At 57.8% G+C, this 56,194-nt stretch carries 51 protein-coding genes and 1 tRNA gene (1 of these 52 cut by a window edge); 19 read left to right on the top strand and 33 right to left on the bottom strand.

Features of this window, described 5'->3' with window-relative positions; genetic code table 11:
- A partial coding sequence (locus AC781_RS03450) for a toll/interleukin-1 receptor domain-containing protein (protein ID WP_141675731.1) occupies positions 1-367 on the bottom strand: 367 nt, incomplete at its 3' end.
- A gap of 412 nt (positions 368-779) precedes the next feature.
- Between AC781_RS03450 and AC781_RS03455 the strand changes: the two genes are divergently transcribed.
- Positions 780-1,919, top strand: coding sequence for an acyltransferase family protein (locus tag AC781_RS03455; protein WP_067773561.1), 1,140 nt, complete (start codon positions 780-782; stop codon positions 1,917-1,919).
- Positions 1,920-2,087: 168 nt separating this feature from the next.
- Positions 2,088-2,552, top strand: a complete 465-nt coding sequence (locus tag AC781_RS03460) for a hypothetical protein (protein WP_141675732.1) — start codon at positions 2,088-2,090, stop codon at positions 2,550-2,552.
- Between the two features lie 13 nt (positions 2,553-2,565).
- Here the strand turns inward: AC781_RS03460 and AC781_RS03465 are convergent, their stop codons facing one another.
- The 9 genes from AC781_RS03465 to AC781_RS03505 form a co-directional block, all read right to left on the bottom strand.
- Complete coding sequence (locus AC781_RS03465; protein WP_067773567.1) at positions 2,566-3,996, bottom strand: sulfatase-like hydrolase/transferase; 1,431 nt, start codon at positions 3,994-3,996, stop codon at positions 2,566-2,568.
- Positions 3,997-4,029: 33 nt separating this feature from the next.
- Complete coding sequence (locus tag AC781_RS03470; RefSeq protein ID WP_067773570.1) at positions 4,030-5,241, bottom strand: sensor histidine kinase; 1,212 nt, start codon at positions 5,239-5,241, stop codon at positions 4,030-4,032.
- Positions 5,242-5,354: 113 nt separating this feature from the next.
- Positions 5,355-7,577, bottom strand: coding sequence for an inorganic phosphate transporter (locus AC781_RS03475; RefSeq protein ID WP_067773573.1), 2,223 nt, complete (start codon positions 7,575-7,577; stop codon positions 5,355-5,357).
- Between the two features lie 197 nt (positions 7,578-7,774).
- Positions 7,775-8,653: a hypothetical protein gene (locus tag AC781_RS03480; protein WP_067773576.1), complete on the bottom strand. Its 879-nt coding sequence runs from the start codon at positions 8,651-8,653 to the stop codon at positions 7,775-7,777.
- 7 nt (positions 8,654-8,660) lie between these two features.
- Positions 8,661-9,422, bottom strand: coding sequence for an exodeoxyribonuclease III (locus AC781_RS03485; protein WP_067773578.1), 762 nt, complete (start codon positions 9,420-9,422; stop codon positions 8,661-8,663).
- Positions 9,423-9,461: 39 nt separating this feature from the next.
- Positions 9,462-10,280, bottom strand: coding sequence for an LpxI family protein (locus AC781_RS03490; protein ID WP_067773581.1), 819 nt, complete (start codon positions 10,278-10,280; stop codon positions 9,462-9,464).
- A gap of 3 nt (positions 10,281-10,283) precedes the next feature.
- Positions 10,284-11,546: a dihydrolipoamide acetyltransferase family protein gene (locus tag AC781_RS03495; protein WP_067773584.1), complete on the bottom strand. Its 1,263-nt coding sequence runs from the start codon at positions 11,544-11,546 to the stop codon at positions 10,284-10,286.
- A gap of 4 nt (positions 11,547-11,550) precedes the next feature.
- The gene (locus AC781_RS03500) at positions 11,551-12,522 is read right to left on the bottom strand and encodes an alpha-ketoacid dehydrogenase subunit beta (protein WP_067773587.1); all 972 of its coding nucleotides are present in this window, start codon (positions 12,520-12,522) and stop codon (positions 11,551-11,553) included.
- A 12-nt stretch (positions 12,523-12,534) separates the two neighbouring features.
- Entirely contained in the window at positions 12,535-13,536 is a 1,002-nt protein-coding gene (locus AC781_RS03505; protein ID WP_245741068.1) for a thiamine pyrophosphate-dependent dehydrogenase E1 component subunit alpha, read from the bottom strand.
- Between the two features lie 134 nt (positions 13,537-13,670).
- Between AC781_RS03505 and bioB the strand changes: the two genes are divergently transcribed.
- Positions 13,671-14,624 carry a biotin synthase BioB gene (gene bioB / locus AC781_RS03510; protein ID WP_067773706.1) on the top strand — a complete coding sequence of 318 codons (954 nt, stop codon included), beginning with the start codon at positions 13,671-13,673 and terminating at the stop codon, positions 14,622-14,624.
- A gap of 18 nt (positions 14,625-14,642) precedes the next feature.
- On the opposite strand, the gene AC781_RS03515 is transcribed toward bioB, so the two are convergent.
- The 4 genes from AC781_RS03515 to AC781_RS03530 form a co-directional block, all read right to left on the bottom strand.
- Positions 14,643-15,506: an alpha/beta hydrolase gene (locus AC781_RS03515; RefSeq protein ID WP_067773591.1), complete on the bottom strand. Its 864-nt coding sequence runs from the start codon at positions 15,504-15,506 to the stop codon at positions 14,643-14,645.
- A gap of 147 nt (positions 15,507-15,653) precedes the next feature.
- Positions 15,654-16,190 carry an NlpC/P60 family protein gene (locus tag AC781_RS03520; RefSeq protein ID WP_067773594.1) on the bottom strand — a complete coding sequence of 179 codons (537 nt, stop codon included), beginning with the start codon at positions 16,188-16,190 and terminating at the stop codon, positions 15,654-15,656.
- Positions 16,191-16,461: 271 nt separating this feature from the next.
- The gene (locus AC781_RS03525) at positions 16,462-17,379 is read right to left on the bottom strand and encodes an ABC transporter permease (protein ID WP_067773597.1); all 918 of its coding nucleotides are present in this window, start codon (positions 17,377-17,379) and stop codon (positions 16,462-16,464) included.
- 4 nt (positions 17,380-17,383) lie between these two features.
- Positions 17,384-17,815 carry a type II toxin-antitoxin system RelE/ParE family toxin gene (locus AC781_RS03530; protein ID WP_245741066.1) on the bottom strand — a complete coding sequence of 144 codons (432 nt, stop codon included), beginning with the start codon at positions 17,813-17,815 and terminating at the stop codon, positions 17,384-17,386.
- A gap of 125 nt (positions 17,816-17,940) precedes the next feature.
- Here AC781_RS03530 and AC781_RS03535 point away from each other — a divergent pair, with 125 nt between their 5' ends.
- Positions 17,941-18,564: a hypothetical protein gene (locus AC781_RS03535; RefSeq protein ID WP_071133281.1), complete on the top strand. Its 624-nt coding sequence runs from the start codon at positions 17,941-17,943 to the stop codon at positions 18,562-18,564.
- 33 nt (positions 18,565-18,597) lie between these two features.
- On the top strand, positions 18,598-19,482 hold the full coding sequence (locus AC781_RS03540) for a hypothetical protein (protein ID WP_067773603.1): 885 nt from the start codon (positions 18,598-18,600) through the stop codon (positions 19,480-19,482).
- 356 nt (positions 19,483-19,838) lie between these two features.
- On the opposite strand, the gene AC781_RS03545 is transcribed toward AC781_RS03540, so the two are convergent.
- From AC781_RS03545 to AC781_RS03555, 3 genes are all read right to left on the bottom strand, one after another.
- Positions 19,839-19,913 (bottom strand) — tRNA-Val (locus AC781_RS03545).
- 93 nt (positions 19,914-20,006) lie between these two features.
- Positions 20,007-20,405 (bottom strand): ApaG domain-containing protein, encoded by a 399-nt coding sequence (locus tag AC781_RS03550; RefSeq protein WP_067773606.1) that lies wholly within the window; start codon positions 20,403-20,405, stop codon positions 20,007-20,009.
- Positions 20,392-21,369, bottom strand: coding sequence for a hypothetical protein (locus AC781_RS03555; RefSeq protein WP_067773609.1), 978 nt, complete (start codon positions 21,367-21,369; stop codon positions 20,392-20,394). The genes AC781_RS03550 and AC781_RS03555 overlap by 14 nt, the downstream gene beginning before the upstream one ends.
- Positions 21,370-21,565: 196 nt before the next feature.
- Here AC781_RS03555 and AC781_RS03560 point away from each other — a divergent pair, with 196 nt between their 5' ends.
- Both AC781_RS03560 and AC781_RS03565 read left to right on the top strand, forming a co-directional pair.
- The gene (locus AC781_RS03560) at positions 21,566-23,086 is read left to right on the top strand and encodes a glycosyltransferase family 2 protein (protein ID WP_246777958.1); all 1,521 of its coding nucleotides are present in this window, start codon (positions 21,566-21,568) and stop codon (positions 23,084-23,086) included.
- A gap of 14 nt (positions 23,087-23,100) precedes the next feature.
- On the top strand, positions 23,101-24,165 hold the full coding sequence (locus tag AC781_RS03565; protein ID WP_083076506.1) for a L,D-transpeptidase: 1,065 nt from the start codon (positions 23,101-23,103) through the stop codon (positions 24,163-24,165).
- A 12-nt stretch (positions 24,166-24,177) separates the two neighbouring features.
- On the opposite strand, the gene truA is transcribed toward AC781_RS03565, so the two are convergent.
- From truA to gmd, 8 genes are all read right to left on the bottom strand, one after another.
- Positions 24,178-24,966, bottom strand: a complete 789-nt coding sequence (gene truA, locus AC781_RS03570) for a tRNA pseudouridine(38-40) synthase TruA (protein WP_067773618.1) — start codon at positions 24,964-24,966, stop codon at positions 24,178-24,180.
- A gap of 76 nt (positions 24,967-25,042) precedes the next feature.
- Entirely contained in the window at positions 25,043-25,849 is an 807-nt protein-coding gene (locus tag AC781_RS03575; RefSeq protein WP_067773621.1) for a hypothetical protein, read from the bottom strand.
- A 121-nt stretch (positions 25,850-25,970) separates the two neighbouring features.
- Positions 25,971-26,426 carry a Holliday junction resolvase RuvX gene (ruvX, locus tag AC781_RS03580; RefSeq protein ID WP_083076508.1) on the bottom strand — a complete coding sequence of 152 codons (456 nt, stop codon included), beginning with the start codon at positions 26,424-26,426 and terminating at the stop codon, positions 25,971-25,973.
- 8 nt (positions 26,427-26,434) lie between these two features.
- A complete protein-coding gene (locus AC781_RS03585) occupies positions 26,435-27,502 on the bottom strand; it encodes a mannose-1-phosphate guanylyltransferase (protein ID WP_067773624.1) in 1,068 nt (355 codons plus the stop codon).
- Positions 27,503-27,518: 16 nt separating this feature from the next.
- Positions 27,519-28,235, bottom strand: coding sequence for an undecaprenyl pyrophosphate synthase (gene uppS, locus AC781_RS03590; protein WP_067773627.1), 717 nt, complete (start codon positions 28,233-28,235; stop codon positions 27,519-27,521).
- Between the two features lie 29 nt (positions 28,236-28,264).
- A complete protein-coding gene (locus AC781_RS03595; RefSeq protein WP_067773630.1) occupies positions 28,265-30,115 on the bottom strand; it encodes a DNA topoisomerase IV subunit B in 1,851 nt (616 codons plus the stop codon).
- 102 nt (positions 30,116-30,217) lie between these two features.
- A complete protein-coding gene (locus AC781_RS03600; protein WP_067773632.1) occupies positions 30,218-31,297 on the bottom strand; it encodes a GDP-L-fucose synthase family protein in 1,080 nt (359 codons plus the stop codon).
- A gap of 3 nt (positions 31,298-31,300) precedes the next feature.
- Positions 31,301-32,362, bottom strand: a complete 1,062-nt coding sequence (gmd, locus tag AC781_RS03605; protein WP_067773635.1) for a GDP-mannose 4,6-dehydratase — start codon at positions 32,360-32,362, stop codon at positions 31,301-31,303.
- Positions 32,363-32,597: 235 nt separating this feature from the next.
- Between gmd and AC781_RS03610 the strand changes: the two genes are divergently transcribed.
- The 5 genes from AC781_RS03610 to sucD all read left to right on the top strand — a co-directional run bounded on the left by AC781_RS03610 (position 32,598) and on the right by sucD (position 38,184).
- Positions 32,598-33,194, top strand: a complete 597-nt coding sequence (locus AC781_RS03610) for a transglutaminase-like domain-containing protein (RefSeq protein ID WP_067773638.1) — start codon at positions 32,598-32,600, stop codon at positions 33,192-33,194.
- Positions 33,195-33,269: 75 nt separating this feature from the next.
- Positions 33,270-33,851 carry a phosphoribosylglycinamide formyltransferase gene (gene purN, locus AC781_RS03615; protein ID WP_067773640.1) on the top strand — a complete coding sequence of 194 codons (582 nt, stop codon included), beginning with the start codon at positions 33,270-33,272 and terminating at the stop codon, positions 33,849-33,851.
- 80 nt (positions 33,852-33,931) lie between these two features.
- Positions 33,932-35,809: an NPCBM/NEW2 domain-containing protein gene (locus AC781_RS03620; protein ID WP_067773642.1), complete on the top strand. Its 1,878-nt coding sequence runs from the start codon at positions 33,932-33,934 to the stop codon at positions 35,807-35,809.
- A gap of 273 nt (positions 35,810-36,082) precedes the next feature.
- Complete coding sequence (gene sucC / locus AC781_RS03625; RefSeq protein WP_067773644.1) at positions 36,083-37,264, top strand: ADP-forming succinate--CoA ligase subunit beta; 1,182 nt, start codon at positions 36,083-36,085, stop codon at positions 37,262-37,264.
- 32 nt (positions 37,265-37,296) lie between these two features.
- A complete protein-coding gene (gene sucD, locus AC781_RS03630; RefSeq protein ID WP_067773646.1) occupies positions 37,297-38,184 on the top strand; it encodes a succinate--CoA ligase subunit alpha in 888 nt (295 codons plus the stop codon).
- Between the two features lie 86 nt (positions 38,185-38,270).
- On the opposite strand, the gene AC781_RS03635 is transcribed toward sucD, so the two are convergent.
- Both AC781_RS03635 and AC781_RS03640 read right to left on the bottom strand, forming a co-directional pair.
- Positions 38,271-39,284 (bottom strand): tyrosine-type recombinase/integrase, encoded by a 1,014-nt coding sequence (locus tag AC781_RS03635; RefSeq protein WP_067773649.1) that lies wholly within the window; start codon positions 39,282-39,284, stop codon positions 38,271-38,273.
- A 143-nt stretch (positions 39,285-39,427) separates the two neighbouring features.
- On the bottom strand, positions 39,428-40,912 hold the full coding sequence (locus AC781_RS03640) for a beta-N-acetylhexosaminidase (protein ID WP_067773652.1): 1,485 nt from the start codon (positions 40,910-40,912) through the stop codon (positions 39,428-39,430).
- Positions 40,913-41,000: 88 nt separating this feature from the next.
- Between AC781_RS03640 and AC781_RS03645 the strand changes: the two genes are divergently transcribed.
- Positions 41,001-42,050, top strand: coding sequence for a glycosyltransferase family 8 protein (locus AC781_RS03645; RefSeq protein ID WP_067773655.1), 1,050 nt, complete (start codon positions 41,001-41,003; stop codon positions 42,048-42,050).
- A gap of 103 nt (positions 42,051-42,153) precedes the next feature.
- Here AC781_RS03645 and rpsO read toward each other — a convergent pair whose 3' ends face one another.
- From rpsO to rpoD, 6 genes are all read right to left on the bottom strand, one after another.
- The gene (gene rpsO, locus AC781_RS03650; RefSeq protein ID WP_067773658.1) at positions 42,154-42,405 is read right to left on the bottom strand and encodes a 30S ribosomal protein S15; all 252 of its coding nucleotides are present in this window, start codon (positions 42,403-42,405) and stop codon (positions 42,154-42,156) included.
- A 121-nt stretch (positions 42,406-42,526) separates the two neighbouring features.
- Positions 42,527-43,402, bottom strand: a complete 876-nt coding sequence (gene folD / locus AC781_RS03655) for a bifunctional methylenetetrahydrofolate dehydrogenase/methenyltetrahydrofolate cyclohydrolase FolD (protein WP_067773661.1) — start codon at positions 43,400-43,402, stop codon at positions 42,527-42,529.
- A complete protein-coding gene (locus tag AC781_RS03660) occupies positions 43,351-44,106 on the bottom strand; it encodes a lysophospholipid acyltransferase family protein (protein WP_067773664.1) in 756 nt (251 codons plus the stop codon). The genes folD and AC781_RS03660 overlap by 52 nt, the downstream gene beginning before the upstream one ends.
- A 28-nt stretch (positions 44,107-44,134) precedes the next feature.
- Complete coding sequence (locus AC781_RS03665) at positions 44,135-45,796, bottom strand: hypothetical protein (RefSeq protein ID WP_067773667.1); 1,662 nt, start codon at positions 45,794-45,796, stop codon at positions 44,135-44,137.
- A gap of 14 nt (positions 45,797-45,810) precedes the next feature.
- Complete coding sequence (locus tag AC781_RS03670; RefSeq protein WP_067773670.1) at positions 45,811-48,480, bottom strand: hypothetical protein; 2,670 nt, start codon at positions 48,478-48,480, stop codon at positions 45,811-45,813.
- Between the two features lie 163 nt (positions 48,481-48,643).
- Positions 48,644-50,857, bottom strand: a complete 2,214-nt coding sequence (gene rpoD, locus AC781_RS14390; RefSeq protein WP_083076525.1) for an RNA polymerase sigma factor RpoD — start codon at positions 50,855-50,857, stop codon at positions 48,644-48,646.
- Between the two features lie 200 nt (positions 50,858-51,057).
- On the opposite strand from rpoD, the gene AC781_RS03680 reads away from it, so the two are divergent.
- From AC781_RS03680 to AC781_RS03700, 6 genes are all read left to right on the top strand, one after another.
- Positions 51,058-51,915, top strand: a complete 858-nt coding sequence (locus AC781_RS03680; protein WP_067773673.1) for a carbon-nitrogen hydrolase — start codon at positions 51,058-51,060, stop codon at positions 51,913-51,915.
- Between the two features lie 61 nt (positions 51,916-51,976).
- Entirely contained in the window at positions 51,977-52,900 is a 924-nt protein-coding gene (locus tag AC781_RS03685) for a DUF3472 domain-containing protein (protein ID WP_067773677.1), read from the top strand.
- Positions 52,901-53,030: 130 nt separating this feature from the next.
- A complete protein-coding gene (gene hisG, locus AC781_RS03690) occupies positions 53,031-53,906 on the top strand; it encodes an ATP phosphoribosyltransferase (protein WP_067773680.1) in 876 nt (291 codons plus the stop codon).
- Positions 53,907-53,951: 45 nt separating this feature from the next.
- Positions 53,952-54,056: an AURKAIP1/COX24 domain-containing protein gene (locus AC781_RS14395; protein ID WP_141675733.1), complete on the top strand. Its 105-nt coding sequence runs from the start codon at positions 53,952-53,954 to the stop codon at positions 54,054-54,056.
- Positions 54,057-54,243: 187 nt separating this feature from the next.
- Positions 54,244-54,597, top strand: coding sequence for an ArsR/SmtB family transcription factor (locus AC781_RS03695; RefSeq protein ID WP_067773682.1), 354 nt, complete (start codon positions 54,244-54,246; stop codon positions 54,595-54,597).
- Position 54,598: 1 nt separating this feature from the next.
- A protein-coding gene (locus AC781_RS03700) for a heavy metal translocating P-type ATPase (RefSeq protein ID WP_067773685.1) crosses the window boundary here: on the top strand, positions 54,599-56,194 show its 5' portion. 339 nt of this gene lie beyond the right edge of the window; 1,596 of the gene's 1,935 nt are visible here — the first part of the coding sequence; it begins with the start codon at positions 54,599-54,601; its stop codon lies off the right edge, out of view.

The raw sequence follows: 56,194 nt of genomic DNA on the forward strand, positions 1-56,194 counted from the left end.
CATTAATACATCCCATGATCTGTTTTCCTGTGGTAAATCCAGGCATGTTGCCATAAGTAATCGGCGGCACAAGCAAAGAAATAATAGGCTTTTTGTGAGCTAAAGCCGCTCCCAATTCAATTGAACAGTTCGGTCTGTTGAGAAAATTGGAACTAATTATAAAAACAACAATATCACAGTTTTTCAAACCCTCCAGCATATCCTCCGGGAAGTAAACATTGTTTGGAATCTGCATCGACGACTTGTCAGTATAGTAAACATCGTCATACTGAATGTAACATCCCAAGTTCATGAACTTTAGAAACCGATCACACAAAAATTTGTCTGCGGAAGCGTGGCTAAGGAATACCTTATGTTTTTTGCACATGTGCAAACATCATATAAACTTCGGTTTTTAACGTCAAGCCATTTAGCATATTGTATTCTAGTGCCTATACTATCTAAATGGATGGGTGTGGAAGATTGGATGTAAGAACGTTTGAAGAAGGTTGGGAAAATCGCACAGAATGAAGACGAGTCTGTCTACAAGAAGGTTCACGGTCTCTTCACCGTATGGGGTTCAAGAAAACTCAGGGGATGGCCTGCGTGCACCCCATGGCGATGGATGAATGTTTTCCTTCAACGTGATGAAAGGACTTGTATGGCATAGTCGTATTAAGAGGGTCGTCATGCTACCGATGCTCTCCCGGCCTTGTGCTGTTCATCGTTGGTGGGTGTAATCCGGCGTCGATCGATTGCCGAATATCGAAAGGAAAACAGTATTATATTATCTTTGTTTTATGTTGAATTCGCAAGGTTCTTCCGGTTTGCTCGGAAATGAGAAGCAGCATTTCGTCATTCTTGACGGGTTGCGCGGGGTGGCTGCCGTTATGGTCGTCTGGTTTCATATTTTTGAAGCGTTTGCGACCAGCCATCTGGATCAGAGGATCAATCACGGTTATCTGGCGGTGGACTTTTTCTTCATGCTGTCCGGTTTTGTGATCGGCTACGCCTATGACGACCGCTGGAAGACGATGAAGACGGGCGAGTTCATGAAGCGCCGCTTGATCCGCCTGCATCCGATGGTGGTGATGGGTGCGCTGATCGGTGCGGTGATGTTTTATTTTCAAGGCTGTTCCGTTTGGGATGTGACGCAGATTACGGTTGTTTCGCTGCTGATCGCCACGTTCGCCAATATGCTGCTGCTTCCGGCGACGACCGGGACGGAGGTGCGGGGCGTGGGTGAGATGTATCCGCTGAATGGGCCGAGCTGGTCGCTGTTTTTCGAGTATATCGGCAATATTCTGTATGCCCTGTTTATCCGGAGGCTTTCGACGCGTTGGCTGACGGTGCTGGTGGTGGCTGCCGGGTGCGGTTTGGCTTCGTTCGGTATGTGGTGGGGGCCGACGGGCGATATTTGCGTGGGCTTTTCGATGAGGGAGTCGGAGATGATGGGCGGTTCCCTGCGCCTGCTGTATTCTTTCTCGGCAGGGCTTTTGCTGTTCCGCGTTTTCAAGCCGATGCATGTCAAGGGTTCGTTCTGGATTTGCGGTCTGGCGCTCGCCGTTCTGCTGGCCGTTCCCCGTTTGGGCGGGGAGGAGGCTTTCTGGATGAACGGTGCGTATGAGACGGTTTGTTTCGCGTTGATTTTCCCGCTGCTGATCATTCTCGGGGCTTCGGGCAGGATTACCGATCCGGTGACCGATAAGGTGTGCCGGTTTTTGGGACAGATTTCCTATCCGTTGTATATGGTGCATTATCCGTTCATCTATTTGTATTTCGCGTGGGTGAAGAATGAGAATCTTTCGTTCGAGGAGTCGCTGCCCGGTGCCTTGGCCGTGGTGGTCGGAAGTATTCTGCTGGCCTACGCCTGCCTGAAGTGGTATGACGAGCCGGTGCGGAGGTTCTTGACGAGGAGGTTTGCCTCCAGGAAGAGTTGACCGGGTGTTTTTGATCTGCATCGCCCCTATTTGTGCGGGCGGTGCATTTTGCGGAGAGGTGCTGTCGGGACGATGCGAGTTTAGTTTGCATCGTCCTTTTGCCGTTTTGTTCCGGAGGATGACAAGGAGTTGGTTTGCGCTTCGTTCATGGCCGATTATGATGAGAAGATGATGAAAACAACGATGCCGATGCTGTTGGCTTGTTTATGGGCTGTGCCGATGGTTGGTGCGGCAGATGAGGCTGCCGGGAAAGCGCCTGAGAAGCAGGCGCAGTCCATTCAGGCCGGAGTGCACGGCGATCCCTTGAAGGATTTGCATGATTTCAAGGGGATCGAGTGTTACAAGGTTAAGGTGGGCGGCGAAGTGCGGTATTATCTGCTTTCCGGTACGAATAGGAATAAGTCCGTGCAGGAGATTGTGCAGCGTCCCGGCTATTATACGGATTTTCGTCTGATGCTGTCTTTTTCCCGGGCTCTGAAGGGGATGCCGTTGCCTTTTCTGATGGGGCCGGCTAACGCTTTCAGTTCAGGAGACCTCAAGGAGGATACGGCGATGCCTGTCAAAGTGCTTTCTTTTACCGATGAGGAGAGGCAGGTGCACCGGAAGATGGGTGCGAGCGGGGCTGGGGTGTGATGCCCGGTGCGCGTTAAGGGGCCTGTTTGTTTGGGGCTGAGTTTCCGGGTTGTGTGGCGGGTTTGGCTTTGCTGTATTGTTTCAGTAGGCCGGAGGACCATGAAATGGCATCCGGATAGCGGCAGGCCGGGGTGGTGGTGAGGTAGGAGCCGAGTTTTCCGGCGAGAGGGGAAGCTTCTCCGATGTGCGAGGAGTAGAGGTCGTTCGTTTCGCTGTTGTCGCGGGCAATGTCGTAGAGCTGCGGCGCACGGTCGGGAACGAGGATGTATTTGTCGTCGCCGTCGAGGATGGCCGAGGTGTAGTCCGTGCACCAGTAGAGGGTGCGTTTTTCGCGGTTGTCCTGCATGGGAAGGAGCCGCAGGAGGTCGGTTCCGTCGAGCTTTTCGGGTTGGGTAATGCCATTGGCGGCGAGCATCATGGGGAGGATGTCGACGGTGGAGACGACTTGTCCGCAGGTGCTGCCGGGTTTCAGCTGTGCATTGGCCGGGTAGCGGACGATGAAGGGGACGCGGACGCCGCCTTCGTAGTGGAGGCGTTTTTCCCCTTTCAGAGGGGCGTTGCAGGCGGGGCTGTCCGGTGCGCCGCCGTTGTCGGAGAGGAAGATGACGATGGTGTCGTTTGCCTTGCCGGTTTCATCGAGAGCGGCGAGGATATTGCCGACGGCCCTATCCAGTGCGTAGACCATGGCGCAGTAGGTGCGCCTGTCGCCCGGGCGGATGTGTTTGAATTGTTCAAGGTCTGCGGGGGTGGCTTGAAGCGGCCAGTGCGGTGCATTGAATGCGGCGTACAGGAAGAAGGGTTTGTCGCTGTGCTGCTGCGAGCGGATGAAGCGGACGCTTTCGCGGGCAATGTCGTCGGTGAGGTAGGTGATTTTGGTGTCCGCCCCGGTGTTGGTTTGGATTTGCGAGGGGTTGAGGCCCGCGATTTCGGGTTTGCGCTCGAAATAGTGGCGGGAGCCGCCGAGGAATCCCCACCAAGTGTCGAATCCCCGGTCGGTGGGTGTGTATCCTTCGGTGTGGCCGAGGTGCCATTTGCCGATGGCTGCGCTGGCGTAGCCTTTGCTTTTGAGGTAGGCGGGAAGGCAGGTTTCTGTTTGCGGCAGTCCGTAATGGGATTCCGGCAGGTAGTCGATTTGCGTGTTGGGGTTGGTGGTGATGCCGTAGCGTTTCGGGAATTTGCCGGTGAGCAGGCCCATGCGGGAAGGGGCGCACATGGGAGCGGTGACGTAGGCGCGGGTGCAGATGACGCCCTGCCGGGCGAGGCTGTCGATGTGGGGCGTGGGGATCTGGAGAGATCCGGTGCAGCCGAGGTCGCCGTATCCGAGGTCATCCGCAATGATGACGACGAGGTTGGGACGGGTGGATTCGGCTGGTTCAGTTTGTCCGGTTGCGTGGTTCCACGCCAGAGTGGAGAGGATGAAGCAAGCGAGTTTTTTCCACATCATGTTTAATAATACGTATGATGTGAAGGGGTTCTTTCATCCGATCGCGTTTTTGGCGATGGGCAGTTCGATGGTGAAGGCGGTTTCCTTGCCGGGGGTGCTGGTGGCGCCGATGGTGCCGTGGTGCGCTTCGACGGCGCGGCGGACGATGGAGAGGCCGAGTCCTGTGCCTTTGATGGGGCCGGATTGCTGGACGCGGTAGAAGCGGTTGAAGATGTAGGGGAGGTGCTCGGCGGGGATGCCGATGCCGTCGTCGATGACGCGGATGATGTGTTTGCCGTTTGCGTCGCGTGCTTCGAGGCGGAGACGGAGGCCCGGGGCGGGGTTTTGCTTGAGGGCGTTTTCCATCAGGTTGAAGAGTACCTGGGTCCAGTAGAATTTGTCTCCCGAGAGGATGTAGGGTTTCGGGGAGATGTCGATGGAGATGGTGGCACCGTTGTGGTTGCCGAGGCTTTCGAGGCGAAGGGCGACATCTTCCGCGATCTCGCAGAGGTCGAAGGTTTCGTTTTGGAGGTATCCGGTTTCCGGCGTTTCGAGGCGGGAGATGACGAGCATGTCTTCAACGAGGCGAACGATGCGCTGGGTGTGTTTCATCATGAGGTCGAGGACGTGGTTGCGGGTGGCGGGGTCGTTGCCCATTTCTTCGTCTTCGAGGAGGTTTTCGAGGTAGCCGCGGATGATGGTGAGGGGGGTGCGGAGTTCATGTGAGGCGTTGGCGACGAAGTCGCGGCGCATGATTTGGGTGCGGTGTTCTCCGGTGACGTCGTGGAAGACGATGCCGATGTGGTTTTCTCCGTTGTTGAGGGGGGTGGAGATGATTTGGTAGTTGCGCGTTTCCGGGACGGGGCTTTTGGCGGTGGTCTGGATGTCGACGGTTTCCATCCAGGGTTCGGCAGCGTTGGCGGCGTGTTCGAGGACGTTGCGGAAGGCGGATGCTTCGAGGACGCGCAGGAGGTTCATCGGTTTTTTTTCGTCGATGCCGAGGAGGGCCCCGGCGAGGGCGTTGGCCATGATGAGCCTGCCGGACGGGCGCATGATGAGGAAGGGTACGCCGAGGGCCTCGAGGAAGAGGGCTTTGTCCTGCTGGAGGCGGCGTTCGGTTTCCTTGTCCCGAAGCCGCAGGTGGTGCAGTTCGAGTTTGGCGCGTTCGAGTTCCTCCTTCATCCGCCGCAGGCGCATGCGGTTGAAGCTGTATGGGATGAGGAAGGCGATGAGGATGAACCCCGTTGTGAGACCCCAGGATACCATGGTGTTGTGGAGGAAGGTTAGGGTGCGGGATGCCCGCGCACCGATTGTAGCCTGTTTTCTGCGGAAATGCGATGAAAAAGGTATCGGCGCGCGAGGCGGCGGTTTGAGGAAGATCAGCCTTCGAGGAGGTCTTTCTGATCTTTCATCAGGCTGTATGAGCGGCGGATCATGGAGCGCGTTTCGTTCAGAAGGTTGAGGTACAGGATGCTGTTTCGCGCCTGGCTTTCGTCTTCGGTTCCGCGCAGGAGGTGGTGGCGGATGCTGTCGGCGAATTCTTCACTGAGGTCGGTGGCTTCTTCGAGGGCTTTTTCAAGTCCGGCGTAGTTGCTGGCGCGGAGCATGCCACAGAGTTCCGGGTAGAATTTGGCGACGTGTTCGGTGAGGGCGAGGAGTTCCTGCGCCTGTTCGTGGTCGAGTCCGGCGTGGTTGTTGTCGATGTGGCTGAAGCTGGCCTGGACGATGATGTTGAGGGATTCGACGGTGGCCTGCATGCTTTCGGTGACGCGGAAGAGGAGCTGGCCGCGGTCGACGAGGTCGGGCGAGATGTGCCGGAGGCTCGGGATGATTTCGAAGTTTTTCCTGTCGCGCAGTTCTTTGCCGATTTCCTTGGTTTCCTTGCGGAATTTCTTGAGTTGCTTGCGGTTTTCGGTAATGAGGGCGTCGATGGAGCCTTTGTAGATTCCGAGGACGCGGCCGAGGAGCTCGGCGGAGCCGATGCCGATGCTGCGGAGGGTGTTGTCGTTGCCGAGGTTGAGTTCTTCCACCTGTTTCTTATGCTTGTTTTTGTGCATGATGGCAGATTTGATGAGCAGGGCTGCGACAATGCCGACCATGAGGACGATGCCTCCGAAGCCTCCGGCCATGAGGACCATGGCGCAGATGAAGGCAGCGGTGCAGGCCGCAAAGGCGGTGAAGAACCAGCCCGCGATGACGGTCATGACGCCGGTGATGCGGTAGACGGCGCTATCGCGTCCCCATGCGCGGTCGGCGAGGGAGGAACCCATGGCGACCATGAAGGTGACGTAGGTGGTGGAAAGCGGGAGTTTGAGCGAGGTGGCGAGGGAGATGAGGAGGGCTGCAATGGTGAGGTTGACGGAGGCGCGGATGAGGTCGAAGGCCTGTCCGTTGTCTTCGGACGCGGGGAGGGGCTCAAAGCGTTTGCCGATGAAGCGGGCGATGGGAGCCGGGGTGATGCGGGTGAGGCCCTGTGCGAATTTGAGGGTGTAGCGCACGAGCATGCGGGCGGGCGGTGCGGAGCCGAAGCGTTCCATGCCGCCGTTTTTGCGGGCGAGGTTGACTTCGGTGTCGGTGACGGTGCGTGCTTTTTTGGAGAACATGAGCGCGCCTACCATGATGAGGCCAGCAACGATGAGGTAGCGCCAGTCGGCGACGACGGGTTTGGCGAGGTCGCCCATGTAGAGGTCGGAGAGGTTGCCTCCGGCGGCGACGTGCGCCTGGGCGATTTCATAGGAGGATTGCCCGGCCATGAAGACGCCGATGAAGTTGACGAGGTCGTTGCCCGCGAAGGCGAGGGCGAGTGCCATGGTGCCCGCGAGGACGATGAATTTGAGGATGTTGACGCGGCCGAGGTGCTGCAGGATGAACATCAGGACGGTCCAGCCGGCGAAGGAGGCGAGGAGGCAGTAGTGAAGGTGGGTGTCGAGGTATTTGACGGTTTCCTTGTCGAGGATGGTGCTGCCCTTGAGTCCCTTGAAGATGGCGAAGTAGGTGATGGCAGTGAGGGCGAGGCCGCACCAAATGGCACCGATGTATTTGTAGGTTTTCTGGTAGCGGAAGCTGAAGATGAGGCGCGATATCCACATGATGACGATGCCGCAGGTGAAGGCGACGCCGACTGAAGCGAAGATGCCGGTGACGATGGCTAGCGCTTTTGAGGAGTTGATATAGTCGCTGAGGTTCTGCACGACGTTGTCTCCCATGGTGCACATGTTGTACACGGCGACGGCGACGGCTGCACCGAGGAGTTCGAAGACGAGGGAGACGGTGGTGGATGTGGGCAGGCCGAAGGTGTTGAAGAGGTCCAGCAGGATGACGTCCGTCAGCATCACGGCGAGGAAGAGCAGCATGATGTCGTGGAAGTTGAACTGCGCGGGGACGAAGACGCCGCTTCGGGCGATTTCCATCATGCCGCTGGAGAAGGAGGAGCCGATGACGACACCCACAGCCGCAACGGCGATGATGACGCTGCGCGAGGCGGCGCGTGAGCCGACGGCGGAGTTGAGGAAGTTGGCGGCGTCGTTCGATACGCCGACTACGAGGTCGAAGCCTGCCAGGAGGAGCAGGATGCCGAGGATGACGATGTAGATGGTGTCCATTCTAGTGTCTTGTTGTCTTGCAGGAGTTGCGTACTCCGATGTTGGGGGTATTATGTAGCACGCAAGCGTGTGACAAACGCCTTTTTCTTTGTGACGATTTCGTCACAAAGGGAGATTTCAGTTCTCCTTCTGTTTTATTGATGAGGCTGACAGCAAGGGTGTTGAGGCGTTTGGCATGCCATCGCGACGATGGTTGGCTATTCTTCCGGATAGCGGGAGGGCAGGCAGTCCCATTCGTCATGGGGTGCTCCATCGTAGGAGAAGGAACGGGTGGTCGGTGTTCCGTTTTTGCCTTGTGTGTGGAAGGTGACCGTGAAGTCGTTTGTTCCGAAAGAAAGCAGTTGCGGTCCCGGCTCCGGTGCATCGGTATGTTTGGTGCATATTGCGACGCAACGTTTGTGTTGCCATTTGCCGGTTTGATTCTTTTGGAAAAGATAGATGTCGTAGAGCGTGCTTCCGTCGGCTGCCCCGTGCCAGTGTACGATGGCGGAGTAGCGGTCGCCGGGAATGGGAAAGAGGTAGCAATCTTCCTGCAACCGGAGGGAGTTCCAATCCGTCTGCCATGTGAAGATTCTTTGGCGAGGGCTGTCGGGTGAGTATGGCCGGACGTGGAAGGAAGGGTGTTCTTCATGTTTGTCCAGCCAGTTGCGGATGCGGTCGATCGTTTGTTCTCCGCGGCGGTTTGGGAGAAGGCAAATAGGGAATTCGCGATGAAGAATGTCGAGGATGGCTTGTTTGTTGGCACGATTTGCCAGCGGGTAGGCATCCAGAAGAGTATGGAAAAGGGTCAGTGCATCTTCGGTTGCAAGGGGGAGGTGTTGGCGTGTGTTCAGGTAGATGGAGCTGTCGATGGCGAGCAGCCATGCCAGCTGGTTCGTTTGGTTGGTGGTGATGAGATGGCGAACGACGAGGGCGGTCGAGATTGTTTTCCAAGCGGGGTGCGACCGCGAACGGGAGGGGTGTTCGAGGCTGAACCGCCAGTTTTCGACGACTCGTTCTTTTTCAATATCTGCGGGAGGACGAGCGATTCCGTCGCTTGATGAAATGAAGAGTCCAAGGATGGCAACCGCTGTCACAAGCTGATCAGAGATCCATGGTGAGGGAGACGGGGCAGTGGTCGGAGCCCGTGATTTCAGGGTGGATGGCGGCTTTTTCGAGCGCCGGGAGGAGCTGCTGCGAGATGCAGAAGTAGTCGATGCGCCAGCCGATGTTTTTGGCGCGTGCGCCTGCACGGAAGGACCACCATGAGTAGGCATCCCTTGTGTCGGGGTTGAGGTGGCGCCATGTGTCGATGAAGCCGGAGCCGAGCAGGGTGGTGAAGTCGGCGCGTTCTTCGTCGGAGAATCCGGCGGAGAAGTGGTTGGTTTTGGGGCGGGCGATGTCGATTTCTTCGTGGGCAACGTTGAGGTCGCCGCAGAAGATGACGGGTTTTGTTTTGGCGAGGTCGCAGACGTATTGCCGGAAGGCTTCGTTCCATTCGCGGCGGTAGGGGAGGCGTGCGAGTTCGTTCTGCGAGTTGGGGGTGTAGCAGTTGACGAGGTGGAAGGCGTCGAATTCCATGGTGCAGACGCGGCCTTCGCTGTCGTGGTCGCTGTGGCCGATGCCGAGGGAGGTGGAGAGGGGGGCTTTTTTTGAGAGGATGAGGACTCCGGAGTAGCCGGGTTTGTCGGCGGGGTTCCAGAGCTGGTGGGGCCATGCGGCGAGCCAGAGGTCGGCAACCTGTTCGGGGCGAGCCTTGATTTCCTGTAGGCAGAGGATGTCGGGCGCGAGGTTGTCTATGGATTCGGCGAGTCCTTTGCCGAGGGTGGCGCGGAGGCCGTTGACGTTCCAGGAGACGATGTTCATGGCTGTGCGTGTGTGGGGGGAGGCACGGATGCAGCGGGGCTACATGGCGTGCAGGGTGATTTTGTGTTTTTTGCAGAGTTCGGCGACCCGGTTTTCCTGCAGGAGGATGGTGTTATGGGCTTCGATGACGATTTGTTCTACTCCGGCTTCGATGCAGGTGAGGAGGGTGTGTTCGCCGACGCAGGGGATGTCGAAGCGCATGTCATGCGAGGGTTTGGAGACTTTGGCGAGGGTGACGTGTTTGCCCCTGCCGAGGGCTGCGCCCCGTTTGATGCATTCGTTGGTGCCTTCGTAGCCTTCGACGGCGAGGACGGTGCCGTGGCGGACGATGACGCTTTGTCCGATGTCGAGACGGCTGACTTCCTTGGCGATGGAGATGCCGTAGGCGGCGTCTTCGAGCTGGCGTTTGTCGGGCTGCGGTCCTGCGATGTGGCCGGACTGCGGGATGTGGTCGTCCATGTAGGTGTTGGCCGGGAGGACGGTGATGCCTTCGCGGGCGGCTTCATCCGCGACCATGCCGAAGATGGTTTCGGCGTTGCGCCGTTTGAGGCGGGAGAGGAGGATGAGGGCGCGGAGGTCGGGCCGGAGGTTGAAGAGGTTTTTCGGGGCGATCTGCCCGGTCATGACGCATTCCCTGACACCGTTTTTGAGGAGGAAGCGGAGGGGTTTGACGAGCTGGCCGACGCGGAACCATTCGAAGGAGTCGCAGAGTTCCGCGAGGGTTTCGCCGGTTTCCCCCCGGAATCCTACGCCGCAGATGGTGAGGCCGGGCTGCATGCGGCGTGCCGCACGGATGAGGGTTTCGGGGTAGGCACCGCTTCCTGCGACGATGCCGAGGATGGTTCTCTGTTCGCTCATGGGTTACATGTACTCGGGGCGCTGCAGGAAGTCGGCGACGCGTTGCATGAGGCGGCCGATGTCGCCGCCGTCCACGACGCGGTGGTCGAAGGTGGTGACGATGTTGGCTTTGGCGACGGGGATGAAGGCTTCGACCTCATCGCTCCAGACGGGTGTTTTGGAGACGGCGCCGACGCCAAGGATGAGGCTTTCGCTGGGCAGGGGCATGGGGGATGCGAAGGTGAGGCCGAAGCCGCCGAAGTTGGTGACGGTGGCGATGCCTCCCTGCTGCGCTTCGGGTTTGAGGCGGCGGCTGCGGGCCTGCGAGACGAGGTTGTTGTATTCGTCGATGAGTTCGTCGAGGGTGTATTCGTTGACGCGGCGCATGACGGGTACCATGACGCCGTCCGCCACCTGTACGGCGACGCCGATGTCGATGGTTTTCGGCGAGAGGATGCGGCCTCCGACGAGGTAGCCGGCGGCTTCCGGATGTTCTGCGATGGCAAGCGCGAGGGCGCGGACGAAGTAGAGGGTGATGCCGGGTTTGTGCGGATGGTTTTTGCGGTGGGTCAGGATGGGGTCCATGTAGATGGGGCGTCCTGCCGAGGCAAGGGGGCGTGTCCAGCTGCGGCGCATGGAGTCCGCTACGGAGCGGCGCATCATGGAGGCGGGGCGGGAGGGCCATTCGTCGACGTACTGGATGAATTGCTCAAGGTCTTCGATGGTGACGCGGCCTCCGGCTCCGGAGCCGACGATGGCGGCGATGTCCGATGCGCTGATGCCGAGTTCGTCCATGCGGGCCTTCATGCGGGGGGAGAGGTAGTGCGCTCCCTTGAGGCCGACAGGTACGGGCAATCCGCGGACGCTGGGCTGTACTTTGAGGGAGGAGTTTTCGATGTATTCTCCCTGTGTTTTGAAGTGGACGACGTCTCCGGAGGTTTCGTTCGAGGCGGTTTGCTGCGGGACGGATTCCGGGCTGGTGGGTAGGGTGGGGGAGGCTCCGTCCGCGCCGAGGGGGGAGGAGCCCGTGCGTTCGATTTCTTCTTCCGTGGCTTCGATGAGGGCCATGTTGGCGCCGACGACGACGTTGTCGCCTTCCTTGATGAGGATTTCGGCGACGGTGCCTCCGCAGGGGGTGGTGACGCCCATGGTGGCCTTGTTGGTTTCGACCTCGAAGATTTCTTCGTCGGCGGAGACCGTGGCTCCCGGTTCGACGAGGAGTCTCAGCACGGTGGCTTCGGCGATGGATTCGCCCAGCTGGGGCATGAGGATTGGTACTTTGGGCATGGCTTTAGAGCGTGAGCAGGTGGCGGATGGCGGAGGTGATGGATTCCATGGTGGGCCGGTGCGCCTTCCACAGGTTCGGATGGTGGGGGATGGGGGTGTCTTTGGCGGTGAGGCGCTGAGGCGGGGCGTCGAGGAGGTGGAAGCCGTCCGCAACGACGCGGGAGATGACTTCGGCCGTGACTCCTCCCCAGGGGAAGTCTTCCGCGACGACGAGGAGTCTTCCCGTGCGGGCGACGGAGGCGATGATGGTGTCGGTGTCGAGGGGTTTGACGCTGCGGAGGTCGACGACTTCGATGTCGAAGCCGCTGTCCTGCATGAATTCGTCTGCGGCGCGGACGGATTCGGGGACCATGGCTCCGTAGGCGACGACGGTGGCATGTTTGCCGGGCCGGGCGATGCGAGCCTGGCCGATGGGAAGGGGGGCTTCATCGAGGAAGCTTTCCGCCTTGAGCCAGCGGTAGAGGAACTTGTGTTCCATGAAGACGACGGGATCCGGGATGGCGACGGCCTGTTTGAGCATCCAGTAGGCGTCCGCGACGGTGGCGGGGGTGAGGACGTGCAGGCCCGGGTAGTGGGCGAAGAGGGTTTCCAGATTCTGGCTGTGGAAGGGGCCGCCTCCGGGGGTGCCGCCGCAGGGCATGCGGAGGGTGATGTTGATGGGGATGCCGGTGCGGTAGTAGTGCGAGGCGGCGTTGTTGACGAACTGGTTCAGCGCGATGGTGCCGAAGTCGGAGAACTGCATTTCGATGATCGGCTTTTTGCCTTGCAGGGCTGCGCCGATGCCTGCGCCGACCATGGCGTCTTCACTGATGGGGGCGTCGAGGACGCGATCAGGGAAGAGGTTTTTGAGGCCTTTGGTGGCTTTGAAGGCGCCGCCGAAGTGGCCGATGTCCTGCCCGTAGATGAAGACGTCGGGGTCTTCGGAGAGGAGGTCTTCCTGAGCTTGCCGGATGGCGTCGATGTAGGTGGCACTCATGTGTTGAAGGGGTTAGTAGGCGGGTTCCCACGAGGTGGCCGACCAGTCGCTGTAGGGGTCGGGTTCGGGTTCGCGCTGCGCCAGTGCGACGGCGGTTTGGACTTCGTCGGCGCATTCCTGCCGGATGCGTTCGATTTCTTCTTCGGTGATCCAGCCGAGCTGGAGGAGCTGGCGGGCGGCGACATCGAGGCAGTCTTTCGCGGCGTAGGCATCCTTGAGTTCCTGCGGGATGTAGGAGGCATCATCGTGTTCGCCGTGGCCGCACATGCGAAGGGTGTTCGCCAGTACCCACTGGGGGCCTTCGCCCCGGCGTGCGGCATCGATGGCCTGTTTCATGGTTTTCAGGGTTGCCATGAAGTCGGTGCCGTCCGTTTCATGTACGGCCATGCCGTAGCCGCGTCCGCGGTCGAGGAGGCTGGCGCAGGCGAATTGCCGGATGTTCGGCGTGGAGTAGGCGAACTGGTTGTTGGTGACGACGAGGACGAGAGGGAGGTGTTCGACGGCGGCGAGGTTGGCCGCTTCGTGCAGGGCTCCGGTGGAGGTGGTGCCGTCTCCCACGCAGGCGACACCGACGGCTCCGGGCACTTCGCCGTTCAGCCGTTTGGCGATGAGTCCTCCCGCGACGACGGCGACGCCGCTGCCGAGGTGGCTGATGGGGACGATGTAGCCTTCTTTGGGCTGGCCGCGGTGGACGTTGCCGTCGCGGCCGCGCATGTAGCCGAGAGCGGAGCCGAAGTAGGAGCGCGCGCCTTCGATGATGGGTTCGCCCCAGGCGATGCGTCCGGCCTGTTCGCGGATGAAGGAGAAGTAGATGTCTTTGCCGGGGGTCAGAAAGACGCCTTCCGAAGCGGCGATGGCTTCATGGCCCCTGCCGAGGAAGACGCCGCCCATGATTTTTCCTGCCTTGTAGAGGGCGGAGATTTTGCTGTCGAACGTGCGGGCCAGTACCATGGCGCGGTAGGCGCGCAGGGCCGGCTCCTTCAGTTCCGCATGGGTTTCACTGGTATCGGTCACGCTGGTATATTACACTCGGCGGGCTTGTTGTGCAATGCGTTTTTATGGAATATTCTTGACGGGCGGCCCTCTTCGTGTTTAGCTTGGGCGGCGCTACCGTATGGTTTTTGCGCCTGTTGCGTATGAAGGATTGTATGGAACTGTACACGCGGGCCGCTCTGAACGAAGGCGGTATTTCGAAGGAGCAGGCGTTTGAGTTGCTGGAGATGCCCGAGAAGGAGCTGTTCGCTTCCGCGACGGCGATTCGCGAGCGTTTTTTCGGCAATAAGGTTGAGATTTGCTATATTATCAATGCGAAGAGCGGCAACTGCGGGATGAACTGCAAGTTCTGTTCGCAGAGCGGGCACAATTCCGCCGATGTGGAGACGTACCCCCTTCTCAGCCAGGAGAAGCTGGAGGAGATTGTGGACGGCTGGGCCGAGTATCCCGTGCATCGCTGCGGGCTGGTGACGAGCGGAGGCGCGTTGAGCGACGATGATGTGGAATCCCTGGCAAAGTTCGTGGAGTCCCGCGCCGGGAAGAAGGGCGCGCAGATGTGCGGTTCTCTCGGCCGCCTGAAGCACGATGCGCTGCATCGCCTCAAGGAAGCGGGGATGACTCGCCTGCACCACAATCTTGAAGCCTGCGAGTCGTTTTATCCGAATGTGTGTACGACGCAGACGTGGCGCGACCGTCTCGATACGGTGCGGCAGGCTTTGGACAATGGGCTGGAGATTTGCTGCGGCGGTCTGTTCGGTCTCGGAGAGACGTGGTCGGATCGTTTCGATTTTGCCATGGAGCTGAAGCGCGAAGGTATTACGAATGTGCCTCTCAATTTCCTGTACCCGCATGCGGGCACTCCTTTGGGCAATCGCCCGGTGATGCCTGCCGAAGAGGCGTTGCGCATCATTGCTTTGTTCCGCCATTTGATGCCGGAAGCATCGCTGCGCATTTGCGGCGGTCGCGTGTCCGTGCTCAAGGAGCGGCAGTACGAGATGTTTGCCGCCGGGGCTTCCGCTTTCATGACGGGCAATTATCTGACGATTGCCGGGCAGGGTGTGGAGACGGATTTGGCGAAGCTGGCGGAGCTTGGGCTGGAAATCGCATGAACGCGCGATGTTCGTGCCTCACTTGACCGCAGTTTGATGCTTCGGAGGTGCCGGTTTGCCGAACGGCATCGCTTCGATGAATGTGCGTATCTGGGGAGTCGCGGCGGCTTTCCAGTATGTCCAGTTGTGCGCTCCGGGCGTAATCGTGAAGGTGTGCCGGATGCCTGCCTGCGTGAGTTTTTCGTCCAGCCGTTTGTTGTCCTGCAGGAAGAAGTCCTGATCGCCGCATGAGATGAGAATGTTCCGGTAAGTGTCCGGTTTCGTTTTTGGCAGGATGTGGAGGATGCACCCGTCTTCCCACCGCTTGGTGTTTTGCTCGTACGCGCCGAGGGAGTCGGCTATGTTGAATCCTTTGGGCCACGCGATGATGTTGACGCCTCCGCTGAGGCTTCCGATTTGAGCGAAGAGCTGGGGATGGCGCGTTCCGAGATAAAGGGCGCCGTGGCCGCCCATGCTGTTGCCCGTAATGGCGCGGCAGTCGCGCGTGGCGATCGTGCGGAAATTCTTGTCGATGTAAGGGACGATTTTCTGTACGATATGGGTTTCAAATTGGTTGGCGGGGTTGGTGTAGCTGTTAAAGTACCAGCTCTTTTGGCCGTCCGGGCACACGGCGATGAAGCCGAGTTCGTCCGCCAGTTGCGGAATGAGAGGGATGCGGGAGACCCAGTGCGTGTTGTTGTCTCCATGCCCGTGCAGGAAGTAGATGACGGGATACTTTTTTTCGCTTTTGCCGTAGTCGTCCGGCAGTACGATGGTGAGTGGGGCTTCCCGTTGCAGGGCTTTGCTGGGAATGGTGATGTTCCGTATTTCGGCGGCCTGGCCGGGGCAAAGGGAGGCAACCAGAGCGGGGATGATCAGAGAGAGGAAGGAGTGGTGACTCATGGCGGTATGGAAAGCAATAAACAGGCAGTGGTGAATCCAGTTGCCGTGTCGTCGTTATACTGTTCCAAGCATGGAGTGGTCAAGCGCAAAAAAAACCCGCCCGGTCTGAAGCCGGGCGGGGTTGAGAAGGAAGGATGAAGTGCGGAATCAGAAGCCGCGCGGATGGCGGACGTAGAAGCCGCGTCCCGTGCGCCCCGTGGCATACCAGCGGGGGCCTACGCCGCTGCCGGAGCCGGTGGTGTCGAAGCGCAGTCCGGCGATGTAGAGGAAGACGTGGCCGTTTTTCATGTAGACGGAGACCCAGTCGCCCGGGCCGGGGGAGCCGTAGTTCAGGAAGCCGCCGGACGGGCGGACTTTGTCGAGGAGGCCGGCTTCACGCAGGACGAAGGAGGTGCTGCCGGAGCAATCATAGCCCGAGTCATGGTGTTTTTTGTGTCCTCCGCCCATGCGATAGGGTTTTCCGACGAGGGAGTTGGCTGCGGCGATGGCTCGTTTGACGGAAAGGGGAGCATTGCGCGGAGCGATGGCTTTGCCGTTGCGGAGAAGGATGGCCGTACGTCCGGCCTTGAAGTGGTATGCCGGTGTCTGGGACGGTGCGCTGTATTGCTGTTGTTGCTGGCAAGCGGTGAAGAGAAAGGCCAGACAGGCAAAAACCGTCCATTGGAAGATAGTGCGGGCTAACATGCGCTTCTGATTATAGAGGTTCGATGCCCTGTGGCAAGCAAAAAAACATGCTTCACGTTGTGCGGGCAGTCTGGAGCCCTGTGCAATGGTTGTCTCGTGCGGAAATTTCGAGTGTCATAAATGACGTATTTTCTGTGAACGGGAAATATGTATGTTTGATGGGGCATCCGGTTGTATGCAGGATGTGGCGGATAAGCGGCCGGGGAACTCCGCCCTTGGAAGATGCCGGGAAAATAATCAATAAAACCTGATTATTGCGTCGTGCCGTACATTAGAATTCCTTGCGGCGGAATATCCATGTAGCCATGCATAAATGGAACAGGAAGTAGGCGCATGTGATGAGAGTCAGCGAGCCGATGAGGCCGGGCGAGATGGGGCGGCCGTTGATTCCGGCGTCGGAGATGGCGTAGATCTGGAAGTTGGGGACGATGGCTCCGAAGAAGTCCGTGGTGTTCTGGACGGTTTGGCTGACGCCGTCCTGCCCGTGGAGGGCGAAGCCGAAGAATTGCGATTGGAACGAGCCGACGATGTAGAAGCCGAAGGCAAAGATCATGCTCGTGAGCGTGCTGCTGGTGAAGCACGAGAAGAAGAGGGTGAGCGAGGTGAGGACGGCCCATTCCATGAACATGACAAGGAGGGATGCCTGAAGATCCCACGTGAGGCCAGCCTGCCGGATGCCTTCGAGGTAGGGTTGCATTTGGGCTTCCGTGAGCCCGGCTGCGTGCATGACTGCGCTTTGTTCGGTCAGCACGGTGGAGGTGCGGATTTCGAGAATGACGGAAAGAAGGGCATCCATGCAGAGCAGGGCGACGCCGAGGACGGAGAGGACTCCAAGGGCTTTCCCCAGCAGGTAGTCGAAGCGGGGGACGGGTTTGCAGAGGATGGTGTAGATGATGCGGTCTTCCGTGTCTTTCGGCAGGAGCAGGGAGGTGGCGGCGACGGCGAAGAGGAGGCCGAAGAGGCGCATGCCCCCGACGGCCGTGTTTTTCAGGAGTGCGAGTTCGTTCCGCCCGTAGGTCTCAGGGCCGAGTACGTCGTTGATGCGCAGGCTTTGCAGCAGGATGAGCGCGAGGGCGAAGACGGCGAGGAAGACGAAGACTTTCATGCGCACGAGCTGGACGAACGTTACGGACGCCAACGCGCCGATGCGCGACGGGGCGGCCAGAAGTCTGTTCAGCAGGGCGGGCATGATGTCAGTTTTGCCGTTTGGCGTTTTCGCCTTCTTCGATGAGTTTCCAGAAGTGTTTGGATTCACCCAGTTCCTGGTCTTCGGAGCTGAGGTTGGAGCGGTAGAGGAAGTCTTTCAGGGTGTTTTTGTGCAGCACGCGGTGGACGATGATGTTGCCGTCTTCGATCTGGAAGTAGAGGCGGTAGTCCTGTGTGCGGAAGCGGTAGATTTTTTCTCCGGCGCGTTCGACGCAGCCGTAGCGGGCATCCGCCTTGTTGTTCAGGATCTCTTCGGTGACCTGGAATTCGGCGAAAAGCTCCAGTTGTTCGAGTGTCGGTATCCGGGAAATTTCCGCCGCGCTGATTTCGTTGAAGATGATCTGATGCACAGGACCAATGTAAAGGATGGGGGATGGGAAATCAAGTGCGGATTTGGCCTGCGAGAGGAGGCGGTGCATTTTGCTGTTTTTCGTTGGAATATGAACTTTTGGCTTGCGTTCCGAACAGGTTGTCCGGTATGCTGAAGCAACAAGGGGGCAGGCTTTGCGCGCGACCCGGTACGATTATACCATAGATAGAAAATATGAAACGATCCTTGACGATTTCTCTCATTGCTGCAGTGGCGGCGGCATGGTCCTTGTCATCATGCAGTAGCGGCAGCAGCGGTTCCTCTCCGTCCGATACCGTTTCCTTTGCTCCGGTTTCCCTGAGCGGCGGTTCGATGTCCTACAGTGTCGATGGGCGTTATACGATCACCTACACGTTCGCTCCGTCGGGCGATATGGTGACCCGCGAAGAGCGCGATACGTCCGGCGCGTTGACCCGTACCTATACGGGTACCTATACGTATGAGCAGACTCCTCAGGACAAGAATATTTATATTCTGCGGATCAAGGATCTCGCAGGCTATACGATCAATAGCATTACGGATGCGAAGCAGGATTACGGCGACCGTATCAATGAAACATGGTCGATCCGCTTCCCCTCCGGCAGTGAAGCAATCGGTTCCTGCGAATGGCAGCGCGATCTTTTCCGCTTTGATCTGGCTCTTCGCGACGGCGTTCCGGCCGATGAGGTGACGACGGCGAAGAATGAGGATGGGAAGCTGATTTATCTCGAACGTGAGACGACAGGCGTTTACTCGAATATCCAGCTTCGTTTTACCAATGTGACGTTGCGTGACCCGAATGCAGTCGATGCGAATTGATTGATCCGATAGTTTTTTATTTCTTTCACACTTATGAAAAAACTTTTTTTCCTTCCACTTTTGCTGGCATGTTCCGTTCCCGTTTGGCAGACTTCCTGTGGCGGCGGCAGCAGCGGCAATCACGGCAATATCGACGATTATTCCAATGTGGCTCCGCTGGCGATCGATGGCGGTACCATGTCGTATTCGGATGACCAGTCCACAGTGGTGTATACGTTTGCATCCGGTTATGTGACACAGTCGGTTTCTTCGGGCGGTACGACTTCGGTCTCACGCGGCATTTATACCTATGAAGTGTCCGAAGACAAGAAGCAGGCTTCCATCCGGATGCGGGAACTGATTGCGGTAGGCGATACGGCGCTGGATCCGACGACGACGGATATCGACTGGACGATTTCCTTCTCGACTGCAGGTCCGCGCGGTATGTTCGACTGGACGACGACGAAGTATTCGTATGTCGAATCGGGTGCCGTCGGCACGACACAGTCCGGACGTTCTCCGGTGTTGTCCGTTTCGTTCAAGAACGTGACGTACACGGATGCAAATTCCGGTTCCTCCTATAAGGATTATGCTCCTAATTTCATGCCTCTCAATACGAAGCTTGTATTGAAGGATGATCCTACTTCCACGATTGAGCTGCTGCCGGGCGATAAGGACGGCGGCATGGCGGTGTGGACGACGAAGGATGCCACATACGAGGGGCAGTGGTCCTACAAGAAGGATCCCCTTGTTCCGAACAAGGCTTCTCTTCGTTTGATCAATATGCTGGACAATCAGGTCGAATACAATTTGACGGGTACCCTTGATTATTCTTCCGCTACCGAGGTGAAATATTCCTACGACGCGGTGTATAAGGATGATCACGGACAGACGACGATCAATCATCAGGAACAATACTACACGATCGAGTCTCTTTAAGTTTCCTTAAAACTCTCTCCCGGTTTTGCGCCCGTCGGTTTTCCGACGGGCGTTTTCCTTGCTTCGGTTGCAGAAGGGATGGAGGGCGTGCTTTGATCTGTGCCGTCGGGAGTCGTTCTGCCGGCATGTGATGGCCTGTTGAGTAGATGGGATGAAGATGAGACGGCAGCGTTGTCCTGCCGCTGGCAGTCCGCTGTGGCTGGATGCGGGTAGCTATGGCGTGGGTTTCGCGTTCCTTGTGTGGGATGAGCCTGCATTGCGATTGTCGTCTCTGTTTTGCGTGGATGTATTGATGCTGCGGAGACTGTCGAAAAGAAAAAACCCCGGATCAAGAGTGATCCGGGGTTTCAGGAAGATGGTACGCGGTATAGGATTTGAACCTACGACCTCCACCATGTCAAGGTGTTGCTCTACCACTGAGCTAACCGCGCGTTGGTTGCCATGAAGGCGGGCAAATGTTACTTGTAAAGTGGCTTCAAGGCAAGTTTTTTTTTCGTTTTCAGGCTTTTTTCTGTCGGGTAGGCCTATTTACCGGCCTGATAAGTCTTTTTGGGAAAGATGAACGAGGGGGAGATGAAGGGAAATCCGGCCTGGTTTAAACCGAAGAACATGACTTCCATGCGGGTGGGCAGTTCGGTGAAGGTTTGTCGACCTGTATAGGCGAAGACGTCGCCCGGCTGGAGGAGCGGATGCTGGTTGAAGATGCCGTCCGCTTCGATGAGGCGGGTTTGCCCTGACTGGTCGCGCAGGATCCATTTACGCCCCAGAAGGCGGACGGAGCGTTCGGAAGTGTTGCTCAGGAGGATGCGGAAGGCGATCTGGTAGTTGCCGCCGGAGGTGTCGGGCAGGCGTATGCCTGCCATGGTGAGCTGGATGTCCAGATAGTCCTCGGTGGGGATCGGTTGTGATTTAATGTTGTCCATTGGCGGGGCCGATGGCTGTCTTGAGGAGCCGGGCGGTGATTTCGGTGATTTTAGCCAGCCGTTCGGGGGTCGGCTTTTGCCCTTCCTCGAGAGTCATTTCCTTGGAGAGGGCGTCGAGTAGTTCCCTCATCAGGTTGATGTCCCTTTTCTTTTTCATTTCGGGGGCTACTCCGGCAAGGATTTCGCTGAAGTAGTCGGGAGCATCGGGGTAGAAGATGGGAAGCGCCTGTTCGGGGGTGAATTTTTTGTTCAGCGCAGCAGTCGCCGCATCAAGCGCCCGTATCCATCCGCCGAGGGCGATGAGGTGGGCGAGGTCGGAGTCGCGGAGGGATTCCAGTTCTGCATCGACATCCGCCTGGGTGACGGCGAGGTTTTTCTTGAATTCTTCAAGCTGGCCTTTTTCGGCGTTGTCGAGGAGGCTGGCCGAGTGGCGGTTCATGCGTTCTCCTACCCCCATGGCTTTGCCGTATTTGGAGAGGTCGAGGGCGATGGGCTTGATGTCGTTCATTTTGCCGCACTGGACGACGATGAAGCCGTCCGCCATCAGGAAGCCCATTTCAAGGGCGAGTGTGCAGCGGTCGCTGGGAAGTTTTTCGGGCCGATCGCGCAGGGCTGCCGATTCCGGGATGGGGGGCAGGCCTTCGAGTTGTTCGAAGATTTTGCGTATGGAAGGCGAGGTGTAGGTGTTGACTCCGAGTTCGCCGAGTTCATGGGCTTCGGAGTCGCTATGTTCGACGGTTTCCTGAAACAGGAGAGGCACGGCGCCGGGTTTGCGTTGCGGCTTGGCGTTGGGATCTGTCAGGAGGGAAGGATCGAATTCGTCGGGGTCGATAATATCTCCGCCATTGTCCGCCGCCGGTTTGGCGGCAGCCGCGGTTTCAGCCTTCGGAGCGGCTTCGGCAACGGGCAGAAGAATCGCTCCGCAGCCGGCAGCAAGTATCCATGTACCAAAGGGTATTTTCATGATGTTTTTCCGGTTTCCCCAGTTTGAGGCTTGACACCTGCTGTATTCTATAATATCTTGGGCGCACGTCAAGAAAATCGTAGGTACTGACGTAGAAATAATGCCCTAACTCCGTTTCTGCCGCCTAATTGTTTTTTATTCGGTTTTTTGTTTTCTATTCAACGTTTTAACAGTTTTTATTCTTATGGAATTTTCCGTGGATTTTTTTTGGTTGCTGGCGTATTTTCTGGTGTTGATGGGGATGTCCGGCTACGGGTTGCATCGTCTGATTACGGTTTGCCTTTATGTGAAGCACCGTAAGGATATTCCTCAGCCGAAGCGTTTCTACAGGGACGACGAGCTTCCGATGGTGACGGTGCAGCTTCCGATGTTCAATGAGAAGTTCGTCGTCGAAGGGCTGCTGGAGAAGGTGGCAGCTCTGGATTATCCGAAGGATCGCATGGAGATTCAGATTCTCGACGATTCGATCGATGATACGACTGAGCTTTGTTTCCGTAAGGCGGAAGAGTTGCGCGCCCGCGGTTATGATGCGGTGTGCATTCATCGTACGGATCGTACAGGTTTCAAGGCCGGCGCGCTTGAGGCTGCGACGAAGGTGGCCAAGGGCGAGTTTCTGCTGATTTTGGATGCCGATTTCCGCCCGGAACCCGATTTGCTTCGCAAGACGATGCATTTCTTTACGGATGAGAAGATCGCACTGGTGCAGACGCGCTGGGGCCATATCAATCGCGAGACGAATATTCTGACCCGCGTGCAGGGGATGTTCCTCGACGGGCATTTCGTGATGGAGCAGACGGTGCGCAACCGTTCGGGTCGCTATTTCACTTTCAACGGTACGGCCGGCGTGTGGCGCAAGTGCGCTATTGCCGACGGAGGTGGTTGGGAACATGATACGCTGACGGAAGATATGGATTTGTCCTATCGCGTGCAGCTCAAGGGATGGCAGTTCGTTTTCCTGAAGGATTATGTGACTCCCGCCGAGCTTCCGACGGATATGGACGGGTTCAAGGCCCAGCAGCACCGCTGGACGAAGGGTTCCATCCAAGTGTGCCAGAAGATGCTTTTCGATATCTGGCGCTCCAAGGAGGCTCCGCTTAAGGCCAAGCTGGAAGCTACGACGCATTTGACATCGAACTACGCCTACCTGCTGCTCGTGCTGCTTTGCTTCCTCGTGGCTCCGTTGGCGATGGGGACGATCCGCCCCGGCGATTCTTGGCAGATGATTCTGGTGCAGGTGACGCTGTTTTTCTTCGCTTCGGTGTGCGTGTGCCTGTTCTATGTGAGTGCGCAGTATGCCATTCGCCGCGAATCATGGTGGAAAGAGCTTCCCTACCTTCCGGTGCTGCTTGCTTTGGCTGTCGGTATGGCCGTCAGCAATTCCAAGGCTGTGCTCGAAGCGATTTTCGGACACCAGTCCGAGTTCGTCCGTACGCCCAAGTTCGGCTTTACGGAGGCGGATAAGGGCAAGGTGGTCGTCAAGAAGCGTTCGGGCTACAAGGCGATCAAGTCCATCGTCGTGCCGGTGCTGGAGCTTTGTTTCGGGTTCTTCTTCCTGTATATTATCGTGGGGCAGGCCGTGCGTCTGGATTTCCTGTCTGCGGTTCTGATGTCTCCCTTCCTCGGTTTCTTCTATACGGGCGGCTGTTCCTTGTGGCGCCTCCTCCAGTCGGCCCGCCAGAAGGCTCTTGAAAGCAAGCTGGCCAATCAGGAAATTTGATTTCGTTTTCGTTTATGGCTCTCTCCGTTTTCTCTTTTCTGCGCGCAGGAGGAATGTGTGGGTTGAGGAGTTGGCGGCATCTGGCATCGGGTGCCGCTTTGGCTGTTGCGGGGTTGTTGTCCAGTTGTACGATGCAAAAGGATCCGTCGCCGACGAAGGTGGTCAAGGACGGTATTGTGGTGAGCGTGAGGGATCAGAAGCTTGCGCTGCTGCGGAATGGTAAGGCCGTCCGTTCGTATGATATCAGTACGTCGAAGTACGGTGTCGGCTCTCGCTCGGGCAGCTACAAGACGCCTCGCGGGGTGCATTCCGTCGTCAGCAAGGTAGGTTCGGGGCAGCCGAAGGGGATGGTGTTCGAAAGCTGCCGCCCGACGGGCAAGGTGATCCGGCCGAATACTCCTGGGCACGATCAGATCGTTTCCCGCGTGATGCAGTTGAACGGGCTTGAATCCGGCAACAAAAACAGTTTTTCCCGGAGGATTTATATCCACGGTACGGCGGAGGAATCGAAGATCGGCACGCCTGCTTCCTACGGGTGTATCCGCATGCGCAGCGACGATGTGGTGGAGTTGTATGATCTCGTGGCTCGCGGGGATATGGTGGCGATTGAGGATTGTTCTTTGGCGACGTATTTGAAGGCGGAGAAGGACGCCCGTACGCCGATCGTGCTTGCCGATGGGTCCGTGGCCATGCCGGCAAGTGCGGATATGGCGGTGCAGGAGGCTCCTATGCTGGCTTCCGCTACGGCCGATACCGATGAGGAGGATCTGATACGGAAGGCGGTTGCGGGAGATATGGCGGTTGCCGAACTGCCATCCAAAACGAAGTCGGGCGGCAAAACAGGGGGCGTGTCTTCATCTGCGCGCGGCAAGAAAGGGGCTTCTTCGCGGCAGCTGGCATCTTCCCGCTCATCGTCCAAGAGCCGTACGCAAGCAGCAAGCAGCCGCAAGAGTTCGTCCAAGGCCAAGGCTTTGGTGAGAAATTCTTCGCGCAAGAGTTCTTCGGCAAAGCCGAAGCTGGTTTCCCGCAAGTCTTCTCTGGCGGCTTCCCGCTCGTCGAAGTCGAGGTCGCGCGGGTAAGTCTTGTTTGTTTCAGAGGGGTGTTTCCAGGTCGTCTGGCCGATAGGCGACTTGTTGCAGGTAGAGGCCGTCCGGCGGAGCGCAGTATCTGCTTTTTCTGTGGCCGGGGGATTCAAGGAGCTGCCGAAGGTCGTCGAGTGTTTCTTTGCCGCGAGCGATTTGGTAGGCTCCGCCGACGAGAAGTCTGACCATGCGATAGAGGAAACCCGTGCCTCGGAAGGTGATGGTGATGAGGCCGCCAGATGTTTGTTCCATGGTGGCCTGATGTATAGTGCGGGTGTAGAAGTTGTCCGGCAGGGGATGGGGTTCGTTGCCGCGCCGGGCGGCAAAGGCCCGGTAGTCGTGTGTGCCTTCGTAGAGTTTCAATGCCTGTGCGAGCAGGTTTTCATCCAGCGGCAGGGGGAGGTGCCACGCCAGCCCGGCCATGAAGGGGGAGAGTACAGAGGTGCGGCATATTTTGTAGATGTACGTTTTGCCCTGTGCATCGTACCGGGCATGGAGGGTTTCCGGGACGCTGCGGGTGTGCAGGATGCGGATCGTGGCAGGCAGATGGGCGTTCAATGCCACACTCCATCGTTCCGGAGGGATGCGGGATGTGCCGGGCATCTGGAGATGGAAGGTTTGCCCTTCGGCATGGACGCCGGCGTCCGTGCGGCCCGATGCATGGATGCGGACGGATGTTTTCAGGACGGTCGCAATGGCCTGTTCCAGTGTGTCCTGGATGGTGTTGCCACCGGGCTGGCTTTGCCAGCCTGCATAGAGTCGGCCGTCGTAGGCTACGGTGCAGAGGTATCTTGGCATGGTTGCTTGCGCATGAAAAAGCCGCGGGCACTGGCGTGCTGCGCGGCTTGAAAGTTGCTTGTGGCGCGATTGGGGATCAGGCGTCGAAGGAAGGTTCTTCGGAGTCCTTATCGGCATCTGCGGCTGGCGTTTCGTCGGCCGGGGTGTCCGCTGCTTCCTTGTCTGCCGTTTCAGCCGGTTTGTCAGCTGTGGAGGGAGCTGCTGGAGCGGGAGCGCCCAAGGTGGAGGGGCCGCCTGCCGGTTCGCCTTCCTTGTCGTCGTTTTCGTCGCTGCGGGTGAGGATGTCAAGAGCGAGGATGCCAAGGGCTTCCGTCATCCGGGGAGAGCGATAGTAGGATCCCATGAAGGCGGGCGTTTTGTCGTCGCGGGTGTCGTCGGCGTCGTTTTGAAGGTATTTGAGGCCCGCTTCACGGATTTCTTCGCGGCTGGCATTGAAGTTGTTGTTTTCTTCACCGTAACCGAGAGCGATGATGAGTTCTTCGTCATTGACGGTGTTGCGGTCCGTGACGAGGGTGGGGATGCCGGAGCGGACGCGGCCTACTTCCTTGACGAGGCGTTTGGTGGCATCGACATAAGCGTCCGTTTCGCCGCCCTTGTTGTCGGAGTCGTAGGAGCGGGCGAGAGCCGTTTTGTTCAGCGCGGCGTATGTGGTTTTGGCACGGTTGATTTTCGTGGCAAGTTCGCGGGCTTTGGGTGCTGCTGCTTCGGCGCTCTTGTAGTCGGTGACTTTGTCAAGGACGTCCGAGAGTTGGTTCAGCAGGTCGGTGGCGGATTGTTCTTCGTTGGTTGTGACGCGCATGCCTGCTTCTTCTTCGGGAGTGCAGGAATTGAGCGTGACGAGAGACGCCATGGCGATTGCCGGAAAGAGAAGGAGATGTTTCATGTGCGATGCAGTGTCAAATACGGGTAAAAATTTAGCAATTACAGACGGATGTGTCAAGGCAAAGTATTGCTTTTGATCAAATCAGTGTGAAAAAGGAGTCGGTTCGTTCTTTTTTGGCGGATCAGAGGTCGGGGGGGAGTGTCCATGAGGCGGGGCCTTCGAGGGTTTCCATCCAGTTGTTGAGGATTTCGACGGCGGCAGCCTGGTCGATGACGGGGCGCTGGTTTTTCGCTTTTTTGCCGGCCTGCCGGAGTTTTTCCTGTGCGGTGGCGGTGGTCAGGAATTCATCGACGTAGAGGAGGGGGATTTCGGGGAATGCTGTGTGCAGACGGTCGCCGAATAGGCGTACTTTGGCGGCAGCCGTGCCTTCGGTGCCGTCGAGGCGGACGGGGAGGCCGAGAACGAGGGTGCGGATGCTTTTTTGCCGGACAAGTGCGCCGATGCGGGCCAGAGGTTCCGTGGCGGCGAGATGGATGCTTTCGACGGGGTGTGCGAGGATGCCGGACGGGTCGGTGGCGGCGATGCCGATGCGGGCTTCGCCGTAGTCGATTCCCAGTGCCGGGTGGTGTTCGCTCACGGTTGGGGTCAGACGAGGTTTTCGGGGAGCTGGGAGACGATGTGCTTGATGGCGTCCGCATCGGATTGGCGGGCGACGAGCAGGGAGTCTCCCGTGTCGACGACGATGAGGTTTTCGACGCCGAGGAGGGCGATGTGTTTGCCCTGTGCCGAGTAGGCGATGTTGCCGCGGGCATCGCGGGCGCTGACGGGGGTGTTGGAGACGTTGCCGTTGTCGTGCTGCTGGAGGTATTTGGCGACGGAGAGCCATGAGCCTACGTCGTCCCAGTCGAAGGTGGCTTCGAAGTTGAGGACGCGGGCGGCTTTTTCCATGAGGGCGAAGTCGATGGAGATGGGGGTGAGTGCGGGGAATTCGTCGCGGATGAAGTCGGAGATGTTTTCGGTTTGCGCGAGGCGGTCGATGAATCCGGCGAGTTCGGGAGTGTGCTGCTGCAGTTCGGTGCGGACGTGGGGGATGTTCCAAATGAACATGCCGGCGTTCCACGAGTAGTTGCCTTTGGCGAGGTATTCGGTGGCGGTGGCTGTGTCCGGTTTTTCGCGGAAGCTTTGCACTTCGTAGCAGGAGTGGCGGAGTTGCGGGTCGGCGATGGCGGTTCCTCGTTCGATGTAGCCGTAGGAGGGGCAGGGCCAGGTGGGTTTGATGCCGATGGTGATGAGGGCTTTTTCCCTTCCGGCGAGCGAGAGGGCGTCCGCTGCGAGTTCGCGGAAGGCTTCGTCGTTGAGGATGAGCTGGTCGGAGGGGATGACGAGCATGTTCGCCTCCGGGCAGCGTGCGGCGATGAGGCCGATGCCGAGGGCGATGGCGGGAGCGGTGTCGCGCCGGGCGGGTTCGGCGATGATGTTTTCCTGCGGAAGTTCGGGAGCCTGCCTGCGGACTTCTTCTTCCTGCATGCCGTTGGTGAGGATGAGGATGCGTTCGGCGGGGATGAGGCCCTGAAGGCGGTCGAGGGCTTTGCGGAGGAGTGTGCCGTCCCCGAAGAGGTCGAGGAGCTGTTTGGGGCGTGTGTTGCGGGAGAGGGGCCAGAAGCGTGTGCCGCTTCCTCCTGCGAGGATGAGTGCGTATGAGTTGTTTTGCATGGCAGGTTGTCGTGGATTATCGTTTGCCGAAGCGGCGGTGGCGGGCGGCATAGTCCCGCAGGGCTGTTTCGAAGTCTTCGCGGTCGAAGTCCGGCCAGAGCCGGTCGGTGACGTGGAGTTCGGCGTAGCTGATTTGCCAGAGGAGGAAGTTGGAGATGCGCATTTCGCCCGAGGTGCGGATGAGGAGATCCGGGTCGGGGATGCCGGCGGTGTCGAGGTGATCGGCGACGGTTTGTTCGGTGATGTCCTGTGGGGCGAGTGTACCGGAGGAGATTTTTTCGGCGATGTCGCGGATGGCATGAGTGATTTCCTGCCGGGAGCCGTAGGAGAGGGCGAGGGTGAGGTGCAGGGCGGTGTTGTGCCGGGTGGCGTCCATCGCGTTTTGCAGGATGGCGCGGCTTTTGGCTGGGAGGCGTTCGAGGTCTCCGATGCAGTGGAGGCGGACGTTTTTCTTCATCATTTCCGGTGTGCGCTGTTTGATGAAGCGGTTCAGCAGCAGCATGAGGGAGGAGACTTCGATGAGGGAGCGGTTCCAGTTTTCGGTGGAGAAGGCGTAGAGTGTGAGCCAGGGGATGCCGTATTCCAGGCAGAAGTCGACGCTTTTCTGTACGGATTGTGCTCCTTCGGTGTGTCCCCTGCGGCGGGAGTGCCCGTGCCGCTTGGCCCAGCGGCCATTGCCATCCATGATGATGGCGATGTGGTGCGGGAGTTTTTCCTGCGGGATGTCAAGCATGGTGTGGTATAGAGAGAGGGTGAGGCGGCTCAGGCCGGGTCGAGTTCGATCCGCAGGTTGTCGATGATGTACTGTTTGCGGATTTCGGTGTTGTCGCCCATATAGAAGGCGATGATTTCCTTCAGGTTGTGCGCGTTTTCGAGGGTGACGCGTTCCAGTCGGATGTCGGGACCGATGAAGTGTTTGAATTCGGAGGGCGAGATTTCCCCGAGGCCCTTGAACCGGGTGATTTCCGGATTTTTGCCGAGTTTGGAGATGGCTTTTTCGCGTTCGGTGTCGGAGTAGCAGTAGATGGTCTGCTGTTTGTTGCGTACGCGGAAGAGGGGGGTCTGGAGGATGTAGAGGTGGCCTTCGCGAATGAGTTCGGGGAAGTACTGGATGAAGAAGGTGAGGAGGAGGATGCGGATGTGCATGCCGTCCACGTCGGCATCGGTGGCGATGACGATGTGGTTGTAGCGGAGGTCTTCCAGTCCTTTGTCGATGTTGAGCGCGAGGTGGAGGAGGTCGAGTTCTTCGTTTTTCTTTTCTTCGAAGAGGGCGGTGCGGGAGACTCCGAAGGAGTTGGCGGGTTTGCCCTTGAGGGAGAAGACGGCCTGAGTTTCGGCGTCGCGGGCGGTGGTGATGGAGCCGGAGGCGGAGTCGCCTTCAGTGATGAAGATCATGGTTTCCGCCGCGCGTTTGTGTTTGGTGTCGTAATGGACGCGGCAGTCGCGGAGTTTTTTGTTGTGGACTTTGGCCTTTTTGGCACGTTCGCGGGAGTTTTTCTGGATGCCGGCGATTTCCTTGCGCGCTTTTTCGGCTTCCTTGATTTTGTCTTCGATGGCTTTGGCTGCGTCCGGGTGGCGGTGCAGGTAGTTGTCGAGTTCTTTGGCAAGGAAGTTGCCGATGAAGGTGCGGATGGTTTCGCTGCCGGGGGCGATGGTGTTGGATCCGAGTTTCGTTTTCGTTTGCGATTCGAAGATGGGATCGACTACTTTGATGGAGATGGCGGCGACGATGGAGGAGCGAATGTCCGAGGCGTCGTAGGGTTTTTTGTAGAAGTCGCGGAGGGTTTTGGCGATGGCTTCGCGGAAGGCGGATTGGTGGGTGCCGCCCTGGGTGGTGTGCTGGCCGTTGACGAAGGAGTAGTATTCTTCCCCGTACTGGGTGCCATGGGTGATGGCGATTTCTATGTCCTGCCCGGTGATGTGGATGGGTTCGTAGAGGGCTTCGTCGCCCATTTCTTCGCGCAGGAGGTCGAGGAGGCCGTTTTTGGAGATGAAGCGCTGGCCGTTGAAGTTGATGGCAAGCCCGGTGTTGAGGTAGCAGTAGTACCTGCACATGCGGGCGATGTAGTCTTTCCGGAAGGTGGCATTTTCCGGGAAGATGGTGGTGTCGATGCGGAAGGCGACGCGCGTGCCGTTGGGTTCTTCGGTGGTTTCGGTGAGGTCGCTGCCGGGGATTTCGATGCCTTCGGAGAATTGGATGCGGCGGGTGGAGCCGTCGCGGTAGGCCTGGATTTCGAAGTGGGAGGAGAGGGCGTTGACTGCTTTGATGCCGACGCCGTTGAGACCTACGGATTTGGTGAAGGCTTCGCCTTCGTATTTGCCCCCGGTGTTTATTTTGGCGGCGCAGTCATAGAGGGAGCCAAGGGGGATGCCGCGGCCGAAGTCGCGCACTTCGCAGTGGCCGTCGGGCTGGAGCGTGATGAGGATGCGCTGGCCGTATCCCATGACGTATTCGTCGATGGCGTTGTCGATGACTTCTTTGAGCAGGACGTACATGCCGTCGTCGGGCATGCTTCCGTCACCCAATTTTCCGATGTACATGCCCTGGCGCAGGCGGATGTGTTCGCGCCAGTCCAGTGTCTGAATGTCTTTTTCAGAGTATCCGACTTCCATGGGGTTCGAAATTATACAGATGTCCGAATGGTTTGGCGAGTCTAAAAACAAGGAGGCTCTCCTGCAAGGTGCTGCGGGAGAGCCTCGGGGGAGGGTGGCGGTTCAGGCCGGGGTGCTCCCGGTGTACCATGCGTACATGGTGCGGATGCCTTCGTCGATTTCGACGGTGTGGCGCCATCCAAGGCCGTGCAGTTTGGAGACGTCGGTGAGTTTGCGCATGGTGCCGTCGGGCTTGGAGTCGTCGAATGCGATTTCGCCGCGGTAACCGATGATGCGGGCGATCAGTTCCGCAAGGTTTCCGATGGAGATTTCCTTGCCCGTGCCGATGTTGATGTGGCAGTTGCGCGTTTCCAGGCAGCTGCCTTTGAGGTCGGCGAAGTCGATCTGTTCCATGACGTAGGTGCAGGCATCGGCCATGTCTTCGCTCCACAGGAATTCGCGCAGGGGTTTGCCTGTGCCCCAGAGTTCGACTTTTCCGGGGAAGATGCCGTAGCGTTCGAGGAGGGAGAGTATGGTGTCGTCGTCGGCCGTGCCGCCGATGTTTTCGACGGGGCGGGCCGAGAGGTCGCTCCGGACGGTTTCCCAGTCGTTTTCATGCAGGGCTTTCGCCAGATGGATTTTGCGGATCATGGCCGGCAGTACGTGGCTGCGCTCGAGGTCGAAGTTGTCGTTCGGTCCGTAGAGGTTGGTGGGCATGACGGCAATGTAGTTGGTGCCGTACTGGAGGTTGAAGCTTTCGCATATTTTGAGCCCTGCGATTTTGGCGATGGCGTAGGGTTCGTTGGTGTATTCCAGCGGTGCGGTGAGGAGGGCGTCTTCACGCATGGGCTGCGGGACGTCTTTCGGGTAGATGCAGGTGCTGCCGAGGAAGAGGAGCTTTTCGATTCCGTGGCGGTAGCTTTCTCCGATGACGTTTTGCTGGATTTGGAGGTTGCGGTAGATGAAGTCGGCGCGGTAGGTGTTGTTGGCCATGATGCCACCGACATGCGCCGCTGCGAGGAAGACGTATTCGGGGCGTTCGCGGTCGAAGAAGTCGCGGACGGCGGCAGGGTCCATCAGGTCTAGTTCGGCATGGGTGCGGCCGATCAGGTGGCCGTACCCTTTGCGTTCGAGGCTGTTCCAGATGGCGGATCCTACGAGGCCGCGGTGTCCGGCGATGTAGATTCTGCTTTGTTTGTCCATGGTTTATCGGTTTTTTGCGACAAGTTCCATGTCGTGTTTCATCATGATGCGGACGAGTTCTTCGAAGGATGTTTTGCGTGGGTTCCAGCCCAGAAGGGTTTTGGCCTTGGTGGGGTCGCCGAGGAGTTGTTCGACTTCCGCAGGGCGGAAGTATTTCGGGTCTACTTCGACGAGGGGGCGTCCCGTGGCTGCATCAATGCCTTTTTCATTGATGCCGGTGCCTTCCCAGCGGAGTGTGATGCCTGCTTCGGCAAAGGCGAGGGTGCAGAATTCGCGGACGGTGTGCATTTCCCCGGTGGCGATGACGAAGTCTTCGGGCGTGTGGTGCTGGAGGATCATCCACATGCATTCGACGTAGTCTTTGGCATAGCCCCAGTCGCGCAGGGAGTCGAGGTTGCCCATGTAGAGTTTGTCCTGCAGGCCCTGGGCGATGCGGCTGGCGGCGAGGGTGATTTTGCGCGTGACGAAGGTTTCGCCTCGGCGTTCGCTTTCGTGGTTGAAGAGGATGCCGTTGACGGCGAAGAGTCCGTAGGATTCGCGGTAGTTTTTCGTGATCCAGAAGCCGTATTGTTTGGCGACGCCGTAGGGCGAGCGCGGGTAGAAGGGGGTTGTTTCCTTTTGGGGGACTTCCTGGACGAGGCCGAAGAGTTCGGAGGTGGAGGCCTGGTAGATTTTCGTTTTTTCCGTCATTCCGAGGATGCGGATGGCTTCAAGCATGCGGAGGGTGCCGATGGCATCCGCTTCGGCGGTGTATTCGGGTACGTCGAAGCTGACTTTGACGTGGCTTTGGGCGGCAAGGTTGTAGATTTCGTCCGGTTGTACGGCCTGAATGATGCGGATGAGGGAGCTGGAGTCGGTCATGTCTCCGTAGTGGAGGTTGATGGCGCGCTGCTGTTTCATGTCCCTCACCCATTCGTTCAGGTACATGTGTTCGATGCGGCCCGTGTTGAAGGAGGAGGAGCGGCGGAGGATGCCATGGACTTCATAGCCCTTTTCGATGAGGAATTCTGCGAGGTAGGAGCCGTCCTGTCCCGTGATGCCGGATATGAGCGCTTTTTTCTGCATGGATTTATTGGAGTGGTGTGGTTTTCGTATCGGAATCCGATCGACGTTGATTTAGGAGACAATGTTAGGCGCTTGAAGTCAATGGAAAAGAGTGTATGCTGCTCTGTGCGGCAGGTGTGTTCTGCGATGATGTGGTTGACTTTTGCATATGCGTGCTTTAGCATTTTAACGAGTCCGCGCCGTGTCGCTTGATCGGTGGCGGATCGTTTGCCAATCAAAGGTTGAGGGAGTTTTTATGGATGCATTTCTGAAAGAATGTACGTATGTCGATTTTCATTCCGATTCCGTTCGTCGGAAGGCCGATGAGTTGTTTCCGTCATGCATGGACGATGTGGACAAGGCGAGGGTAGCCTTCGAGTTCGTCAGAGACGGGATTCCCCATTCTTTCGATATCCGGGCGGAGCGGGTGACGGCGCGCGCTTCGGATGTGCTGAGGTATGGTACGGGTATTTGCCATGCCAAGGCGAATCTTCTGGCGGCTTTGCTGCGTTCGCAAGGTATTCCTGCGGGTTTTTGTTTCCAGCATATTACTCTTGCCGATGATGATCGAAGAGGGTATTGCCTGCATGGCTATAATGCCGTTTTTCTGCAAGGACGCTGGATCAGGGTCGATGCAAGGGGGAATCGGACGGGGATCAATGCGCGGTTTTCGCTGGGCGAGCCCGTGCTGGCTTTTGAGAATAGGCCTCAGTACGATGAATATGCGTTTCCGGGGATTTTTGCCGTGCCGGATACGGTGACGATGGAGATGCTCGATAGGGCCGGGAGTTTGCTGGATGTCGTGTTCGGGCTTCCGGACAAGTTGTCCGTGCAGCCTGCGGTGACGGAGTGAAGTCGGCCCGTTTCCATCATGAGCATGACATCACTGTGTCTGGCGTGCGAGGTTTGTTTATGGTAGGTAGCTGGCATGACAAAAGCGCGCCTCGCTGTGTTGGGATCCGGTTCCGGGTCGAATTGCCAGTCCATTTTCGATGCGATCGATCAGGGTACGCTGGATGCCGAGGTGGTGCTGGTGCTTTCGGATCATGAGAATGCGTATATTCTGGAGCGGGCCCGCAAGCGCGGCGTGCCGGTCGAGCTGCTTGATTGCGGAGGGTTCAAGAACAGGTTTCCGGATGAGTCGCAGGCGGCTTTGGCTGCGAAGCTGAAGGGGCTGGGTGTTGATCTGGTTTGTCTGGCCGGTTTTATGCGGTTGGTGAAGGCTCCGCTTCTGGAGGCTTTTCCCCGTAGAATTTTGAATATCCATCCGTCGCTGCTTCCGGCGTTTCCGGGCGTGGAGGCATGGAAGCAGGCTTTGGAGGCGGGAGAGAAGGAGGCGGGATGTACGGTGCATTATGTGGATGCCGGGATGGATACGGGCGAGATCGTGCTGCAGGCGCGGGTGCCCGTGTTGCCGGATGATTCGCCGGAGAGTTTGCATGCCCGTATTCAGGAGCAGGAGCATGTGCTGTATCCCGCCGCGATCAGGAAGGTGATGGGGATGGAGTGAAGTTTTTTCTCGCCGCAGGATTTTTATTGAATTTTGGATGGAGTTTTATCCGTATTGTAATAAGAAAGTTATTTGATCCGATGATGTTTATTTCCCGTTTTTACATGGCTGCGTTGCTGGTGTCTGCCAGTGCGGCATTTGCGTGGAGCGCCGATTATACGACGGCGGGTATCGAGCAGGCCAAGTCCCATGCGAAGGACGGCGGCGAGTTTCGCCGCCTGCCCGTGAGCTGGAAGGCTTCAGCCGAAGATAAGGCCAAGGCTGCGAAGGCGTGGGAGATTATCCGCGATTGGCAGGCGGACGGTGCGAAGGATCACCGGAAGCTGCATGTGGTGTACGTGACGCTGAAGGATCGCCCCGCGCTGAAGGATTACAAGGGTCGTATCGACCGTATCGTGAAGAATGTGCAGATGTTCTATGCCGACCAGATGGAGGAGAACGGGTTCCCCCCGTTGACGTTCGGGCTGGATTTGGATAAGGACGGGAAGCTGGTGGTGCACGATGCGTATCTGGATGAGCCTCTTTCCAAGTTCAACGTGAATTCTTCCGGTCCGGCGACGAGCAAGGTGGCGTTTGAGTCGCTGCGTAAGGCAGGCGTCGATCCCGGCAGGGATTATGTGCTGATTGTGGCTCAGATGCCGGATAAGGTCGGCCCCTACTACGGCGGCGGTACGTCGGAAGCCGGTGTGTGTTGGATATGCGATGCGGAGCATCTCGATCCCGTCAATTTTTCTTCGACGGAGGCTGGTCCCTATCTTTTCAAGACAGTGGGCAATGACAATACAGTGTATATCGGCGGAACGGCCCATGAACTCGGCCATTGTTTCAGTCTTCCCCATACGAGGGAGTTGCAGCGTGCCGTTGCCGGTGCATCGCTGATGGGCAATGGCAATTATTCTTATGGGGAGGAGTTTCGCAATGAGGGCAGGGGGGCGTTTCTGATTCAGAGCGATGCGTTGAGGCTGGCTTCGATTCCGCTGTTTACGGGGAAGTCGAAGCGGGCGGAAGATGCTGTGGAGGCCCGGTTGTCCGATATGACGGCGGAGCCGATCGATGGCGGCCTGCGTCTTGCGGGCAAGGTGCAGGGCAATCCTCCCGTCTATGGCTTGGTAGCCTATTTCGATCCTGCCGGTGGCGATGATTACGATGCTTCGACGACGACTTGCATTCCCGGGCCGGACGGCAGTTTTTCTCTGGATGCAGTGCGCCCCGGCTACAAGGGGAATTTCGAGCTTCGCCTTGTGATGCTTCAGGCCGACGGCAAGACGGCGACATTCAAGGCGGGGTTGTCGAGCGGCGATCAGGGGGTCGAGGTTGCTCCGTTGCAGCGCGCTCTGCTGCTGATGGATGTGGAGGCGGATCTTCGCTATAACCGCCCGGAAGCGGCACGCGCGAAGTTCGATGCTCTGTTGGTCAAGTACGGTGCAGATGCACGTTTTGTCCGCGATTTTGCCATTTGGAAGAGAGCTTTCGAGGAGGCGGGCGCTCCGCAGGGGGCGTCTCCCGCCGTGGCTCCGGCTTCCGAGCGTGAGCTGGATTTGACTGTTGCCGCTCCGGCGAAGGCTCAGGCCGGATATGGCCGCGTGTGCTGGGGGTATTGCCCGTTCGAATTGCCGTATTACAATCATGGTCCCGTGCCGGAGTTGACGAAGTATAAGCCGGGCACATTCATCCGCACGCATGCGAACGGTACGCTGACCTACGATCTGGGCGGAGTATGGAAGGAGCTGTCGCTGCAATACGGCAGTCCGTCTTTCGCCTACGGCCCGACGCGCCTGACCGTGAAAGGCGACGGAAAGGTGCTGGCGCAGACTGGCTTTGTTCGGCAGGGAGAAAACGTGCCTGTGAAAGTTTCGGTGGAAGGCGTGAAGGATCTTACGCTGGAAGTTTCGAACAATCCCGAGAAGGGCAATGGTGGATGCTCGGCCATCATTTGCGATCCGATGTTGAAGCGTTGATAGAGCCACCCTGCGGATAGATCGTTTTTTCATGAAAAACCGTCCTGCGGCCGTACTCCGGCCGGGGATGCCAGTTGCGTTCGGCGGAGGGCTGTTCGGGGTGTTGTTGCCTCTGCCTGATGTTGCGATGGATGCCTTCCCCGTTTATCCGGCAGGAAGGCTGCGGCTGCTCCGGTTCTTGTGAAAATCTGATTTTTGTCCGTTTTACCCTTGACCTGAACGGAGGCAGGGGGTAGGCTAACCGGAGCTAAACTCAAAGCGAAAGCGCTACAAATGAATATTCACGAATATCAAGCCAAGCAGCTATTCAACCGTTTCGGCGTTGCGACGCCACAGGGATTGCCTGCCAGCACGCCGGAGGAAGCCGCCGAAGTAGCGGCATCCATGGATCTCAAGGAGTATGTCGTCAAGGCTCAGGTTCATGCAGGCGGTCGCGGCAAAGGTACATTCAAGAATGGCTTCAAGGGCGGCGTGCATCTCGTCAAAACTGTCGATGAGGTGAAGGACGTCGCTTCCAGGATGTTGGGAGAAGTGCTTGTGACCAAGCAGACGGGGGAAACCGGCAAGCTTGTGAGCAAGGTGATGATCGCCGAAGCGGTGGATCTCAAGCACGAATACTATTTCGCCATCCTTCAGGACCGCGCCCGCAAGTGCCCGGTGATTGTCGCCAGCACCAAGGGCGGCATGAATATCGAAGAGGTCGCCGAGACCGATCCCGACGCGATTGTGAAGGAATACATCGATCCCGTGTTCGGACTTCTTCCCTTCCAGGCTCTCAAGATCGCCTGCGCCCTGAATCTCCGCGGCGCTCTTCTCCGCCAGGCCACGAAGTTCATTACGAACGTGTACAAGTTGTTCTCGTCGCTCGATTGTTCGCTGGTGGAAATCAATCCGCTGGTGGTGACGACGGACGATCGCGTGATGGCTCTCGACGCCAAGTTCAATTTCGATGACAATGCCCTGTACCGCCATCCCGAGATCATGGAGATGCGCGATGTGACGGAAGAAGATCCCCGCGAAGTCGAAGCCAGCCAGTACAATCTGAACTATATCGGCCTCGACGGCAATATCGGCTGCCTCGTGAACGGCGCCGGCCTTGCCATGGCTACGATGGATATCATCAAGCACTACGGCGGAGCTCCCGCCAATTTCCTCGACGTAGGCGGCAGCGCCACGGAAGAGATGGTGACGAATGCCTTCCGCATCCTGACCAAGGACGAGCAGGTGAAGGCCATTCTCGTGAATATTTTCGGCGGCATCATGCGTTGCGATGTGATTGCGCTCGGCGTGGTGAACGCGGCCCGCACGATCGATATGCAGATTCCTCTCGTGGTTCGCCTCGAGGGTACGAATGTCGAACTGGGCAAGAAGATTCTTGCGGATAGCGGTGTGGCCATCATCTCGGCCGACAGTCTGGACGATGCGGCCCAAAAGGCCGTGGCGGCTACCAAGTAATTGCCTATTGACCTTTTAACTCATTAACTGAAATGTCCGTACTTGTTGATAAAAATACGCGTCTTCTCGTCCAGGGTATCACCGGTTCCGCCGGGGCTTCGCATGCCAAGGCATGCATGGATTACGGCACCAATGTTGTCGCCGGCGTTACGCCCGGCAAAGGTGGCCAGCTCTTTGAAGGCAAGGTACCGATTTTCGATTCGGTGCAGGATGCCCGCAAAGCGACGGGTTGCAATGCCACGATGATTTTCGTGCCGCCGCCCTTTGCTGCGGATGCGATCATGGAAGCGGCAGACGCCGGGATCGAACTGATCATCTGCATCACGGAAGGGATTCCGATTCAGGATATGCAGAAGGCCAAGAAGTTCATCGAAGGCAGGAAATGCACGCTGATCGGCCCGAACTGCCCCGGCATCATTACCCCCGGCCAATGCAAGGCGGGGATCATGCCCGGCTATATTCACAAGCCCGGCCGCATCGGCATCGTGTCGCGCTCCGGCACGCTGACGTATGAAGCCGTCTGGCAGGTTTCCAATCTCGGCCTCGGACAGTCGACGTCGATCGGCATCGGCGGCGACCCCGTGCACGGGATGACCCATCTCGATGCCGTGAAGTTGTTTGCCGAAGATCCCGATACGGATGCCTTTATTCTGATCGGTGAAATCGGTGGTTCCGAAGAAGAGGAAGCCGCCGCCTGGATCAAGGACAATTGCAAGAAGCCCGTGGCCGCCTTTATCGCCGGTGCTACGGCTCCTCCCGGCCGCCGCATGGGCCATGCAGGCGCCATTGTGGCAGGTGGCAAGGGCACAGCCGCCGCCAAGCAGGAAGCCCTGCGCGAAGCGGGTATTCTGGTAGCTCCGACGCCGGGCGAGATGGGCAAGACGCTCGTGGAAGCCATGAAGCAAAAGGGTCTGCTGTAAACGCACCCGTTGCACACGATATTGAAAGCCCGCGGCCTTCCGAAGGTCGCGGGCTTTTCTTTTCAGGAAGTAGAGAGGGGAGAAAATTAGCGCCAGAATTGTTTGGCTTCCTGCCGGGTGATGCCGCTCATGTTGACGTAGCGCGTGCGCAGAAGATCGGCGGAGCGGTGCCCCATTTCCATCTGGAGCAAGGGGTAGTTGCGGAAGTATTTGGCGTGATAGCTGGCGAAGGTGTGGCGCAGGCAGTCCTGCTGCCATGTTTTGTCGAAGCCGGCGGCTTTGCGCAGCCGTTGCCAGCGGCGGCTCCAGTTGGGCGGGCAGATGGCTTTGTTGTGGTCGGTTGCGGGCCTGTACCGGCACAGCCAGCGTTCCAGGACGGGCGGGATGTGGACGTGGCGTGCACCGCCCGTTTTGGTATGCTGCGGGCGCAAGGCGATGATTTTCTCTTCGAAGTCGATGTCGTTCCATGTGAGCCTGGTGACTTCGTGAGGGCGGATGCCCGCATAGAGCATGAGTGCGACGGCAGGGGCGCAGGCGCGGTTGTGGTGGCGGCGGATCTGGCTCTGGAGCCGTTTGATCTCTTCCGGCATGAGTGCGCGGATTTCGGTTTCATGCAGCGAGGGCGCGTCGGTGCGGCCGACCGGGTTTTCATCGCACCAGCCTCTTTTCTTGCTGATGGTGAAGATGCCGTGCAGGATGGTGCGGGCTTTGTATTTTTGCCGGGTCGAGTCGAAGACGGTGTCGAAGATTTCCTGACAATCTGCGGTGGTGATGGTACGTACGAGGCGGTCTCCCAGTCCCGGTATTTCCTTCATGAGCCGCGTGGCGATCTGCCGGATTTCGGCAACGGTGCGCGGGCGGCGGTGTGCTTTGCTTTTCAGGGTGGCTTCGACGGCTTCCCGGAAGGTGACGGTTCTTTCTTCCTGCCGCATGGCGTCGGCGGCAAGGCGGATGGCTCTCCGGCAATGGGAGATGGGTTGATCGTCGCTTTCGGGACATTCTTCCATCAATTCCCGTACGATGCGTGCGGCATCGATGAGGGAAATTCCTATGGGAGCAAGTATCGATTGGGCAAGTATATGGTCTTTCGTTTTTTGCATAGTGGTTGTATTAAGCGTGAGTGCATGCTTGCAAGCACGCCTTATCATACATCATCTATGCTCTGATGGGTAAATTTATAGATTACCGCCTGTGCAAGTTTTCTGCTGAGGAATAGGGCAAGAATGACTTGTCTATGTTGATGTTATTGCCCTGAAGGCCGGGAAACGTCTACTTTCCACTTCCTGGAAAGTAGATTGATGTGCATTTTTGCCTTTTTTTCAAAATGAGGCCAGGAGCGAACGTTCATGGGCGACCATGCCGCTTCGCTCAAGGCGAAGGCCCTCGGATAGCTCATGAAGAGGGCACGGGAAAGGGTGTCGATTTGTTCTCCCCACAGGGTGCCTTCCACACCGAGTATGTGCGCTTGCGCTTCCGGAGACAGTCCGTTTCCCGGATCGAAGGAATATGTTTTTTCAAGGGGTACGATAGGGAGAATGTTGGAAAATTTATTGTCGGGGCAGTCGTTTTTCTGCTGAGGGTAGTCGAGGGAGACGTATTCGGCCGGAGCGCAGATGACCAGAAGTTTTTTCGCTTCGGCCTGCTTCAGTGTACCGGTCGCATTGTTGCTGTCCGCCGTATAGACGATGGAGCCTTCCGCATAGCTGTCGTCCAGGGAGGGATTATACCAGCGTAATGGTTTTTTGCCGTGTTGCGCGAGTAAGGTGACCATGCGTTCCGTGACGTGGCGAAGCTGGTCGTTCGGAGCCGCCAATTCGTATTTTTTTCTGTATTGGACGCAGTTGGGGCAGGTGTTCCAGTTTTCGAGAGGTATTTCTTCTCCTCCGATGTGGATATAGGGGGACGGGAAGAGTTGTTTCGATTCGTTGAAGAGGGCGTCGTAGAAGCGAAAGACGTCTTCGTTGCTGGGGCAGAGCAGATCTTTGCTTTTGCCGGGGATGGTGCGTACCTCAATGTTGTCGCCAGGGTAGCAGACCATTTCGGGATAGGCGGCGGCAAGAGCCTGTACATGGGCGGGCAGGGAGAATTCCGGGATGAGTTCGATGCGGTGCTTGGCGGCGAAGTCGACGAGGCGTTTCATATCCTCTCTCGTGTAGAAGCCGCCGTGAGGTTTGCCGTCGCCAGCGGTTTCGCTGCGTTTGGAGGCGATTCCCTGCAATCTGTCGTAGCTGGGTACGGGGAAGCGCCAGCCCTGATCGTCCGTGAGGTGTAGATGGAGTTTGTTGTATTTGTAGTAGGACATGAGTTCGATGTATTTCTCGATGTCCTCGACGCTCCAGTGATACCGGGCAGGGTCGATCATCAGTCCCCGCCATGCGTATCTCGGTTTGTCCTTGATGGTGCAGGCTGGGATGGGCTGGCCTTCGTATTTGGCCAGGTCGATGAGTTGCTGAAGGGTTTGGCGGGCGTAGTGTTCGCCGTCGGCATCTTCGGCTGTGATGGTGGTTCTGCCGGGTGCGATTTCAAGAATGTAGCTCGCCGCTCCCATGCCGGTGGGTTGGGTCATGACGACGATTTCTCCGGGCAGGGTGTCCTGTTGCCCTGCGAGATCGATGGTTTGCCCCGTGCTCGTGTATTCCAGCGGTTCCGGTATGATGTTCGTTTGCTGGGCTTGGGCATGCAGGGTATACAGCGCGATGGCGAGTATTGTCCCTATCGTTCGTATCATATGTACAGTACGATCCGCCCGTATGTGTCCTATCATCTTTTCTTGACTTTTTACGGCTGCAGTTTTAGCATTTTCAGAGATTTCAGACATGAGTGTTCCGCCTGTACCCCAGCACCCGGCCGTCGCCTTTTCGGCCGATGCCCATTTTTCCGTTCCTTTGGGGATTGCAGTGCTTTCCCTGTTGGAGTCTGCACATCCGGATACGATTTACGATGTGTATATTCTGGATGGAGGTGTGACGGATCGCGTGAGGCGGGGGATCGAGGATTTGAAGCAGAGGTTCGAGTTCCGGGTGACGTGGCTTGACGTGCGGAGCGAGTTGCTCGATTTGCCTGCCGGCGGGCGTTTTACGGCGGCGACGTATTACCGTTTTCTGCTTCCCGATCTGCTGCCGAACGAGGTGAAGCGCGTGCTGTATCTGGATGCCGATGTGCTGGTGTGCGATGATTTGACTGAGCTTTTTGCCATGGATTTGGAAGGATGCCCGCTTGCGGCGCCCGTTTGGCAGCTGGTGGGGCGCTACCGGGATACATTCGAACCTCTGATGCAGTCTTTTCACGAGCGGCTCGAAGTGCCCCGCGACGGCCTGCCCTATCATTTTGCGCAGATGCTGATGGATCTGGACGCGATGCGCCGCGAGGGGTGGCACCGGAAGCTGGTCGATTGCGCCCGGACGGCCGATCCGGCTGTTTTGGCCTGGGCCGATCAGGATGTGATGAATAAGGTGCTGCGCGGCAGGATGAAAGTGATGCCGTACCGCTATGTGGCGATTCCCCTGTTCGCCGAGGATGCGGAGCAGGGAGAGGCCGCGTGTGTGCCGCCTTTCGTGTACAGTGCGGAGGAGCTGCGGGAGGCGTATTGGAATCCGGCGATTGTGCATTATGCTGCGACGAAGCCGAACATTCTCAAGGGGAGCCTTGACCGGTACGACGAGATGTTTTTTGCGGCTTGGAGGCGTTCGCCCTGGGCAGGATGCGTGCCCTATGTGCCTGTGCGCATGATGGAGCTTGGAAGGCGGCATCCCTTGCTTGCCCGGGCGCTGATGTGCATTCCCCGGCTGTTTGTCCGCTGCCCCCGCATTCTGCGCGGTTACGGTGCGCTGCTGCAGGCTCTGGCTCCCGGCAGCCGAAAGGATTGAGCTGCTTGGTTTTCTTTCCGTTTGTCCCGCAGGTGGAATAAAAAACAACCGCAAGGCGGATACCCTGCGGTTGTATGGTAAACGAGTCTTCGAACGATAGGTTTTATCGACGAAGGCCAAGGCGTTGCAGAAGGCTCTTGTACAGAGCTTCGTCTTCGCGCTTGAGATAATCAAGGAGCTTGCGGCGGCGAGCCACCATCTGAAGCAGGCCGCGGCGGGAAGCAAAGTCATGCTTGTTTTCGCCGAGGTGGGCAGTCAAATGAAGGATGCGTTTGGTGAGAATGGCGATCTGGTAGCTGGAGCTGCCAGTGTCGTTCGCGTGCATCTTGAAGTCCTGGAGATTGATTTCGCTCATATCTTGTTATTCTTGTGTTTGGGTTAATTTTCGTGGCTGCGGCAATCGACCCGACAAGGTGGGGTGATGGTAGCAGGTTCTACGGGCATTTCAAGACAAATTCTTGCCTTGTGTCCGGAATTTACTGTGCGGCAAGCTGTTTGCAGGCTTTGACGGTGTTCGACATGAGCATGGCGATGGTCATGGGGCCAACGCCGCCCGGCACGGGGGTGATGGCTTTGCATTTGGGTGCGACGGATTCGAAATCCACATCGCCGACAATGCGGTAACCCCTCGGGCGGGTGGGGTCTTCGATGCGGTTGATGCCTACGTCGATGACGACGGCGCCTTCCTTGACGTAATCTGCCGTGACCATTTCGGGGCGGCCGACGGCGGCGATGAGAATATCTGCCGTGCGGCAGACGGCGGGCAGGTCTTTCGTGCGCGAATGGGCGATGGTGACGGTGGCATTCGCCTTGCGGGAGAGGAGGAGGTTGGCCATGGGTTTGCCGACGATCATGCTGCGGCCGATGACGACGGCATGTGCTCCCTGTGTGCAGATGCCCGCAGCTTTGAGGAGTTCCATGCAGCCGAGAGGTGTGCAGGGGACGAAGCCCGTTTCATCTTCCAGTACGAGTTTGGCGACGTTTTCGGGGTGGAAGCCGTCCACATCCTTGCGCGGGTCGATGGCGCGGACGACTGCTTCTTCATCGATGTGCGCCGGGGGCGGGCTCTGGACAAGGATGCCGTGGATGCGGTCGTCGGCGTTCAATTGCTTGATGAGGTCGATCAATTCTTCCTGTGTGGTTTCGGCGGGCATGGCCCATTTCTGGGAGTACATGCCCAGTTCGGCACAGGCTTTGACCTTGGAGCCGACATAGACTTGGGAGGCGGGGTCTTCACCTACGAGGACGACGGCGAGGCCGGGCGTGCAGCCTTGTGCGCCCATGGCTGCGATTTCCTGTTTCAGTGTGGCGAGGACTGCTTCTGCGACTGTTTTTCCTTCGATACGTTGCATGATGGTGTGGTGGTGAGAGGTGCGAAATCGGGGGCTCCGGCGCTCAGGAGGAGGTCGAGTCGTCGGCAGTATTCGTCGATTTGCTCGGGGGTGAGGTCGGGCGGAACGTGCAGGGGAGATTTCCAATACATGACGACCTTCGCGAACGGTACGGGGATCGCGAAGCGGTCCCATGTTCGGTTGATGCGCCAGTACGAGCTGTAATCAATGCAGACGGGCGAGATGGGGACTCCCGTCATGGAGGCGAGTTTGATGACGCCTTGATGCGAGCGGTAGCAGGGGCCTTTGGGGCCGTCCGGCGTGATGCAAAGATTGCCGCCGTTGCGAAGATATTTCCGCATTTCGATGAATGCAGTGGCACCCCGACGCCCGCTGGAGCCGCGGATAGCACTGATTCCGTATCTGTTGGCGACGGTTTCGAGGAGGGCTCCGTCTTTGCTGGCGCTGGTCAGGACGCACATCGGGCGCTTGATGCGAAGCTTCCGGTAGATGTAGCAGGGGATGAGGGTCCGGTTATGCCAGAGTGCGACGATGCAGGGGGTTTCGTCTCCGAGGGTGTCGGACGGGTTTTCCCTGCATGTCCGCACCCGCAATGTCGCACAAAGAGTCTGGATGGCGGCCCATAACAGGTTGCCGGCACAGCGCGTCCACCATTTCGAACGTTTTTCCGTGCTGGGATTGTATTTGGTTTCTCCTGACGCCATGATGCGGATATCGGCGAACTTGGGATGCTCAGTTGCTGTTCAGTGTGTTCTGAAATTGATCCAAGGCCGTGTTGCCGGGTTGCCCCGGATCAAGCAGCGAGGGGAAGGAGGTAGAGGGTGCGACGGGTATGTTGCCGTTGCTGTCTACAGGGCTTTTTACCGGGGTCGGGGCGATAGGCGCTTCGTTCGTTTCGCGCATTTTTCTCAATTCGACGGCCTTTGCTTCCAGCTCGTCGGCATTGTCGCCGGGTGCATCGACCGTGCCTTTCAAGGTGATGTTCAGCCACGATGTCCTATGGTCGTCATCGAAGATGGGGTCAGGGATCTGGTCGGTGTATTTTTGGGAGGTGATGCGCGTGGGTACGCCGAGGGAGAGGTTGCCTCCCAGTGTGTTGTCGGCACCGATGACAATGGAGCCTTTGGCTTCGAATACGGTGAATTCGTTCAGGTTTGCGAGGTCGATTTTCAGGCCTCCATCGGGCTGGTGCGCGAGGGTGATGTTGCCGCGAGAGAAGACCGGGGCGATGTATTTGTCCACTTTGTCCTTGGGCAGGCTGTTGATGAGGTAGGCAAATGCCGGCAGTTTGGAGATGCGGATGTTTTGCAGGGTGAGTTCGCCGTTGATTTCCGGCTGTTGGAGGCTGCCGTACGGCAGTTTGAATTGTGCCTTGACGTTGTTTTTGTTGGCGGAGACGGGGTCTTTGCGTGTCTGCGCATCCAGAAAGCCCGATATGTTCTTGTTGGTCAGGAGGGAAAGGGCGATGCCGGAGGATTCGATGTTCAAGTCGCCTTGCGGAGAGGTTCCTTCCATGGCATTGCCGGAGAGGTCGATCGTGGCGTTCAGTCCGATGTCGCCGGAGATGCTGATGTGCGAGAGTCCCGTCTGGGAGACCTGTACGGAGCCTTTCAGTGCGGTGATGGGCGTTTTCCAGCCGCGCAGAAGGAGTTCGCTGGGGAGTTCGCTGTTCTGGCCGATGTAGAGGGTGTGGTTGCCCGATGCGGTTTCGTACATGTAGGCGCTCGTTTTGATGGTGAAGGGAGCATTGTTGCCAGAGAATCCGACGATGAATTCTTTGCATGATACGCGGTTGAATTCCCACATCCGTTCGCCCGAGAAGCGGGGGATGCGAATGGTTGCTGCATTGTCGCGCAGGGTTATTTTGGCGTAGTCGACCGTCAGGATGTCGCCAGCCAGTACGCCGTTGATGTAGCTGCGGAGCCCGATGCCGCCGCGGATGCCGCGCAGTTCCACTTTTTCGATGTTGCTGTTTTCGGGGAAAGTGGCCGTGAGCGAGGTGATGCGCAATTGGAAGTTTTCGATGCTCAGTCCTTCGATTTTGACGTCTGCTCCCCACGCTTGCGAGAGTTCGGTTTGTTTGGCGGTAGCATAGGAGGGTGAGCTCATGCTTGATGCCCTTACCATGAAGAAGAGGAAGCAGGCGGCGAGGAGGATGATGAAGGAGAGGACGGAGAGGATGCTGAATTTTTTCAGGTTCCTGCGTTTTTTGTGTTGCTGTTCTTCCGCCGTCATGGCGACGCGCCGTTTTTTGGTGACGCGAATAACTTTCTGTCCGTTTTGATCGATGACGACTTCCCGGGATTTTTCGACACCGGGCTTGTTTTCCTGCAATTGGCGAATAATGGATGAGGACTGCGTGTTCGCATCCTCGCTGTTGGGAGACTGGCTCATGATAGCGTGAACAATTATTTGCTTGTCAGAGCGCCGGGGCGTTCGCCCGTGCGCGGGTCGCGGCCGGTGGGATCAATGACGTCCACTTTGGCGAAGATGATGAAGACTTTGGTTTCCTTTTCTTCACCTTCCGAGCGGAAGAATCGGCCGATGAGAGGTGCGTCGCCAAGGATGGGGATTTTGTCCTGGAATTTGACGAGGCGGGATTTGCGAACGCCACCGAGTACGAGAACATTGCCCGGAACGATGGAGACGCTGGTGTTGGCCATTTTGCTGGTGAAGATGGGTTTGAGGATTTTGTTTTCGGTCATGACGGCTTGGATGACGTCGCCGTTGTCGTTCATGACTGCCTGCGTGACGGGGGTGCCATAGTTGACAAAGCCGTCGAATTCGTTCTGGTAAGTGGTGAGGCTCAACCGGACGATGTTTTTTTCTTCATCCAGTTCGGCATCGTGGACGACGAGGGCGGTGCCGATGCCGTCACCCGGATTTTCATTGTCGCCGCCGTATTTGATGAAGGAGTTCGGGAAGGCCGGTGTGACCAGAGGGACGTTGATGCGTCCGCGGACGTCGAAGTTCTGTCCGCCGATGTTCACGCCGTTGCGTGCAAAGGGCATTTGCGTTTGGGCGATTTGCGGCTGATCGTACGATTCCGGGTAGAACATGACTTTCATGTCCGAGAAGATTGTCTGCTCGGCGCCCGGTTTGACGACGAGTTGCGGATTGCCCAGAATGTCGGTGCCTTTTTTCTGGTTCAGGCCGTGCATGATGACGGTGACGTCCGCCACGGACCAGATGCCTCGCGCTGCAAGGATGGCCGGTGCGCGTTGTGCGCTGGCGCCGGAGAAGCCTGCCGAAGATCCTGCGGCGATGAGTTTGTCGATGGAGTCCGTCTGGAAGACCTGGCCGCCGCTGCGCAAGCCGGCCGAGACGACGGGCGCACTGTTGGTGACGGTGCCGAGGACGGGTACCTGGTCCATGATGCCGTCCGCAGAGGGGGATTTCTGGGGTGTGCCGCCGCCGCCGAAGGTGTGGCTGCCGAAGGAGATGTCGACAAGCCAGTCGAAGCCGAGTTCATTGAGCGTGCTTTCGTTGACTTCCATCATGGTGACGTTCAGCACGATTTGGCGATCCGGCGATTCGAGGGAGGAGACGATTGTCTGGATGTCCTGCAGGTTGGTGGGCGTGTTGCGGACGGTGAGGGACCATGAAGCGGGCAGGTACTGGACGGCGGAGCCGGGCGGGAAGGTGATGCCGTGAGCGGCAAGTGAGCGTTTCGGGTCGACTCGGGAGATGGAGACGGAGTTTTTGGATTCCGTCGAGAAGACGTCGGAGGTGTCGTCTTCGTCGGTCGGGGCTTCGTTGAAGAAGCTCGGCGGTACGCGGAAGGTGCGTGTTTCCAGTGGGCCCGCATCCCGGCCGGAGTAGGTGAATTCGAGTCCTGCGGTCGTGGGGTAGTATGCCGTCCCCGTTTTGGCGGAGATGACATCGAGCAGGTTTTTCAGCGAGATGTTGGTGAGGTCGAGGCTGACGCGCCGATCCATGATCTGCTTGTACAGGGGGCTGCCGGGGGCTCCGAAGTTGGTGTTGATGTTGACTGAGACGGGGCTGCCCGAGTTTTCGGAGTACAGGCGGATTTGCGCGCGGACGACTTCCATCGCTTCGTTGATGTCGGCGTCTTCGAGGTTGATTTTGCTGATGTTGACGGAGGACAAAAGTTTGTCCATGTCGGATTCCTGTACGCGGGCGTCGCTGCCGATGTCGGCGCCGAGGTTGTCGGCGGGCAGTTCGTCCGGGGGAATGGGTTCCTCCCATGCTGCGGAGACGTCTGCAAGCGCCTTGGAGCGTGCACTGTTGCGGGCTGCCGTGTAGTAGCGCGCTTTGGCGTTGGATGTTTTTTCCATGCCCTGCTGCGCAGCGGTGTTGTAGGAGTCGATGCGGAGGACGTCCTGGAAGGTTTTGTAGGCTTTGTCGAATTGTCCGAGTCCGTAGTATCCGTAGGCAAGGGCGAGCAGGCGGTCGACTTCGGCGATGTTGCCGATGTGTTCCGGTGTGATGGCGGGGTTGTTGCGTACGGAGTCTTCCAGTTTGCTGAGGGCGTCTTTAACGGCAAGGCTGGAAGGGTTGTGCCGGAGGGCGTTTTGCAGGAAGACCCGGGCTTCGTCGTAGCGGCCTACGGCCGTGTAGTCGTGGGCTGTGGCAAGTTCGGCATCGGCAAGGCTGAGGAGGAGGAAGGCACGGCGGTCTTTGGTGGCAGGGGCGTCGGGCAGGGCTTCGAGGGCCTGCGTGTAGAGGGTGACGGCTGTGCTGTATTTCTTGGCGGCATAGGCATGGCGGCCTTCCTCCAGATATTGCATGGCTTCGGCTGTGTCGTCCTGTTTGTGGGCGGCCGTTTTGGCGTTGAGGTTGAGGGCTGCCGGGCTGACGTGGGCGCAACGATTGTACCGTTCGCTGATTTGGGCGATCAGCTGCGGCGAGGATCCCTGTTGTGCCATTTTCAGGGCTTCTTCGTATTTTTTCTGCGCTGCCGCGATTTGGTTGCTGCAATAGAGGGTGTCCGCTTCCTGTGTGAGGGCAAGTGCCTGACTGTCAGAAGTGTTCCCTCCAAGGGCCACCGAGGATGCGGCAAGCAGCAATACCGAGCCGACATACGAGAAAGCTTTGCGAGAGTACGGGACAAACATAAATAGCGGGGGTATCTTACACAATTGATCCGGTCAAGTCACTCGAAAAACTCACTTTTTTGAATTTTTCTCGGGCGGATGCTGCGATAAAACCCGTCCGGTGAACCGGACGGGTTTTGAAGGAGAGGCAATGTGACCGCTTGCCGGGGCAGGGAGCTTGAGATCAAGCGCCTGTGGAGTCGAGGAAGCCCTTGATGCGGCTGATGCGCGTGGGGTGGCGCAGTTTGCGAAGAGCCTTGGCTTCGATCTGGCGGATGCGTTCGCGAGTGACGTTGAATTGGCGACCGACTTCTTCGAGGGTGCGCGGGTTGCCGTCGCGGAGGCCGAAGCGCTGTTCGATGACGGCGCGTTCACGTTCGTTGAGCGTGTCGAGTACGCCGTGCAGTTTTTCGCGCAGGGAGGCGAAGGAGGCTCCTTCCATGGGGTTTTCGGCAGTTTTGTCTTCGAGGAAGTCGCCGAAGGAGGTGTCATCCGAGTCGCCGACGGGCTGCTGCATGGAGATGGGCTGCTGCGCCATTTTGAGGACGGAGCGTACGCGGTCCACCGGCATGCCGCTGTCCACCGAGATTTCTTCCGGTGTTGGTTCGCGGCCAAGGTCCTGCACGAGTTTTTTCTGGACGCGCATGAGCTTGTTGATGGTTTCGATCATGTGTACCGGGATGCGGATGGTGCGCGCCTGGTCGGCGATGGAGCGGGTGATGGCCTGCCTGATCCACCATGTGGCGTAGGTGGAGAATTTGTAGCCGCGGCGGTATTCGAATTTTTCCACGGCTTTCATGAGGCCCATGTTGCCTTCCTGAATGAGGTCGAGGAAGGCGAGGCCGCGGTTCGTGTATTTTTTCGCAATGGAGATGACGAGGCGGAGGTTGGCTTCGATCATTTCCTTTTTGGCGCGCTGGGCTTCCTTGGCGCTGACTTTCATTTGCTGGTAGGTTTCGAAGAATTCGTCTACCGGCATCCAGACCTGCATTTCGTATTCCCGCAAGGCGTCCTGATGTTCCTTGTTGTCGGGGTTGCTGTCGAGCTGTTTGGTCAGTTTTTTGATTTTGAGGCGGAGTTCACGAAGTTTTTCGACGAAGTCTTCAAAGATTTTGCTTTTGAAGGAGAACTGGCTGAAGAGTTCGGTGAGTTCGTCGCGGGATTCGTTGAAGGAGTTTTCGTAGGCGGTTACGGCCTTGCCGCTTTTGCGTGCCTTGTGAAGGCGGACGTAGGCGCTTTGGGCGTCTTCATGTGCTTCGATGACGCGGCCCATGAGGCGGTGGACTTCCTTGAGGTATTTGTCGCGGCGGTCGATGTTTTTGTCGATGACGATGCGGTCGAAGCGTTCTTCGTTGCGGATGACTTTGTCTGCGAAGTCGAGGTAGTAGGAGTAGACGGTGCCGAAGCGGTGGATGTGCTTCTGGAGTTCGTCTTCGGCTTTTTCGATGCGCAGGGAGATGGCGACTTCTTCCTGCCTGGACAGGAGGTCTTTCTGGCCCATTTGCTTGAGGTACATGCGAACCGGGTCGTCGAGGATGTCGAGCTTGGCTTCCATCTTCTCGGTTTCGTCTTCTTCCTCGATGTCGGAGAGGCGCTGGCGGTCGCTGTAGCTGTCCACGTCCGAGGCGTCGATGATGTCGAACTGCATGCTGCGCAGGCGTTCCATGATTTCCTCGTAGTCCTGAGGGTCGATCATGTCGTTGGGCAGGACGTCGTTGATGTCGTCGTAGGTGAGGTAGCCCTGTTCGTTGGCCAGGAGGATGAGTTCGCGGATTTTTTCCTGTACGCCGGGGGTGTCGACGATGCCGCGGACCGGTTCTACCTTGTGACCCTTTTTGGCTTTTTTACCGCCGGGAAGTCCGGAGAGCTGAAGGGGGGTGGGTGCGACGGGGGCGTCGTCGCGTACTTCGATGCCGAGGGAGTGCAGGCGTTCAAATATGATTTCGCCGTCCTGCGGGTCGTAACCGTCGTCGGGCAGCGCGTCGAAGATGTCGTCGTCGGTCACGTAGCCGCCTTTTTTCTTGGCGATGGTGACGAGCTGTTTGAAGGCGGTTTTGAGGGTGATGTCGTCCGGGAAGAATTCCTGAAGTTCCCGTGCGGATACTTTGGGGGATTTGGTTGTTTTGGCGCGGTCGGCCTTTGGTTCCGCTTCGGGTTCGGGTTTCGCCGGAGCCTTGGCTGCTTTCGGGGCGGAAGCCTTTTTGGCGGGAGCGGGGACCGATTGTTTGGCCGCCGGGGCTTTTTTCGCATCGCCAGCGGGAGCCGCTTTTTTGGCGACCGGTTTTGAAGCCGCTGCCTTGGTATCTGTTTTCTTGCCTGTAGGTTCCGCTTCGGTTTTTTGAGCCGGTTTGGCGGGTTTTGCCGCAGAAGATGAGGAGTTTTGCTTCGGTTTTGTCATGGCATGCAAAATTTGGGGTAAAATCCACCCATTACCGATTTTGTCAAGGTTTGACTGATCGGGAGGGCATTGTAACGATTCCTGAAAATGTGTCAAGCATTTCCTGTGTGATGATTGTCTTTGTTTGGATTGTGTTGCCGGAAGAGAAGCCGGATAAGCTTGTTCTTGACTTTTGGACTGTCTGTCGGTAATTCTCGTTCATGCCAAGGATTGCGCTGATTCAACAAAATGTGTCTGCAGATATTGCGACGAATAAGAAACGCACGGAGGAGGCCATTCGCGAAGCGGCGGCCAACGGGGCGCAGATTGTCTGTACGCAGGAGCTTTTTACGACGCTTTATTTCTGCCGTACGCAGGATTGCGGGGAGTTCGATGCGGCGGAATCGTTGCCCGGCGAGTTGACGGCCTCCCATCAGGCTTTGGCCCGGGAGCTGGGCGTGGTGATTGTGGCTGCCGGTTTCGAGAAGCGTGCCACGGGGCTGTACCACAATACGGCGTGGGTGGTGGATGCGGACGGTGCGTTCCTGGGTCTGTACCGCAAGATGCATATTCCGCAGGATCCCGGTTTTGAGGAGAAGTTTTATTTTACTCCCGGAGATTTGGGGTATAAGTGTTTCGAGACGCGGTTCGGTCGCATCGGGGTGCTGATCTGCTGGGACCAGTGGTATCCGGAGGCTGCACGGCTGACGGCGATGGAGGGTGCGGAGATTCTTTTCTATCCGACGGCGATCGGCTGGCTTCCTGAGGAGAAGCCGGCACTCGGTACGGCGCAGCATTGCGCGTGGGAGACGGTGCAGCGCGGCCACGGCGTGGCGAACGGCTGTTATGTGTGCAGTGTGAATCGCGTGGGGACGGAGGGCGAGACGGAGTTCTGGGGGCAGTCGTTCGTGTCCGATTACTGCGGGCAGATTGTGGCGAAGGCTTCCGTTTCGGAGGAGACGGTTTTGTATGCGGATCTGGATCTGGCGGCATTGGAGGACCATCGCCGTATTTGGCCGTTTTTCCGTGACCGGCGTATTGATTCCTACGGAGGCGTTTTGAAGCGCTGGGGAAAATAAGATTGTCTTTTTTGGAAGATTAGGGCGGTTCATGCCGTATTCCTACCAATCTATTTCATTTATGAATCTGTCATCCATTCTGTTCGCCGCTTCCGCGGCCATTACATGCAGTACCCTTCTCCATGCGGAAGGGCCTTCTCCCGAAGAACTCGTGAAGCGCCAGTGCCGTTCCGTGCACATGCATCACATGCCGATTGCGGACAAGACGAAGGCGATTTACGTTGAAGCCCAGGCTAACGAGAGTGCGCCCGGTACGTATTTCTGCGCGGCCAATTTCCATAACGGCTATATCGGTTTTCAGGAAGTGGCGGATGGTTCTCCCGTGGTGATTTTTTCGATTTGGGATCCGGTGCCGCAGGGTGATAATCCTCATGTGGTGCCCGAAGACCAGCGTGCGCTTTTGATCAAGAAGGGCGACGGTGTGCGTACGCGCCGTTTCGGCGGAGAAGGTACGGGCGGCAATAGTATGCGCGATTTCGACTGGAAGGTGGGCGATGTGCTTAAGTTCCTCGTGGTGGATAAGGAAGACGGCCCCGGTACGCGGCAGCTTTCCGGCTATGTGTATAATGACAAGGCGAAGAAGTGGGAGTTGATTTCCTGCTGGCGTACCTATGCCGATCCGAAGGGGCTCGGGTATGCGGTGAGTTTTGTGGAGGATTTTCGCCGCAACTACGAGTCGACGAAGCATGTGCGCAAGGCGACGTACGGCCCCGTGTTCTCCCTCCAGTCCGACGGTCAGTGGCTGCAGGCTTCCAAGAACGATTTTACGGGCGACGGTACTCCTTCCAAGCATGTGCGCGCTGAGTTGAATGCTGCCCGTGGTATGCATTCCATCGCGACAGGCGGTGCGCTGGAGGCTGATCCCTCTTTCCCGCTGTTCTCTTCCAAGGAGTTGCCTGCGTCGTCCAAGCGTACGGTTCCGGGCAAGGAGGTGATGGATATTATCAAGGCTCCCGTTTATCAACAGGAGAAGTATGCGGAATGAGCGGTTTGTGTGCAGCGAACCGGTTGAAGGAAAGGAGGGCCATGGAGCGTTCCCGTATGCGGGATTTGCTTCGATGGCCTTCTTTCGCCTTGACAATGGGGCCGAATGGTAGTTTTATCTCCCTTCTGTCATGTCAAACAAGCTGAAACTCGCATTGCCCAAGGGTAGCCTTCAGGATGCTACCGTTGAATTGTTCCGCAAGGCAGGCTTCAATATTTACGTATCAAGCCGTAGCTACAAGCCTACCTCCGATGACGACTCTCTGGAGTTGTACCTTATTCGCGCTCAGGAGATCGGCCGCTACGTGCATCAAGGCTTTATCGACTGTGGGATTACCGGTAAGGACTGGATTTACGAAAACCGCGCCGATGTGGACGTGTTGACGGATCTTCAGTATTCCAAGGCGACCTCGAAGCCGACGCGCTGGGTGCTCGTGGTGCCGGAAGATTCCCCCATCCGTACGGCTGAGGATCTCGAGGGCAAGCGCATTGCCACGGAAGGCGTGGGTATTACCGAGCGCTGGCTGGCTGAAAAGGGCGTGAAGGCCGATGTGGAGTTTTCGTGGGGTGCGACGGAAGTGAAGGTGCCGGATCTGGTGGATGCCATTGTGGATATTACCGAGACGGGCAGTTCCATCCGCGCCAACAAGCTGCGCATTGTGGATACGCTGATGACTTCCTACCCGCAGTTCATCGCCAATAAGAAGGCGATGCAGGACGACTGGAAGCGCGAGAAGCTTACCAATATCGTGATGATGCTGCGCGGCGCGCTCGAGGCCCGCGGCAAGGTGGGGCTGAAGATGAATCTCCCGAAGGAGTCTCTGACCACTCTCGTCGAAACTCTTCCCTCCCTGCGCCGCCCGACGGTTTCTCCGCTTTCGGACGATGGCTGGGTGGCCGTCGAAACCGTGATTGACGAATCCGTCGCCCGCGACATGATTCCCCAACTGAAGGCCCTCGGCGCGGAAGGTATCATCGAGTACTCGCTGAATAAGCTGGTGTACTAGGCCGGAACATTCTCCTAAGAGAACACATAACGAAAACATACAAATATGGGATCGCTGAAAAAACGTCGTAAGACCAAAATCAACAAGCACAAGCGCTCCAAGCGCATGCGCCAGAACCGTCACAAGAAGCGTTTGCGTTACAAGTCCTAAGTGGCTTTCCGCAAGCGGCGTGAGGGCCGAAAAATCGCACGGTGTCATTCAGTGGAATGGCACCGTTTTTTTTGCAGGTTATTGGCGGCTTGCGGGTGGGAGTTGATGGTGTCATTTTTCGCTGGGTTTTTCTTGACGGTTTTTACTCTTTGTGATAATTTATCGATTAAGCAATCGTTTAATCAATATGAGATCTATTTCTATCGATGCAGGTTTGTTGAAGCATGGCGAGGAGGTGCAGCGGGCTCGCGCCGGGATGCTGCCCGATGAGGATTTGTACGAGTTGTCCGATTTTTTCAAGGTGTTCGGCGATAGTACGAGGTTGAAGGTGTTGTGTGCGCTCGAAGGAGCAGTGTGGTGCGTGAGCGATTTGGCGGATATTCTGGGGATGACCCGGCCGGCGATTTCTCATCAGTTGAATATTTTGAAGCGGGAGAAGCTGGTTCGGGCGCAGCGGAAGGGGAAGAATGTGTTTTACGCGCTGGCGGACGATCATGTGCGTATGATTCTCGAGATGGGTTTGGAACATTTGCATGAATGAGATGATGAAGACGTGCGGATGCAATGATGGAGAGGGCTGCGGGCAGGTTTTTCGGGCCGGCGATTCCATGGCCGGGCATGATTTGCGCAGGCAGGATTGGCTGATGGCGGTGCGGTTTGCGGTTGCCGCCGGTTTGGCGTTTGCCGGGTGGATGTTCGGCGAGGGTTGGGAAGGGGTTGCCTGCTATGCGGCGGCTTATGTGGTGGCCGGAGGGCATGTGATGGCTGCTGCCGCGAGGAATGTTTTGCGGGGCAGGGTGTTCGATGAGAATTTCCTGATGACGGTGGCTTCGCTTGGGGCGTTTTATCTGGGCGAGTATGCGGAGGGGGTGGCGATTATGCTGTTTTATCTGGTCGGCGAGCATTTGCAGGAGCGTTCGGTGGCGAAGTCGAAGCAGTCGATTTCATCTTTGATGCAGTTGAGGCCGGATACGGCCCGTGTGCGCGATGCGGAGGGCCATACGCGCGAGGTGCCTGCCGCCGAGGCGGTGCCGGGAGATTGCCTGTTGGTGCATCCGGGAGAGCGTGTGCCGGTGGATGGCGTGGTGCTGGAGGGGGTGTCTTCTCTGGATACGAGTTCGTTGACGGGGGAGTCGTTGCCCCGTGAAGTTTCGGTAGGGGATGAGGTGCTTTCCGGCTGTGTGAATCTTTCGGGGGTGCTTGCGGTGCGGGTGCGTAAGAGGTGGGAGGATTCGACGGCTGCGCGGGTGCTGGAGATCGTGCAGGCTTCGGCGGAGCGCAAGACGAAGCTGGAGAATTTGATTACGAGGATTTCCTCATGGTATACGCCGTGCGTGGTGGCGGCAGCTTGCCTGCTGGCGGTGCTGTTTCCCCTGTTGGGCGATGTGTCCTGGGCGGAGGGGCTGCGGCGCGGGGTTATTCTGCTGGTGATTTCCTGTCCGTGCGCGCTGGTGCTGTCGATTCCTCTGACGTTTTGTGCGGCCATCGGCCGGGCGTCGCGGCTGGGGATTCTGTTCAAGGGGAGTGCGTTTGTAGATGCGTTGAACCGGGTGCGGATGGTGGCTTTCGATAAGACGGGAACTCTGACGGAGGGAGATTTTGAGGTGTCGGAGGTGAGGGCTTGGCCGCCGTTTTCGAGGAAGGATATTTTGTTTGTTGCGGCTTCTTTGGAGGCCGTGTCGCCTCATCCTATCGCGCGGTCGATCGTGCGGGCTTGGAGTGGCTCTCGGGAGCTGGAGCGGGTGGAGGATGGCAAGGTGGTGGCGGGCAAGGGGGTATGCGGCATGCTGAAGGGGCGTTTTGTGATGGTGGGCAAGGCGTCGTGGCTGCAGGAGGCAGGGGTGGTGTTGCAGGCCGATGATAAGGAGGACGGTTCTGTGGTTGTGGAGCTTGCTGTGGATGGGGTGTATGCCGGGCGTATCAAGCTGGCGGACCGGATGAGGGGGGCTGCGCCTGCGGTGGTTGATTTTTTGAGGGGTGCCGGGTGCGAGTTGGCTGTGCTGACAGGCGATACTGTGGTTGCCGGCCAGTATGTGGCGCGCCGTTTAAGGATTCCGACGTTCCATACGAATTTGTTGCCGGATGCGAAGGTTTCTTGTCTGGAGTTGTTTCAGAGAAGGCTTGGCGGTAAGGGGTAT

This window comes from Neoakkermansia glycaniphila (assembly GCF_001683795.1).
Taxonomy (GTDB): domain Bacteria; phylum Verrucomicrobiota; class Verrucomicrobiia; order Verrucomicrobiales; family Akkermansiaceae; genus Akkermansia; species Akkermansia glycaniphila.

What these genes read in the sequence shown, in the direction of transcription:
- AC781_RS03465 (WP_067773567.1), bottom strand. Translation starts at nt 3,996, where the DNA reads ATGATGTGGAAAAAACTCGCTTGCTTCATCCTCTCCACTCTGGCGTGG.
- AC781_RS03665 (WP_067773667.1), bottom strand. Translation starts at nt 45,796, where the DNA reads ATGAGCCAGTCTCCCAACAGCGAGGATGCGAACACGCAGTCCTCATCC.
- AC781_RS03495 (WP_067773584.1), bottom strand. Translation starts at nt 11,546, where the DNA reads ATGCCCAAAGTACCAATCCTCATGCCCCAGCTGGGCGAATCCATCGCC.
- hisG (WP_067773680.1), top strand. Translation starts at nt 53,031, where the DNA reads ATGTCAAACAAGCTGAAACTCGCATTGCCCAAGGGTAGCCTTCAGGAT.
- AC781_RS03635 (WP_067773649.1), bottom strand. Translation starts at nt 39,284, where the DNA reads ATGCAAAAAACGAAAGACCATATACTTGCCCAATCGATACTTGCTCCC.
- AC781_RS03460 (WP_141675732.1), top strand. Translation starts at nt 2,088, where the DNA reads ATGATGAAAACAACGATGCCGATGCTGTTGGCTTGTTTATGGGCTGTG.
- AC781_RS03485 (WP_067773578.1), bottom strand. Translation starts at nt 9,422, where the DNA reads ATGAACATCGTCTCCTGGAACGTCAACGGCCTCCGCGCCACCCTCGGC.
- truA (WP_067773618.1), bottom strand. Translation starts at nt 24,966, where the DNA reads ATGCCAAGATACCTCTGCACCGTAGCCTACGACGGCCGACTCTATGCA.
- AC781_RS03595 (WP_067773630.1), bottom strand. Translation starts at nt 30,115, where the DNA reads ATGGAAGTCGGATACTCTGAAAAAGACATTCAGACACTGGACTGGCGC.
- AC781_RS03555 (WP_067773609.1), bottom strand. Translation starts at nt 21,369, where the DNA reads ATGAAAATACCCTTTGGTACATGGATACTTGCTGCCGGCTGCGGAGCG.
- AC781_RS03525 (WP_067773597.1), bottom strand. Translation starts at nt 17,379, where the DNA reads ATGCCCGCCCTGCTGAACAGACTTCTGGCCGCCCCGTCGCGCATCGGC.
- AC781_RS03490 (WP_067773581.1), bottom strand. Translation starts at nt 10,280, where the DNA reads ATGAGCGAACAGAGAACCATCCTCGGCATCGTCGCAGGAAGCGGTGCC.
- bioB (WP_067773706.1), top strand. Translation starts at nt 13,671, where the DNA reads ATGGAACTGTACACGCGGGCCGCTCTGAACGAAGGCGGTATTTCGAAG.
- AC781_RS03680 (WP_067773673.1), top strand. Translation starts at nt 51,058, where the DNA reads ATGCCAAGGATTGCGCTGATTCAACAAAATGTGTCTGCAGATATTGCG.
- rpoD (WP_083076525.1), bottom strand. Translation starts at nt 50,857, where the DNA reads ATGACAAAACCGAAGCAAAACTCCTCATCTTCTGCGGCAAAACCCGCC.
- AC781_RS03530 (WP_245741066.1), bottom strand. Translation starts at nt 17,815, where the DNA reads ATGCACCGCCTCCTCTCGCAGGCCAAATCCGCACTTGATTTCCCATCC.
- gmd (WP_067773635.1), bottom strand. Translation starts at nt 32,362, where the DNA reads ATGCAGAAAAAAGCGCTCATATCCGGCATCACGGGACAGGACGGCTCC.
- AC781_RS03535 (WP_071133281.1), top strand. Translation starts at nt 17,941, where the DNA reads ATGAAACGATCCTTGACGATTTCTCTCATTGCTGCAGTGGCGGCGGCA.
- AC781_RS03575 (WP_067773621.1), bottom strand. Translation starts at nt 25,849, where the DNA reads ATGAAACATCTCCTTCTCTTTCCGGCAATCGCCATGGCGTCTCTCGTC.
- sucD (WP_067773646.1), top strand. Translation starts at nt 37,297, where the DNA reads ATGTCCGTACTTGTTGATAAAAATACGCGTCTTCTCGTCCAGGGTATC.
- AC781_RS03660 (WP_067773664.1), bottom strand. Translation starts at nt 44,106, where the DNA reads ATGGCGTCAGGAGAAACCAAATACAATCCCAGCACGGAAAAACGTTCG.
- sucC (WP_067773644.1), top strand. Translation starts at nt 36,083, where the DNA reads ATGAATATTCACGAATATCAAGCCAAGCAGCTATTCAACCGTTTCGGC.
- AC781_RS03500 (WP_067773587.1), bottom strand. Translation starts at nt 12,522, where the DNA reads ATGAGTGCCACCTACATCGACGCCATCCGGCAAGCTCAGGAAGACCTC.
- AC781_RS03550 (WP_067773606.1), bottom strand. Translation starts at nt 20,405, where the DNA reads ATGGACAACATTAAATCACAACCGATCCCCACCGAGGACTATCTGGAC.
- AC781_RS03600 (WP_067773632.1), bottom strand. Translation starts at nt 31,297, where the DNA reads ATGGACAAACAAAGCAGAATCTACATCGCCGGACACCGCGGCCTCGTA.
- AC781_RS14395 (WP_141675733.1), top strand. Translation starts at nt 53,952, where the DNA reads ATGGGATCGCTGAAAAAACGTCGTAAGACCAAAATCAACAAGCACAAG.
- AC781_RS03565 (WP_083076506.1), top strand. Translation starts at nt 23,101, where the DNA reads ATGGCTCTCTCCGTTTTCTCTTTTCTGCGCGCAGGAGGAATGTGTGGG.
- uppS (WP_067773627.1), bottom strand. Translation starts at nt 28,235, where the DNA reads ATGCTTGACATCCCGCAGGAAAAACTCCCGCACCACATCGCCATCATC.
- AC781_RS03685 (WP_067773677.1), top strand. Translation starts at nt 51,977, where the DNA reads ATGAATCTGTCATCCATTCTGTTCGCCGCTTCCGCGGCCATTACATGC.
- AC781_RS03470 (WP_067773570.1), bottom strand. Translation starts at nt 5,241, where the DNA reads ATGGTATCCTGGGGTCTCACAACGGGGTTCATCCTCATCGCCTTCCTC.
- AC781_RS03645 (WP_067773655.1), top strand. Translation starts at nt 41,001, where the DNA reads ATGAGTGTTCCGCCTGTACCCCAGCACCCGGCCGTCGCCTTTTCGGCC.
- AC781_RS03515 (WP_067773591.1), bottom strand. Translation starts at nt 15,506, where the DNA reads ATGAGTCACCACTCCTTCCTCTCTCTGATCATCCCCGCTCTGGTTGCC.
- AC781_RS03475 (WP_067773573.1), bottom strand. Translation starts at nt 7,577, where the DNA reads ATGGACACCATCTACATCGTCATCCTCGGCATCCTGCTCCTCCTGGCA.
- AC781_RS03520 (WP_067773594.1), bottom strand. Translation starts at nt 16,190, where the DNA reads ATGTTAGCCCGCACTATCTTCCAATGGACGGTTTTTGCCTGTCTGGCC.
- AC781_RS03455 (WP_067773561.1), top strand. Translation starts at nt 780, where the DNA reads ATGTTGAATTCGCAAGGTTCTTCCGGTTTGCTCGGAAATGAGAAGCAG.
- AC781_RS03695 (WP_067773682.1), top strand. Translation starts at nt 54,244, where the DNA reads ATGAGATCTATTTCTATCGATGCAGGTTTGTTGAAGCATGGCGAGGAG.
- folD (WP_067773661.1), bottom strand. Translation starts at nt 43,402, where the DNA reads ATGCAACGTATCGAAGGAAAAACAGTCGCAGAAGCAGTCCTCGCCACA.
- AC781_RS03610 (WP_067773638.1), top strand. Translation starts at nt 32,598, where the DNA reads ATGGATGCATTTCTGAAAGAATGTACGTATGTCGATTTTCATTCCGAT.
- purN (WP_067773640.1), top strand. Translation starts at nt 33,270, where the DNA reads ATGACAAAAGCGCGCCTCGCTGTGTTGGGATCCGGTTCCGGGTCGAAT.
- AC781_RS03585 (WP_067773624.1), bottom strand. Translation starts at nt 27,502, where the DNA reads ATGCAAAACAACTCATACGCACTCATCCTCGCAGGAGGAAGCGGCACA.
- AC781_RS03670 (WP_067773670.1), bottom strand. Translation starts at nt 48,480, where the DNA reads ATGTTTGTCCCGTACTCTCGCAAAGCTTTCTCGTATGTCGGCTCGGTA.
- AC781_RS03640 (WP_067773652.1), bottom strand. Translation starts at nt 40,912, where the DNA reads ATGATACGAACGATAGGGACAATACTCGCCATCGCGCTGTATACCCTG.
- rpsO (WP_067773658.1), bottom strand. Translation starts at nt 42,405, where the DNA reads ATGAGCGAAATCAATCTCCAGGACTTCAAGATGCACGCGAACGACACT.
- AC781_RS03620 (WP_067773642.1), top strand. Translation starts at nt 33,932, where the DNA reads ATGATGTTTATTTCCCGTTTTTACATGGCTGCGTTGCTGGTGTCTGCC.
- AC781_RS03540 (WP_067773603.1), top strand. Translation starts at nt 18,598, where the DNA reads ATGAAAAAACTTTTTTTCCTTCCACTTTTGCTGGCATGTTCCGTTCCC.